Origin of the sequence: Chloroflexus sp., from assembly GCF_034432675.1 — a bacterium.
In the GTDB taxonomy this organism is placed as follows: Bacteria; Chloroflexota; Chloroflexia; order Chloroflexales; family Chloroflexaceae; genus Chloroflexus.
Genome location: NZ_DAOUBI010000252.1, coordinates 1 through 43,567, shown reverse-complemented (window position 1 = coordinate 43,567; position 43,567 = coordinate 1). Strand labels below are relative to the sequence as shown.

Annotated in this window: 33 protein-coding genes; 9 read left to right on the top strand and 24 right to left on the bottom strand. The window is 55.1% G+C overall.

Translation table 11 applies throughout. From position 1 onward, the window contains the following. Nucleotides 1-294 precede the first annotated feature (294 nt). Nucleotides 295-1,575 carry an NAD(P)/FAD-dependent oxidoreductase gene (locus VAE55_RS18970; RefSeq protein WP_322817283.1) on the bottom strand — a complete coding sequence of 427 codons (1,281 nt, stop codon included), beginning with the start codon at nucleotides 1,573-1,575 and terminating at the stop codon, nucleotides 295-297. Beyond that, nucleotides 1,556-3,016, bottom strand: coding sequence for an NAD-dependent succinate-semialdehyde dehydrogenase (locus VAE55_RS18965; protein ID WP_322817282.1), 1,461 nt, complete (start codon nucleotides 3,014-3,016; stop codon nucleotides 1,556-1,558). The genes VAE55_RS18970 and VAE55_RS18965 overlap by 20 nt, the downstream gene beginning before the upstream one ends. Before the next feature lie 249 nt (nucleotides 3,017-3,265). On the opposite strand from VAE55_RS18965, the gene VAE55_RS18960 reads away from it, so the two are divergent. Continuing rightward, nucleotides 3,266-5,365, top strand: a complete 2,100-nt coding sequence (locus tag VAE55_RS18960; RefSeq protein ID WP_322817281.1) for an NAD(+) synthase — start codon at nucleotides 3,266-3,268, stop codon at nucleotides 5,363-5,365. A gap of 455 nt (nucleotides 5,366-5,820) precedes the next feature. Beyond that, nucleotides 5,821-6,570 (top strand): class I SAM-dependent methyltransferase, encoded by a 750-nt coding sequence (locus VAE55_RS18955; RefSeq protein ID WP_322817280.1) that lies wholly within the window; start codon nucleotides 5,821-5,823, stop codon nucleotides 6,568-6,570. A gap of 65 nt (nucleotides 6,571-6,635) precedes the next feature. On the opposite strand, the gene VAE55_RS18950 is transcribed toward VAE55_RS18955, so the two are convergent. Continuing rightward, nucleotides 6,636-8,105, bottom strand: coding sequence for a hypothetical protein (locus VAE55_RS18950; protein WP_322817279.1), 1,470 nt, complete (start codon nucleotides 8,103-8,105; stop codon nucleotides 6,636-6,638). 213 nt (nucleotides 8,106-8,318) lie between these two features. Between VAE55_RS18950 and VAE55_RS18945 the strand changes: the two genes are divergently transcribed. Then, nucleotides 8,319-8,792 carry a carboxypeptidase regulatory-like domain-containing protein gene (locus tag VAE55_RS18945; RefSeq protein WP_322817278.1) on the top strand — a complete coding sequence of 158 codons (474 nt, stop codon included), beginning with the start codon at nucleotides 8,319-8,321 and terminating at the stop codon, nucleotides 8,790-8,792. Here the strand turns inward: VAE55_RS18945 and VAE55_RS18940 are convergent. The 3 genes from VAE55_RS18940 to VAE55_RS18930 are packed head-to-tail and all read right to left on the bottom strand — an operon-like array spanning nucleotide 8,789 to nucleotide 12,520. Further along, complete coding sequence (locus VAE55_RS18940; protein ID WP_322817277.1) at nucleotides 8,789-9,982, bottom strand: glycosyltransferase family 4 protein; 1,194 nt, start codon at nucleotides 9,980-9,982, stop codon at nucleotides 8,789-8,791. The two genes, VAE55_RS18945 and VAE55_RS18940, sit on opposite strands and share 4 nt — an antisense overlap. A 10-nt stretch (nucleotides 9,983-9,992) precedes the next feature. Next, entirely contained in the window at nucleotides 9,993-11,252 is a 1,260-nt protein-coding gene (locus VAE55_RS18935; RefSeq protein ID WP_322817276.1) for a polysaccharide pyruvyl transferase family protein, read from the bottom strand. Further along, nucleotides 11,249-12,520, bottom strand: coding sequence for a lipopolysaccharide biosynthesis protein (locus VAE55_RS18930; protein ID WP_322817275.1), 1,272 nt, complete (start codon nucleotides 12,518-12,520; stop codon nucleotides 11,249-11,251). The genes VAE55_RS18935 and VAE55_RS18930 overlap by 4 nt, the downstream gene beginning before the upstream one ends. Before the next feature lie 526 nt (nucleotides 12,521-13,046). Here VAE55_RS18930 and VAE55_RS18925 point away from each other — a divergent pair. Then, a complete protein-coding gene (locus tag VAE55_RS18925) occupies nucleotides 13,047-13,535 on the top strand; it encodes a hypothetical protein (RefSeq protein WP_322817274.1) in 489 nt (162 codons plus the stop codon). A gap of 191 nt (nucleotides 13,536-13,726) precedes the next feature. On the opposite strand, the gene VAE55_RS18920 is transcribed toward VAE55_RS18925, so the two are convergent. The 6 genes from VAE55_RS18920 to VAE55_RS18895 form a co-directional block, all read right to left on the bottom strand. Further along, nucleotides 13,727-15,244 (bottom strand): YifB family Mg chelatase-like AAA ATPase, encoded by a 1,518-nt coding sequence (locus VAE55_RS18920; RefSeq protein ID WP_322817273.1) that lies wholly within the window; start codon nucleotides 15,242-15,244, stop codon nucleotides 13,727-13,729. Nucleotides 15,245-15,379: 135 nt separating this feature from the next. Next, on the bottom strand, nucleotides 15,380-16,339 hold the full coding sequence (locus VAE55_RS18915) for an ABC transporter permease (RefSeq protein ID WP_322817272.1): 960 nt from the start codon (nucleotides 16,337-16,339) through the stop codon (nucleotides 15,380-15,382). Then, on the bottom strand, nucleotides 16,336-18,351 hold the full coding sequence (locus VAE55_RS18910; protein ID WP_322817271.1) for an ABC transporter ATP-binding protein: 2,016 nt from the start codon (nucleotides 18,349-18,351) through the stop codon (nucleotides 16,336-16,338). The genes VAE55_RS18915 and VAE55_RS18910 overlap by 4 nt, the downstream gene beginning before the upstream one ends. Continuing rightward, nucleotides 18,351-19,190 (bottom strand): ABC transporter permease, encoded by an 840-nt coding sequence (locus tag VAE55_RS18905; RefSeq protein WP_322817270.1) that lies wholly within the window; start codon nucleotides 19,188-19,190, stop codon nucleotides 18,351-18,353. Before VAE55_RS18905 ends, VAE55_RS18910 begins: the two co-directional genes overlap by 1 nt. A gap of 390 nt (nucleotides 19,191-19,580) precedes the next feature. Next, complete coding sequence (locus tag VAE55_RS18900) at nucleotides 19,581-21,200, bottom strand: ABC transporter substrate-binding protein (protein ID WP_322817269.1); 1,620 nt, start codon at nucleotides 21,198-21,200, stop codon at nucleotides 19,581-19,583. Nucleotides 21,201-21,308: 108 nt separating this feature from the next. Beyond that, a complete protein-coding gene (locus VAE55_RS18895; RefSeq protein ID WP_322817268.1) occupies nucleotides 21,309-21,800 on the bottom strand; it encodes a DUF427 domain-containing protein in 492 nt (163 codons plus the stop codon). A 602-nt stretch (nucleotides 21,801-22,402) separates the two neighbouring features. On the opposite strand from VAE55_RS18895, the gene recA reads away from it, so the two are divergent. Next, on the top strand, nucleotides 22,403-23,458 hold the full coding sequence (gene recA, locus VAE55_RS18890) for a recombinase RecA (protein ID WP_322817267.1): 1,056 nt from the start codon (nucleotides 22,403-22,405) through the stop codon (nucleotides 23,456-23,458). Nucleotides 23,459-23,950: 492 nt separating this feature from the next. Here recA and VAE55_RS18885 read toward each other — a convergent pair whose 3' ends face one another. The 12 genes from VAE55_RS18885 to VAE55_RS18830 all read right to left on the bottom strand — a co-directional run bounded on the left by VAE55_RS18885 (nucleotide 23,951) and on the right by VAE55_RS18830 (nucleotide 34,278). Further along, nucleotides 23,951-24,163 (bottom strand): hypothetical protein, encoded by a 213-nt coding sequence (locus VAE55_RS18885; RefSeq protein ID WP_322817266.1) that lies wholly within the window; start codon nucleotides 24,161-24,163, stop codon nucleotides 23,951-23,953. A gap of 11 nt (nucleotides 24,164-24,174) precedes the next feature. Then, complete coding sequence (locus VAE55_RS18880; RefSeq protein ID WP_322817265.1) at nucleotides 24,175-24,996, bottom strand: 2-keto-4-pentenoate hydratase; 822 nt, start codon at nucleotides 24,994-24,996, stop codon at nucleotides 24,175-24,177. Beyond that, a complete protein-coding gene (locus VAE55_RS18875; RefSeq protein ID WP_322817264.1) occupies nucleotides 24,978-26,432 on the bottom strand; it encodes an aldehyde dehydrogenase in 1,455 nt (484 codons plus the stop codon). The genes VAE55_RS18880 and VAE55_RS18875 overlap by 19 nt, the downstream gene beginning before the upstream one ends. Further along, a complete protein-coding gene (locus VAE55_RS18870; RefSeq protein WP_322817263.1) occupies nucleotides 26,432-27,166 on the bottom strand; it encodes a 2-keto-4-pentenoate hydratase in 735 nt (244 codons plus the stop codon). The genes VAE55_RS18875 and VAE55_RS18870 overlap by 1 nt, the downstream gene beginning before the upstream one ends. 60 nt (nucleotides 27,167-27,226) lie before the next feature. Continuing rightward, on the bottom strand, nucleotides 27,227-27,445 hold the full coding sequence (locus VAE55_RS18865; RefSeq protein WP_012257238.1) for a tautomerase family protein: 219 nt from the start codon (nucleotides 27,443-27,445) through the stop codon (nucleotides 27,227-27,229). Nucleotides 27,446-27,457: 12 nt separating this feature from the next. Continuing rightward, entirely contained in the window at nucleotides 27,458-28,297 is an 840-nt protein-coding gene (locus VAE55_RS18860; RefSeq protein WP_322817262.1) for an alpha/beta hydrolase, read from the bottom strand. Between the two features lie 86 nt (nucleotides 28,298-28,383). After that, the gene (locus tag VAE55_RS18855) at nucleotides 28,384-28,887 is read right to left on the bottom strand and encodes a flavin reductase family protein (RefSeq protein ID WP_322817261.1); all 504 of its coding nucleotides are present in this window, start codon (nucleotides 28,885-28,887) and stop codon (nucleotides 28,384-28,386) included. Beyond that, nucleotides 28,884-29,915, bottom strand: coding sequence for a 4-hydroxy-2-oxovalerate aldolase (gene dmpG, locus VAE55_RS18850; protein WP_322817260.1), 1,032 nt, complete (start codon nucleotides 29,913-29,915; stop codon nucleotides 28,884-28,886). The genes VAE55_RS18855 and dmpG overlap by 4 nt, the downstream gene beginning before the upstream one ends. Continuing rightward, nucleotides 29,912-30,829 carry an acetaldehyde dehydrogenase (acetylating) gene (locus tag VAE55_RS18845; RefSeq protein WP_322817259.1) on the bottom strand — a complete coding sequence of 306 codons (918 nt, stop codon included), beginning with the start codon at nucleotides 30,827-30,829 and terminating at the stop codon, nucleotides 29,912-29,914. Before VAE55_RS18845 ends, dmpG begins: the two co-directional genes overlap by 4 nt. Beyond that, a complete protein-coding gene (locus VAE55_RS18840; protein WP_322817258.1) occupies nucleotides 30,781-31,587 on the bottom strand; it encodes an IclR family transcriptional regulator in 807 nt (268 codons plus the stop codon). Before VAE55_RS18840 ends, VAE55_RS18845 begins: the two co-directional genes overlap by 49 nt. Before the next feature lie 93 nt (nucleotides 31,588-31,680). Further along, nucleotides 31,681-32,661: a catechol 2,3-dioxygenase gene (locus VAE55_RS18835; RefSeq protein WP_322817257.1), complete on the bottom strand. Its 981-nt coding sequence runs from the start codon at nucleotides 32,659-32,661 to the stop codon at nucleotides 31,681-31,683. A 21-nt stretch (nucleotides 32,662-32,682) separates the two neighbouring features. Beyond that, entirely contained in the window at nucleotides 32,683-34,278 is a 1,596-nt protein-coding gene (locus tag VAE55_RS18830; protein WP_322817256.1) for a 4-hydroxyphenylacetate 3-hydroxylase N-terminal domain-containing protein, read from the bottom strand. 229 nt (nucleotides 34,279-34,507) lie between these two features. On the opposite strand from VAE55_RS18830, the gene VAE55_RS18825 reads away from it, so the two are divergent. The 4 genes from VAE55_RS18825 (at nucleotide 34,508) to VAE55_RS18810 (ending at nucleotide 43,401) form a co-directional block, all read left to right on the top strand. Then, nucleotides 34,508-35,314, top strand: a complete 807-nt coding sequence (locus tag VAE55_RS18825; protein WP_322817255.1) for an enoyl-CoA hydratase — start codon at nucleotides 34,508-34,510, stop codon at nucleotides 35,312-35,314. Between the two features lie 1,080 nt (nucleotides 35,315-36,394). Then, nucleotides 36,395-37,684 (top strand): vanadium-dependent haloperoxidase, encoded by a 1,290-nt coding sequence (locus VAE55_RS18820; RefSeq protein ID WP_322817254.1) that lies wholly within the window; start codon nucleotides 36,395-36,397, stop codon nucleotides 37,682-37,684. 14 nt (nucleotides 37,685-37,698) lie between these two features. Next, a complete protein-coding gene (locus VAE55_RS18815) occupies nucleotides 37,699-38,751 on the top strand; it encodes a hypothetical protein (protein WP_322817253.1) in 1,053 nt (350 codons plus the stop codon). A gap of 96 nt (nucleotides 38,752-38,847) precedes the next feature. Continuing rightward, nucleotides 38,848-43,401, top strand: coding sequence for an SdrD B-like domain-containing protein (locus tag VAE55_RS18810; RefSeq protein ID WP_322817252.1), 4,554 nt, complete (start codon nucleotides 38,848-38,850; stop codon nucleotides 43,399-43,401). Nucleotides 43,402-43,567 lie beyond the last annotated feature (166 nt).

The window sequence follows — 43,567 nt, the reverse complement described above, 5'->3', positions numbered from 1 at the left end:
CTGGTATGCCCATCCTCCGTGTCGCTGTGGTGATAGAAGGGAGCACCTTGGGTGACGATCTATCCGCGTGCATCCACCTTACCCGCGTCCATCCGTGTTCCAGCCCTCCCCCGTCGCGCTCAACGACCCGCACCGCTGTAGTGACGTAAGGTGGCAACTTGGATTAATAATACTGTGATGCCCGTGTCGCATAGTTTGGTATGCGGCAGCCATACCTCCGCACCAACTGCGCACAATACCTGGTGTGGGTCTTACCGGTCAACCTGACAGTCACGAGTAGATTGCTGCGTTCTCTCACCGTAGACACTCTTGCGCTGCCCGCCGACCACTGTCAATTGCGCCGTGGACTGTTTGCGGGTTGCTGTCGAACGCGGTGGCTTCACCGGCAAAATGCAGCGATCCTTCTGCTGCGGCCAGTGCCGGTCGTGCCCAAGCCGTTCCCGGCGGCAGATGGGCATAGCCACCTCTGGCAAAGGGATCGTGCGCCCAACGATAGCGGCGACACCCGGTACACCGCCTGACCACATCGTCACGGCCCAGGATGCGGCTGAGTTCGGCGAGTCCCAGCGTTCGCACTGTATCATCGGGTAAGCGGTCAAGTATTTCGGCCCGACTGGCCGTTACGTAACAGCAGATTAGGGGCGCACTCAGATCGGGATGGGCCGGCGTCCACCAGCGGGCAAACAGGCCGCCGTGCGCAGCGTAGGCAAATCCGGCATCCCACAGCGGCTCATCGAACCAGAAGAAGTGTTTGGTGGCCGGTAAGGTGCGAAATGCGGTTATTGCCGCCTGTTTGGAAGCGGAAAGTGGCGGATCAAACCGAATCATCCCGGCAGCCAGCACTGCTACCGGTACTGTGATGATGCAGTGGTGCGCCCGCAAGATGCTGGCCAGCGTTTTGACCTGAACTTCATCAGCCTGATGAAGGATCGCGTGTACCGGCGATCCCAGGCGGATGTCAAGGTCTTGTGCTAGCCAGTTCAGCAGAGTATCGTAGCGTTCACGCAACCGGAATTCGCGGGGGCCGGCGCGATCGCCGCGTATTTCACGGGCCAGATCAACACAACTGAGCGTTTCCAGCTCAGCGCAACAGGTTTGCGCCAGGACAACATCGGCAATCGGTAGCCTGGCCGGGTCAAATCCGCGCAGCATCAATTCGGCGGCCAGGGAACGATCGGCAGCGTCATCAGCGTACTGTGTCGCCAGCTTATGCCACACATCCCGTGCCGCAGTGATTGTCTGCCGAGCCGGGTCTGTGGCCGGCAAATCCTGAACTAAGCGTGCAGGCGTGCCCCAACGCAACCCGTTGTAACGGTCAACCTCGTCAAGGGTCAGCCCGGCCATGTGCGCCAGCGCTACCGTACTGGTGTGCTCACCGTGGATCAACTCGGCCCCTAACTCGATTGGATAGGGGCCGCAGCTCCGTTCTGTCCAGACGCGACCTCCGATGCGTGGCCGGGCTTCAACAATGGTTACCCGCGCACCGGCGTTGTGCAAGGTGCGGGCCGCCGTCAGACCGGCTGCACCGGCGCCAACGACGACCACATCACATACATCAGATGCCAATCGAGACATACTTGATATCCAGATATTCGTCAATACCGGTTGGCCCGCCTTCGCGTCCGATTCCACTCTGCTTGACACCGCCAAACGGAGCCTGTGCTGTCGAGGGAATGGGATCGTTGATACCGATGATCCCGTATTCCAGCCCCTCCGCCAGACGCCAGACCCGACCAACATCGCGGGTGAAGGCGTAAGCTGCCAAGCCATACGGCGTGTCATTTGCCATCCGAATCACGTCTGTCTCGTCGTCGAAGGGAATGAGTGGGGCAACCGGGCCGAAGGTCTCTTCACGGGCAACCAGCATATCGCTGTGCGCATCAAGCAGCACCGTCGGCAACCAGAAATTGCCGCCGAGCGGGGCAGGTCCGCCGCCAACCAGAACCCGTGCACCGGCAGCAATCGCGTCGTGAACGTGACGTTCAACCTTCTGGCGGGCCTGATCATCGATGAGCGGGCCAATGTTGACCCCCGGCTGTAAGCCATCACCAACCGTCAGGCGGTTGACTTCAGCCGCAAACCGTTCGGCAAAGGCCGCATAGATAGGACGCTGCACAAAGATACGATTCGCACACACACAAGTCTGACCGGCATTACGGAACTTCGAGGCTACTGCGCCGCGAACCGCAGCATCGAGGTCGGCATCAGCGAAGACGATAAATGGCGCATTTCCGCCCAATTCCAGCGACACCCGCTTAAGGGTGTCGGCTGAGCGGCGCATCAGCTCTTTGCCAACCTCGGTGCTACCGGTAAAGCTAATCTTGCGCACGCGAGTATCGGCGAAGACCGTATCGGCGAAGGGGCGTGGGTCCTGACAGGTCAGGATATTGATCACGCCGGGTGGAGCACCGGCCTCGCTGAAGAGTTGACCTAGCGCCAGGGCCGAGAGCGGAGTCTGCTCGGCAGGCTTACAAATGACCGTACAACCGGCAGCCAGGGCCGGCCCCAGCTTGCGGGTTATCATCGCACTCGGAAAGTTCCAGGGTGTAATCATCGCCACTACACCCACCGGTTGACGTAACACCAGAATCCGTTTGGCGTTGGTCGAAGCGGGAATCGTCATGCCATAGATACGTTCGGCTTCACCGGCAAACCAGCTCAGAAAACTCGCAGCGTATGCGATTTCACCGCGGGCCTCGGCCAGTGGCTTACCTTGTTCGAGGGTCATAATAGTGGCGAGTTCTTGCTGCCGGTCAAGCATCATCTGCGCAACCCGCCGCAACAAGGCGGCCCGCTCACCGGCTGGGGTGGCTGCCCAGCCCGGCTGAGCGGCTACGGCTGCCGCAATTGCAGTTCGTGTCTCTTCGACGCCAGCGTTGGGGACATAACCCAACACTGTGCCATTTGCCGGATTGATCACCGCAAACGTTGCCCCATTGTTTGCATCACGCCATTCGCCATTTATCAGCAGACGCAATGGCAGCGTTGACAGCACGTCCTCTGCGGTTGCAGTCATCGCTCACTCCTTTCTCAACGGCACCTTCGGCGAACAGAATAACCAGTTTTCGGGTAACCTGTGCTTCTTCTATTGTACAGCGTTTGCCCAGAGAGTATACTAACAGTGGTATCGATAGTGGCGACGGGTGAACAAGGGCTGATCGCAAGCTAAATTACCTTGCTGTCAGGCCGACACTGTGTTCAGGTAACGGTGATCCTGACAGCACACTAATCTGTTCATGATCCGCAACATAGCCGTGGAGATAGTATGCAACCATTCTTCTCGATCTACCGCCACCATCTGGCTCGACTGGCCGTGGCTATCCCCGCAGTACGGATTGCCGAACCGGTCTTCAACGCTGAACGAACGATTGCTCTGGCCCGGCGTGCGGCGGCTGAAGGGGCTATTCTGGTACTGTTCCCCGAACTCGGCATCTCGGCCTACAGCAACGATGATCTCTTTCAGCAGTCAACCCTCCTCGATGCGGTTGAGCAGGCACTACTCACGATTGCTGCGGCGGCCAACGACATCAATGCCCTGCTGCTCGTCGGCGCTCCCCTTCGGCACGAAGGCCGGCTTTTCAACTGTGCGGTAGCCATCTACCGCGGACAGATTATTGGCGTTACGCCGAAGAGTTACTTACCGAATTACCGGGAATTTTACGAAAAACGCTATTTTGCCGCTGCCCGTGATGCCATCGGTGACACTATCCAACTGGCCGGTCAGAACGTACCGTTTGGCACCGATGTAATCTATGACGTTACCACGCTGCCCGGTCTTGCTGTGCACGTTGAAATTTGTGAGGATTTGTGGACGCCACTCCCGCCTAGCACCTTTGCGGCGCTGGCCGGCGCGACGATTCTCTGCAACCTGTCGGCATCAAACGTCACAATTGGCAAAGCTGATTACCGGCGGGCGTTATGTATGAATCAATCGGCGCGCACCCTTGCCGCCTACCTCTACTCGGCTGCCGGGCCGGGTGAGAGTACGACTGACCTGGCGTGGGATGGACACGCGCTGATCTGCGAAAACGGCGAGCTGTTGGCCGAGTCGCAGCGCTTCTACGACGAGGAACAGATCATTCTTGCCGATGTCGATCTGGAGCGCCTGCTCCAGGAGCGTGCCCGCCAGACCAGCTTTAGCGACAGTATTGGCGACCACCGCTCACACGTGCGTCACATGCGCCGTATCCCGCTCGCTATCACCCTGCCGGTTGTGACCGACTTGCGGCGCAGTGTTGCCCGCTTCCCCTTTGTGCCCAACGATCCGGCGACCCGTGATGAACGCTGCTACGAAGCCTACAACATCCAGATGCACGGTCTCATGCAGCGCATGCGCAGTGCTGGAGTGGAAAAAGTGGTGATTGGTGTTTCGGGCGGCCTCGACAGCACCCAGGCGCTGATCGTCGCGGCCCGCACGATGGATCGGCTGGGGTTACCGCGTCAGAATGTCCTGGCCTACACGATGCCCGGCTTTGCGACTAGCAGCCAAACCCGCCGCAACGCGCACGCGCTGATGACAGCGCTCGGCGTGAGTGCACATGAAATTGACATCCGCCCCTCGGCGTTGCAAATGCTCCGCGATCTGGGTCATCCGGCAGGCGAGGGCGCAGCCGTTTACGACGTCACCTTCGAGAATGTGCAGGCCGGCGAACGAACCTCGCACCTGTTTCGCCTCGCCAACTACCATAACGCGATTGTCGTCGGCACCGGTGATCTGAGTGAATTAGCACTCGGTTGGTGCACCTATGGGGTGGGTGATCAGATGGCGCACTATAACGTCAATGCGTCAGTGCCGAAAACCCTGATTCAGCACCTGATTCGCTATGTCATCCGTAGCGGTGAATTGGGAGATGAAGCCAACCGGGTGCTAGAGGCAATTCTGGCGACTGAAATCTCGCCTGAGCTGGTACCGGCTTCGAGCAGCGACGACAAACCGACGCAACGCACGGAAGAGATGATCGGGCCATACGTGCTTCAGGATTTCAACCTCTACTATATCACCCGCTACGGCTTTCGTCCGGGTAAAGTTGCCTTTCTCGCTATGCATGCCTGGGGTGATGCCGACGTTGGTGCCTGGCCAGAGGGGCTACCGGCAAACGAGCGGCGCACTTACGACCTGCCGACCATCCTGCACTGGTTACGGGTCTTCCTGTTCCGCTTCTTCCAGATCAGCCAGTTCAAGCGGTCGGCCATGCCCAACGGTCCCAAAGTCGGCTCCGGCGGCTCGCTCTCGCCGCGCGGTGATTGGCGAGCACCGAGTGATGCGCGGGCAACGGTGTGGCTGGCGGAGCTTGATCAGGTGGTGGCGGAGGTGAAAAAGGATTGGGATAGGTGGAATTCGGGATTGCACCGATCTGACGCATGAGAAAGCGAGATCATCACAAGCGTAGCGAAAGTTGGTGTCATCTACGCGAAGCTATCACACTGTACCACGACGAGTCTGGGCAAGACGGCATATAGTTCATTCGATGATCGATCAACAGGCGGGCAAAGGATACCTTCACGCAGATGTAGGATATTTCTGCATTCCATAGTGAAGGGCATTGGGGAAGTTTAGAATAGTACGGTTGCATCACAATACATATAATAATGATTAGGGTCTCTGCCCAGGGCAACTTAGAACCTATCCGAAACATCGCTTCTGAGACACTTTTCGTAGGGCGAGATGCCATCTCGCCCCACTTTTCGGATAGGCTCTTAGGGCTTATCCGAAAACGCTCCGTGGGAATCCTGCCAATGCTTGGGCGAAGATAGTACTGCCGCCTTCCCTGCTATCATGCCACGGATAGGCGCTTAGAATTCTACGCAAGGTGCTACGTGATGTCATTTGTTACAACGGCACGACGCTGGCTAGCCACGAACTCTTCACGGGTTTACTTAGAACGCTTTCTACAACAAGCTGCCCGCCAACTACCGCCAGGTAGCCGTGTGCTTGATGCGGGTGCCGGAGATTGTCGATACGCTGGCCTGTTTCAACATACCAACTACGTAGCCGTCGATTTTGCGAAAGTGGCAAAGCCATACGGTGCACTTGACGTCATTGCTGATCTGGTTCATTTACCATTTCCATCCGCGTATTTTGATGCGATTATCTGCACCCAGGTGCTTGAGCATCTGCCAAAACCGCAGATTGCATTGGGCGAACTACACCGACTGCTGCGTCCGGGCGGAAAGTTATGGCTTACCGCGCCGCTCTACTACGAAGAGCACGAGGTGCCATTTGACTTTTATCGCTACACCCGATTTGGTCTCGACCATCTGCTTTCCGCTGTCGGTTTTCAGATCACATCACTCACACCGTTGGAAGGCTATTGGGGAACCCTGGCCTACCAATGGCGCTCGGCAGCGTATCAGTTACCCTGGATACTGCCCTCCTCGTATGGCAATCCTATCGTGCGACTTGTTTCAATACCTTTTCTGATCACCATGAAACTGATGTTAGCAAGCGCGAGTGTGTTTGCCACGCATGTCGACCTGCGGTATTACGATACCTCACGCTGGCATTGTAAAAATTACAAGGTAGAAGCGTATAAACCAGATAGACCCCACAGGGCCTTACAGCAACAGTAGGTGTAAACAAAGAGCGCGGCACACATGTGCGTGCCGCGCTCTCACTGTCCCTTTAGCCTATCAAATTAGTTGATTGGAATAGCGTTGTAGTCTTCGGCGACAATATCTGCCGGGTTCGTTGCCGAGTTTGCCGATGCAACACGAACAACGGCGACAATCTGACAACCGGTTCCGGCACATTCAATTGTCGCACTGCCACCAAAGCCACCGATGTAGCCAAACTCCGCAAGGTCGGCTGTCGTCTTGCCTGCCGCAGGTGTGGCAGCGAAGGGGGTCGAGTTCGTCTTCTGACCAGAGTTGATAGAGGTGATCGTGTGGGTGCCAATTAGATTACCATTCAAATCGTAGTATTTGACCGTAATGGTGCCTGAAGCACCCGAACCGACATTCTGAATGGCAATAAATGCGCGTTGTCGGTTACCGGGGTTAATATCGAAGCGGGTTTGTGTCCAACGCACATATGGTGCTGCCAGCTTGCTGGCACCGGCAGACGCACCAACGAATGCGGTGGCCAGTGCGGCGTATGCCGGGCTGCCTGAAAAGACCTTACCAATGGCGACAATCGGTGCGCCCGAACTGGTAATGGTTGCTGAGCCACTAAAATTACTCGGGATACCGGAGGCACTGCATGTCTGGAAGCTGAATTTCGCGTTAGCCGGAATATTTGCGTTTTGACTTGCAACTGTATTGTTGTTTGTATCTTTATACGTCACAATGACAGTTGCTGGAGTTGTGGTGCTAGTGTTCTGCACAGCGTAGGCAGAGCGCTGCTGAGTGCTACCAAAATTGCAGAGGGCGCTTGGCATGTAGACCGTATTGCTCCCCTGGGCAACACCTTCAAACGCGCTCACTTTGTAAGAAGTATCGGTTGTTGCTTCAATCGCCGTAGCCACGACTTTACCGCTGGCTTGAATGGTTGCTGAGCCATTAAAGTTTGTGCCGAGCTGGCTGATGGTACCGGCATCGAAGAAGCGCGCGGTACCGACGGGCAACGCAAAGGTGTCGGTGTAGGTAGGCGTGGCTGAACCAACGGCAAAAAATCGCAACGTTACGTTAACATTTGTTGTGTCAGCATTTTGGATTGAGAACTTGGTGGTCTGATTAAACGTATTCTTCAACACCGTTGCAATCAGAACGTTGTTGCTACCATCATTGCTACCAAAGCCATTGGACAGGGGGCGATTGCGTACACTTGCATTCTGTGGCAATTGCACAACCGTCGCCACAATTGGCTGATCCGAGGAAATGACCGCCGAACCCTGCCCGGAAAAGCCGCTCAGCTCGTTTGTTGAGCCAACATTGAGCGATGCACCGGCATTAGCAGCAAGAGTGCGGTTGAATGAAATTGGCGTACCGCCCGATGTCGGGTAAAAGGTAAACGTAATGTTTGCGGTAGCGGTGCCGACGTTCTGGTACGTAATGGATGTGATAAAGTTGGTGTTGTAAGCACTACCTTGGGCACTCACCGGAAACGCAGAATGAGTTGCCAAGAGTAGTGTACACATTGCTAAAAGGATGTTGACCACACGACGCATAGCTATCTCCTCTCTTGAACTGATATGATCGTTCGGTCGTATCATACTGTTGCTGCGCAGGATTAGCGATACTACCAACAGGTTATTTGCGCTACTCGCTTTGGGTAATAGGCTTGCACTGAGCCTTGATTGCAAGTAACATTAGCGATACGAGATCGCGCTGGTTGTGCTTGTGTAAAAATGGAAGAAGCTACGTTCTTCTGAGATAACAAGATGTATTCGCTCGTTGCCAATGATGAGGTGGAGGGAGCCTTGCGTACCATTATCGTCTTGTGCCTGTTGTTGAGCTTGACCGCTTGCACCACAGCTCAACCTACACCCACGCCCACTGATGAATTAGTCATTCCAACCCCGGTAAGCGGACAGGCTGTTGTTTATGGTCGGGTACTTTCCAGTATTACGGGACAACCAATCTATCGAGTTCGGGTGGCTTTCGCGGAAGTGATTCGCAATGGTGAAACGGCGATCTTTGTCGATGACGCTGCCTTTAGTCCTTTCGCCGAAACTGACACCGATGGTCGTTTTGTGCTGCCTGATTTGCCACCCAAAGAGTACGTTATTGTCATCGGTGACCCGTTTGGCCTTAATGATGTGGTGCGTAATCCTGATGGATTACCAAAGGTGTGGAACATCGAAGCCGGTCAGCAGCTTGATATTGGCGAGGTGCGGGTTAATATTGGGGTCTAATACTTTTGGGTTATTGGCTTGTTTTGGGATATTAATGAGCGATACAGCCGTTCATATTGTCGCGCCGCAGCGGTGATCGAGAATTGTGCTGCTCGTTTGTGGGCAGATGCTGCTAATCGCTGCGCCAGCCCAGGATCGCTGATTAACCGGATCATTGCTTGCGCCAGTGCCGGTGGATTCTGCGGTGGCGCGAGCAAGCCGGTTTGTTCGTGTACCACAAGTTCACGTGTGCCGGGAATGTCAGTTGCCACAACGGGTGTGCCAATAGCCATCGCTTCCAGGATGACTGTTGGTAGTCCTTCCCATAGCGATGCTGAGAGCAGTACATCAAGACTGGCGATAATATCAATTGTATCGGGACGCGCCCCCAGCCAGAAGACTGCCTGAGACAAACCAAGAGCGATAGCTTGCTCCCTAAAGCGTTGCGGCTTTTCGCCGTAGCCATCTCCAACGATAATCAGTACAGCGTGGGGTAGCTGCTCGCGTACCAGCGCAAAAGCCTGCAAGGCAGCGGGGATACCTTTCTGTTCGGTCAGCCGTCCGACTAACCCAAAGAGGGGAATATTGGGATGTAACCCCAATTCCTGGCGAATGTTTGTCCCGCGTCGCTGCTGAATTATCCGCTCAATGTCAATCCCATTATTAATTGCCCAAATCGGTTGTCGGGTCATGCGCACCAGGAGATGGTGACGTACATTGTCAACAATCGCGCTCGATACACCAACCTGCACAGTGGCAAGGAATGGATAAAGCATTGCGGTGGCTAATCGCAATGGTGGATGATTGGGAAATTCGCAGGTGGTATGACAGGTACGAATCAAGGGGATAGACCAATTCGTTAATCGTAGGCCCATCCCAATCACACCGGCATATTCACCATGAGCATGAATAACGTCGGGTCGCAGACGTTTCATTAACGGGCGAAGATTCGTTAGTGATTGCACTACGGCGTGTGTCATGCGGGGATTGTAAGGCGGGCCATAATGGACCTCGATCCCATCCTGACGTAATTCGGTCTCCCACTGTTGTTCAACCGGTCGTTCAAAGCGCCACAGACAAACCATCTGTACGCGAAATAGCTGCCTATCTAGCGCCTGTGCTAGCCGGATACTGTAGAGTTCCAGCCCTCCGCCCAAGTCACCTACAATCAGTCCGGGTATCAATTGCACCACACTGATTCGCTTGTCCATAGTCCGACTTTTATGCCTTTCCATATCGATTGGCAAGTTCATGCTGGAGCACTTGCTGACGTGAACGAGCTGTCGCGATATAGGCTTTGATGTGCTCAGGCAGTCCTTCGCGCTGCAAGCGGCAAAATGCCTGCCAGAGATCTGCAATGTTCACATGTTGAATGTCAAGACAGCGATCAGGTAAACCCATATCGGATAGAATGCCGATACTCTTGGTCAGATAACCAATCGACAGGGCTGGTACGCCGGCATTTGTTGCCAAAATAAAAGAGTGAAGGCGGGTTGCGACAAAGTAATTCATGCACCCGTAAAGTGCCTGGAGCAGTGCCGGGTGAATGGGTTCATTGAGCATCACGACTCGTGCTTGATGTCGCACCTTGTGATACAGCCGCATATTGACCAGTCGGTCATCTTCTTCCCGACTAGGGCCACAGGTCTGGGCAAAGAGGACGACTACCGCTCCCTGCTCAGTTAGACGATTGATGAACTCAACTAATGTCTCTTCATAGTGTTGTTGTTGTCGAAAGTGTGAATTTTGGCCCTGCCAGTTGATTGCAGTAATACCGACGTACATTGTTACTGCGTCGGGTACTGATAGTCGCCAACGCAACCATGCCTCGGCCACTTCGCTGGGGGCCGAGGGAAAGGCGAATGCCAGATCTGGTTCGTAGCGTGCTTCTTTTGCTCCCAAATCTTGTGCGCGGCGGAGCGAGATTGACTCACGGGTGAGCACCAGATCGGCTCTGGCTACAATTTGCCTCGCCAGCCAGACTTGCAATGGATGATGGAATGGTCCAATGGATTGTGGCAGCATAACCAGCTTGCGCCGCATTACAAGTGCACTGAGGCTCAGGGCAGAGGCAAAGGTAAACCAGTGGTAGAGATACCCGCCACCACTTGCCACAACCAGATCGGCTGAGGCCAGTTCTGTGAGCAAGGCGTGTTTTTGAGGGTCGCGGAATACTCGGATTGGCTTGCCTGTCCAGCGTATCAGTAGTGCGCCGAGTAATAAGAGCAAAAGGTAGCCTCCGCGAACAAGCCGTGGTGCGTTCCACGATTGTCGGTGCTGGTTGAGTTCAACCCCCCAGGCTGGTGGTGCAGCGTAGATTCGATAGGTTGGGAGTAGTGCCCGGGCAAGTGCTGGCTCGTTGAAGGTTAAGCTAATATCAGCTTGCGGGAAAGCCTTGTGAAGCAGATTGAGAGTCTGGAGCAGAATTGCATAATCACCGGCATTTAACACTGAGTGATTATTGATCAAAACGATCTTCATATGCGTGTCTTGTGCAGTGTGTAGAGTGCTCCGATCCAATAAAACACACAAAGTGCTAGCTCAACCGCTATATATGCTGAGGTTGCACCTGTGACACCGAACGTTGGGATGATGATCAGTCCCAGGAGGAGGCTGAGGATGACAACAATACTCTGCATAACAACGCGTAAGCGTTGTGCGCTTAGTGCCAGCATAATGGCAACGGCAACGAAACTGAGAGATTTGAAGAGCGGCACAACGCTAAGTGGTGTCAGCAAAGGAATGACTGCTTCGTATTTATTGCCGTAGATGAGGCGTAGCAGGTCAGCGCCAAACCACCAAAAACCGAGCAAGGCAATGATTCCATAACAGGTAGCTAAACCAAATATGCCGAAAATTATATGATACCTCTGTCGTCGTTCAATGTTTTGACGACTCAATAGAGGTAGGCTCACATTGAACATTGCCATAGGTACCAGAAAACTCATAGTGATGAGATTGATCGCAGAGCGAAATATACCAACATCTACATCACTGGTAAACAATGCCAGAATAGCGATTTGGGCCTGAGAATAGATATTTGCCAGTACATCGGCTAAAACAAAAAAACCGGCACTCCGTATCAACTGCCCCAATCGTAGAGGCCGCCATGCGCCACGCCAGTGGTTGGCCAGTAGTATTGCCGCAATTATCAGGACAGTACCACTTACAATGCTCTGGCCGACAACCAGTGTCGCTACCTGGGGTGACCAGTTCATCAACAGAAGTATCAGCACCACTGCCAGCAAGGCGTCGAGACTCTGCAAAACAGCGACCACTCCATTTCGGCTGAGGGCATGGAACATTACATAACCGGTATTAAGGTAATTCTCGGCAATGATGCCGAGCATACCGATGATGACGAGCCAACTGAGATCACTCTGGTTCCAGGCCACTACTAATGCCCCAATGAGGATGCTGGCTGCACCGAATTTCAGGACTAGCAGGCGACGAGCATTGAACGATAATAGGCTGGGGTCACGACCACCTTCGCGGAGTAACCACGTGTCAAACCCAAGCCCAAGCAGGTTTGACATCAAGGTCAGAGTGGTAACCAGTGTCGCATATTGGCCATACAGGGCTGGCCCGTCAAAATAACGAACGAGGAGAATACCGGCAACTGCGCTGAGGATCCTTCCCAGAAGTGAGCCAGCAGCTACCGCTACAAAACCTCGAATGAGGATGAGCATTGCTGGTGAGGTGACATGGTGTAAGTGGTGTTTGATCGCAATAAGTTTAGGTGATGTCATTATTATTGTCTGATGTGTTGCTCAGTAAATCTTCGTTTCGGTTTGAGAGGTTTCTTTGAGTTCCGGTTGATAAATTCGATAAGTAAGTTTTGTCAACATTGTTATTAAAACATATTTGTATGTTATTAATAATGTTTGGTTTTTCCTTTTAAAAGACTTTGATTTATTTAAGAATGACGCGGAAGATTATACCAGATAGTGTGTATGATTGTCAATAACGTCGGTTCTTCCTTGCACAACAGTGATATGTGGTTGGGGGAAACGGTCTTCAGAGAAATATCTCTTTCAGGCCAGTCAGGTGTTTTTGTTTGGTGATATTGTCACGAACTCCAGATCCTCCAGGATGGTGCTGCATACGTCTCTTTTCTGCTTAATCCCTTTCCTGGATCGCTGATAGTGTTTTTCTGAATGCAAATGTGACCTCTGTATTTATTAATGTCATGACTTTCTATGCTATCTTACACTATCAGCGTGTGATATACTCTTAGGGGACAATCGTACTGCAATATCTTTCTACGAGGTTACTATGTATCGTCTCTTCATTGGCTTGCTCTGTCTACTTGTTATTTCTGGATGTGCAAACACAACCGTTCCAGAACCTTCACCTACGGCATCAGTTCCTTATCCGGCTTATCCAGTAGAACCAATTCCCCCCAATCCGGCTGCGAGTTATCCAGGACCTGATAGCAGTGGTCAGTCGCAGAATACTTTTTTCTTCTATATTACCGAACCGGTACGGGTATCTGATGGCCAGATTCAGGGTGGTGGTCCACCACAAGCACCGATCCGTGTAATCAATTTGTCGCGCGATAATGCGGTAATTGCCGATACAGTGGTGGGGGCTGACGGTCAGTTCATCGCACCGTTGCGTGATGTCGCAGCCGGTGATTCGGTGGCGATTATTTTTAATGAGCAGGTTAGTTCTGCGTTTACCCGTGAACAGTTGCAGCCGTTTAGTGTACAAGTGCTGCCTTCCGGTGAACTGGTGATGAGCAGTGTGGTTGTTGCTCCCTGATTTGATGTGACTGGATGTTCTACCTCACGCCCGTTGCTTGTGGGGTGATCGTAACAATCACCCCACTATTGATGACGATGTCCAGAGGGTGAGGAGAAAATTTGCCTTTGTTATGCCACAACAACATGTTGTTCCTTTTCAGGAATAGCCATGCGTGGTACTCTATTTGGGCCAGTCCTGCCCCCTCTCCCCTACTCCACCTGCCGTGGGCGATACTGAATCGCTTCGGCAACATGTACGGCGGCGATCTGTTCCGCACCGGCCAGGTCGGCGATAGTACGGGCCAGGCGTAGGATGCGGTGGAAACTGCGCGCCGAGAGGTTAAGCCGCTGGACTGCCGATTTGAGCAGGGATTGCCCGGCCTGATCAAGAGCGCAGAAGGTGCGAATTTCGGCAGGGCCGAGGTCGGCATTGCTCCGGCAGCGTGGATGACCGTTGAGTCGCTCGATTTGACGTTGACGTGCCGCAATGACGCGCTCTCGCACAACTGCTGATGGCTCTCCCGGGGCCAGGCTGCTCAGTTTGTCGTATTTGACCCGTGGCGCTTCGACGTGGATGTCGATCCGATCTAGCAGGGGCCCGCTGACCCGACGCTGGTACCGGCTGACCAGCGCCGGTGAGCAGTTGCAGGTACGTTCCGGGTCGCCGTGCCAGCCACAGGGACAGGGGTTCTGCGCTGCGACTAGCATGAAGGCCGCCGGATAGGTGATGCTGCCATGCGCCCGGCTAAGGGTGACGATCCGATCCTCAAGAGGTTGGCGCAAAACTTCTAGCCGATTGCCGAATTCGGGTAGTTCGTCGAGGAACAGGATGCCACGATGGGCCAGCGAGATCATGCCCGGCCGCACCCGACTCCCGCCACCGATCAGGCCAGCGGTCGAAACAGTATGATGTGGTGCGCAGAAGGGGCGCTCGCGGATAAGAGGGGTGTCGCGTGGAAGTTGTCCGGCAACGCTGTATATCTTGGTGACCTCCAATGCTTCAGCAAAGCTGAGCGGTGGTAGAATGGAATGGAGTGCTCTGGCCAGCATGGTTTTGCCGGCTCCCGGTGGCCCACTCATCAGGATGTTGTGTCCGCCCGCTGCTGCGACTTCCAGTGCTCGTTTAACGTGTTCCTGCCCGCGAACATCGGCAAAATCAACTGCCCCGCCTAGTGGGGCCGGGGTAAAGCCGGTGGTGCCGGTGTAGGGTCGTAATGGCCGTTCACCACTGAGATGGGCGATCAATTCTCGTAACGAACGTACCGGGAAGATGCGTAAGCCCTCGATGAGTGCGGCCTCTGCGGCGTCTTCAGCCGGTACGTAGATGGTCGAAATGCCATGGGAATGGGCTACGGCTGCCATCGGCAACATCCCGTCGGTATGGCGCAACGTGCCGTCTAGCCCCAATTCACCAATAAAGACAGCATCACTGACATCGGCTATCAATTGATCGGTGGCGATCAGTAATCCCAGTGCGATGGGGAGATCGTAGGCCGGACCGGCTTTGCGCAGATCGGCGGGAGCGAGATTGGCGGTGATGCGGCGCATCGGAAAGCTCATCCCGCTATTGCGCACGGCTGAACGTACCCGTTCGCGACTCTCGTGGACGGCGGCGTCACCCAGCCCGACAACGCTGAATGCCGGTAAACCACTCAGGACGTCAACTTCGACCGCAACCAGGACCCCATCCAGGCCAATGACAGCACAGCTCAGAACTTTGGCAAGCATCGCTTCTCCGGCTTTCGTCAGACTATCCTGCTACTTCTGATGTCCTATTAATAGAACCGGAGATCGGCTGCAAAAGGTGCGCGGTTTTAGCAATTTTGCTCAAAAATCATTGGCTGGTGGTCGAGAACGCCATCCTCAAGGGCTGCGTTCGTTACCGAGCCGGATGCGGGGGTCGAGCAGGGCATACATGAGATCGGCCAGCAGATTGGCGACAGTAAAGATCACGACGGTAATCATCGCTACCGCCTGTAGCAGCAAGAGATCGCGGCGGTCGATGGCAAAGGTCAACAGACGCCCAATACCCGGATAGTTGTAGACGTTTTCGACCACGATCAGGCCGCTAATCAGCCAGCCGAGGCTGATGGCAATCACCGTAATGGCCGGCAATAAGGCATTGCGTAAGACGTGTCGGCGGAGGATTGTTGCCGGTGACAGTCCTTTCAGCATCGCAGTGCGGACATATTCCTGTTCACGTTCGGCGATCACTCCGGTGCGCGTTAGCCGGGCGATGTAGGCCAGCAGCACCAGCGTGGCCGTGATCGCCGGTAATACCAGTTGGGGGAGTGTCTCGAAGAATGAGGTGTCTGGCCGGATCGATGAGTTGGCCGGTAGCCAGCGCAGGCGAAAGGCGAAGAGATCGATGAGCAAAAGGCCGGTGACAAACTCTGGTAGACCGGTGACCGCCAGGGTTGAGACGCTGATGACTGTGTCGTCGGGTTTGCCGGCCCGCCCGCCAGCCCATACCCCCAACCCAATCCCCAACGGCAGTGCGAGGGCTAATGTTGCGCCGGCCAGCAAGAGTGAATTGCTCAGTCGTTCCATGACCAGCGGTCGAATCGGTTGGCGTGTGCTGTACGCGATGCCCCAATCGCCAGTGAGGAATCCTCTCAGCCAATCAATGTATTGGAGTGGCAATGGCCGATCCAACCCCAGTTCGGCACGCAGTGCAGCCAGCGCCGCTTCACCGGCTTCGCGACCGAGGAGGACGCGGGCTACATCACCGGGTAAGAGGCGACAGATCAGAAAGATGATCAATGAGCTAATCAGCACAGTGCCGCCGAGCAACACTATTCGTCGTAACAGATAACGTATCATGGCGTGATTGCTTCAGGTTGTTGAATAGTTTGCAGTTCTTCGAGCGGAATATGACAGCGTAGACGATGCCCATTCCCGGCTTCGCGCCACGGCGGTGGCGTAGTCACGCAAATGTCGCCGAGTGCTCGTGGGCAGCGCGGTTGGAACGGGCAGCCATGGTGCGGTGGAGCAGCACCTTCTTCAACTTCGCGCAGACGGAGGCCGTGAGCATCGGTGGCGGTTAATAGCGCTTCGGTGTAAGGATGGAGCGGCGGTTGTAAGACAGCGGTGACCGGCCCCTCTTCGACGATCTGCCCACGGTACATCACGGCCACGTCATCTGCCAGGTAGCTCACGACGGCCAGATCGTGGGTGATGAACAGATAGGCAATGCCGGTGTCGGTTTTCACGGCGGCCAGCAGATTGAGGATTGCGGCCTGCACCGAGACATCAAGCGCCGAAACGGCTTCATCGAGCAAGAGCAGATCGGGTGCTGCGGCCAGGGCACGGGCAATAGCGACCCGCTGTTTCTCACCGCCACTCAGTTGAGCCGGTCGTCGTTCGGCGTAGCTGATCGGTAGTTTGACCAGTTGTAGCAGCTCTGGTACGCGCTGCAGGGCGCGTTGGCGATCCAGCCCTCCCAGACGGATGAGAGGGCGGATAAGCGCTTCGCCGACGGTAAGCGCCGGATTCAGGGCTTCTTGCGGATTTTGCAAGACCATCTGCAAGCGCCGTAGTTGTTCCCGACTACGGTGTTGAATGGTCGGCGCTAACGGCACATCGATCAGATCGATACTGCCGGAGGAAGGCTCTGTTAAGCCAATCACGCAACGGGCAAGGGTTGTCTTGCCGCTCCCACTTTCGCCAACAATCCCAAGTGTGCGATTGCGCCGTAGCTTCAGATCAACATTGGTTAGGGCCTGAACAACCGACGGCGGTTTCCGGCGCATCAGATCGGTCAATGAGCGATGCTGGGTGATGGTTTTTGTCAGTTGAGTCGTGGTTAGCAAGACCTCGCCATTGAGCGCGGTAATTGCCACAGTGAGAGAGGGAGATGGGCTATCTGTAGTCACCTGCTGCCAGTAGTGGCAGCGTGTCCACTGATTATTGTTCACGGCCAGAAGTGGTGGCCGTTCATTGCGGCAGCGGTCATCGGCCAGAGCGCAACGCGGTGCAAAGATACATCCCTTTGGAAGTGCGTCGGGTGCGGGGAGTGCGCCGTCGATGGGTTGTAAGGGATGATGATTATAGCGCAGGCCCGGACGTGGCAGGCTGCGCAGCAAGCCCTGGGTATAGGGATGGCGCGGTTGTTGAAAGAGCGATTCTGTCGGGGCAAGTTCCACCAGTTCGCCGGCGTACAGGACTGCGGTACGAGTAGCAATCCTCGCCACAAGGCCAAGATTATGCGAGATAAAGAGTGTCGCCGGTTGACGATCGGCGATTAATTCGGCCAGCAGATCAACCACTGCTGCCTCAGTGGTGACATCAAGGCTTGTCGTTGGTTCATCCAACACCAGCAGACGAGGTTCGCCGTGCAAGGCCATGGCAATCATCACCCGCTGCTGCATACCACCGCTCAGTTCGTGGGGATAGCTGCGCATCACGCGCACCGGATCGGTAATCTGGACACGGGTCAGCAGCGCTAATGCCTGCTGCGTTGCTATTGTCCGATCACCACCGATAGCCTCGATCAATTGATCGCCGATCCGCAGCGTAGGATTGAGCGCGGCCAGTGGATTTTGTGGCACCAATCGCAACGAACGCGCCCACAGTGGACGGAGCTCCGAGGCGGGCAGATGGGTCACATCCGCGCCATCAAGCAGTATTTGCCCGGAACTGATGTGGCCACTGGCCGGTAGTGCTCGCAAGACTGCCAGGCCAAGGGTGCTCTTGCCACTACCACTCTCGCCGACCACACCCAGCACGTCGCCGGCAGTGACTGTCAGGCTGATTTCACGCACAACCGGCAACATCTGCCGACCAACTCGATACGCCACGGTAAGATTATTAACAGCTAGAACTGGTGTTGTCATCAATAACCTGCCATCTCGCCGCGGATCGCTCGCCGCACGCCCTCGGCCATGAGGTTGATGCCGACTACCAGCAATGCAATGGCCGTTGCCGGTACATAGAGCGACCATGGAGCAAGCGCGAATTCATTGCGCGCTTCGAGCACCATCAAGCCCCAATCAGGGCTGGGAGGCTGAACACCAACGCCGAGGAAGCCCAGCGATGCGACGAGAAAGATCGCATACGAAAAGCGGAGGGCGGCTTCCACGGCCAGCGTCGGAGCTACCAGAGGCAACAACTCGCGCCACAAGATGTACCCAAGGCGTTCACCGCGCATACGCGCTGCCTCGATAAAACCTCGCGACTTGAGCGATAATACGACACTCCGCACAACGCGAGCCACGATTGGCGTGTAGACCAGTACAATCACCAGCAGCACACTGGTACGCGAAGGGCCAACCGCACCGAGAAGCAGCAGTGCCAGCAGTAATGCCGGCAGCGCGAGCAGGCCATCGAAGAGGCGAAAAACCAGCTCTTCCAACCAGCCGCCTAGATACGTTACGCTCACGCCAATCAGTGTGCCAAGTACCACTGCCAGCACGGTGCCTCCCCCGGCAAGCGACAGAATATCGCGTGCGCCGTACACGATCCGACTCAACAGATCGCGACCAAGCCGATCGGTGCCAAGCGGGTGTGCAAATGAGGGTGGCTGCCGGATTAGATCAGCGTTCTGTGCGGTCGGACTGTAGGGCGCGATCAGCGGCCCGAAGAGCGCCAGCCCCAGGAAGCAGAGCACGATTACGGTGCCGATTGCAGTTGTCGGGTCGGCAAAAAAGGCTCGTCTCAACGACTGAAGATTCATGTCTCGGTAACAGGATCAATGAGTAATTGCGACTTGCAAGACCAGCTTTATCAGAATGCCGTAACGCTGATCCGAAGAGACCTTGCCGGGATGGGAGAGGGTATGACTTTCGCCTCTCCATCCATACATCCCGTCCTCTTCAGACAGGTATTAGCGCCTGTTATGCACATTGGTTGAACGTACTACGCTCTTCTCTCGTTTATCTATCCGGCGAGCTGCCCAGCCGGTGGAACTCCTGCCACACTCAGTCGATACAGTCGTCGGTTTGGATGCGGAAGCCACGCTTCCGCGTCCATGTAATCTGCACCGAACGTGTTTGGTCACACCAGGTCACCATATGAATGGAAACAGTGTTCAGATAGCAGCCCAACTTCTCGTATCCTTCCGGGATCACACCGCAATTGCCGCCAGATCGGTGCGGCCGGGAAACGCTTTCGCTACATAACCGCGTAATCCTTCACGATGCGCACTGAGTTGGGCAAAGAAATAGGGAATGATAATCGGGCCGCGTTCGATCAGAATACGCTGAATCTCGCGGTAGGCACGTACCCGTTCTTCCTCATTGAGGGTGGTACGGGCCGTGGCTGCCAGGGCATCAAACTCGGGGTCGCTGAAATGACTCTCGTTCCATACGGCACCGCTGACGAGCATAACGTCGAGGTAGAACTGTGGAATCGGTCGCGAACCCCAACCGGTAATTCCCAAATCAACCTCAAGCCACCGGTCATCACCGTAGTACACACTTTCGGGTTCGACGATCACATTGATGTTGATGCCGGCTTCAGCCCATTGCTCCCTAAGCACTACCGCCAGATCGGGCCGATCACCCGAATCGGGCACGTGGAGATCGAGTTGCAAGCCATCAGGATACCCGGCGGTTGCCAGCAATTGCCGGGCCGTAGCCGGATCTCGGGCCGGCAGCGGTGTCTCTTCCGAATAATACGCGCTGAAGAGAGGGCCGATGGGGCTATCACGCCCGACCGCCCCAAGACCGGCTTTGACCTGGCGAAAGATCGCGTCACGATCAGTTGCCAGCTTAAGCGCCCGAATAACCTCTGGCTTATTACCCGGCTCACGGTCGGCCCGCAGGCGTATCAGATCAAAGCCATTTGTAGGTGTCTGGACGGTAACGACACCACCTGCTTGTTGCAATGTCTGGAAGAGTGGCGTGGGCATGCGCAGCACCAGATCAACCTGCCCGCCACGTAAGGCATCGACTGCTGCGGCCTGATCGGCAAAAAAGATAATCTCAAGGCTGGCAACGGCTGGCTTGCCGGACTGGAAATAGGCTGTATTTGCCGTCAGATCGATCCGATTCTCGGTACGGTATTCCACCACTTTGAAGGGGCCGGTGCCGTTAAACGCCGTTGCCGGATTTTGGGTATTGGCGCGCAGTATCAGGGCGTGGTTGTCAGACAGGTCGTACAGAAAGAATGGATTTGGCTCGGTAAGTGTGAAGACGACCGCGCTATCGCCATCAGCGGCAATATCGGCAATGTTGGCGTAGAGATCGGCGGTTGGTAACTGCAACGCGGGATCACGCAGTCGGTTAAACGTCCAGACCACATCTGCCGCCGTGAGCGGACTGCCATCGTGAAAGGAAACTCCGGCGGCCAGGTTGAGCCGATAACGCAAACCATCGTCGCTGATCGTCCATTCCCGTGCCAGTCGGGGCACGATAGCATTGCTCGCATCGATGTCAACCAGATAGTCGTACACGTGGTTGAGAATGAGGATTTCGGCGTCAGATGAGGCGAACGCCGGATCGAGTTGAACGGGAATCTCACTCGCCACCCGTAAACGCCCCGTTGGGCCGGCGGCTGGCGATGGTGGATTTGATGCAGGGGTCGGCGTAGATGCGCCACCGCCACAGGCAGCCAGCGCAGTTACACCCGCAGATAAGCCAAGGGCCAGACCCAGACGCAGGAAGGCTCGTCGGCTCATCCTGCCGGCCAGGACTTCGGAACGAGCCATCTGCAACAGGTGCAGTCGTTCGTCTGCATAGCTCATGAAACTATCCTTTCCTTCTAATGCAAATGTGCTTGGCACAACCTCCTGTGCGTCACCAATGACTTTCGAGCGTAGGATCGGGCAAATGGGATGATCGAGCGTGCCAGGCTACCATCCCCACGTTCCTGGCCCACCTTTGAAGGGGCCGACGACATCACTGGTGATCCAGCCACCGTAGAATCCACCCGGTTGCGGAGTGACTTGTTCATCATCAACGTAGCAGGCATCCATTGGCGCGGCGTAGAACGCGAGATACCCGCGGATTGGGACGAACGATGGTGTTGGATCGAGATACGACCAGGCTGCCTGCATGGCGGTGCGCTCACCAACAACTACGTCGTAGTACGCCGCAATTCCCTTAAACTCACAGAACGAACGCGCTGTATTTGGGCGCAAAAACGTCATCTGCACATCATCTGGCGGCACGTAGTAAACCGGCGGATGACTGGTTTCCAGCACCCGAAATGCGCACTGACTATCCACTATCGTGATACCAGCAAAGATCACCCGAATACGTCGCGATGTTAGTTCCAGTCGCGGGGGACGAGGGTAATCCCATACCGACTCCTGTCCGGGTCCTGGTGGAATGCGCTTAATCATCGGCAAGCTCCTGTGGCATATCACTGTGGACTATCTGCAATATACCACATTCGGCAAGGCATATCACCCTGAATCGTTCGTTGATAATACTGGTATTCCCGATCTGACCAGAACCTGTTTCAAACCGTACTGTACCCCAATGAGAAAGAAATGAACATCGGTGACGGGATTGCGGCAGGCGTGATGCCAGCGCTCCGTGCAGATGGTGCAACAGCAATGAGTATTCGATCCGCGACATCTGTATCTCTCTTGTATCACCACAATGAAGGGTCAGGTCAAATCTTGAATCCCTCCACACAATGCCACTTCAGGGGAGCAATGAGGTCGCTCTGGCTCACCCGACCGGGATTGCAGAGGTAGATCGTGTGTATGGTAAGAGATTTCTTGCCGAAAATCCGTAATCCAGTGCACCAAAGACGCAATGAGAGCGGTATACTAATAGGGAGGAAAAATCAACGACATCCCTCTTGCTGAAATCGCACACCTGTGCTATTATAGCACATATGTACGGGGTAGGCAACGGCGTTGACAGCGCCCTCCCCATCAAGTAGAGTAGCAAGAGGAGTGTACGAGTGAGCAAGAACAATGGAGGAGCGCCCGCGATGGCTATCACCCCGGAGAAAGAAAAAGCGCTCGCGGCAACAATGGCGCAGATCGACCGCAAGTTCGGTAAAGGTTCGATCATGAAGATGGGCGAGGCGAGCAGTCGGCTGGTCATTGAAGCCATCCCGACCGGTTCCATCGCGCTCGATATTGCCCTCGGCATTGGTGGTGTACCGCGAGGGCGCGTTGTCGAAATCTTTGGCCCTGAGAGCAGCGGTAAAACCACACTGGCCCAGCATATCATTGCAGAAGCGCAGAAGATGGGCGGAGTCTGTGCCTTCATCGACGCCGAGCATGCCTTTGACCCGGTCTACGCTGCGCGGTGTGGAGTCAACATTGATGACTTGCTCGTTTCGCAGCCGGACACCGGCGAACAGGCGCTCGAAATCTGTGAGATGCTGGTTCGCTCGAATGCAATTGACGTGATCGTTATCGACTCGGTTGCTGCCCTGGTACCGCGCGCCGAAATCGAGGGTGAGATGGGTGATTCGATGCCCGGTATGCAAGCCCGGCTGATGAGTCAGGCGTTGCGCAAGTTGTCAGGTGCCATCAGCAAGAGCCGTACAGTCGTAATCTTCATCAATCAGTTGCGCATGAAGATCGGCGTTATGTTCGGCTCGCCGGAAACCACGACCGGTGGCCAGGCCCTGAAATTCTATGCCTCAGTACGGCTTGATATTCGTCGTATTGAAACGCTCAAGCAAGGGCAGGAGGCAATCGGTTCGCGGGTACGAGTGAAGGTGATCAAGAACAAGGTTGCACCTCCCTTCCGCCAGGCTGAGTTCGATATTCTGGCCAACGAGGGTATCTCGCGTGAGGGCAATATCATCGATATCGGTACTGAATTGGGTATTATTCGCAAGAGTGGCGCATGGTTCTACCTCGGCGAGGATCGGCTCGGCCAGGGGCGGGAAAATGTGCGTGAGTTTCTGAAGAATAATCCTGCACTTACCGATGAGATCGAGCGCCTGATCAAAGCGCAGGCATTGACGAATCCAACGGCGATTGCGCCGAGTGTCGATATTGGCGACGATGACGCTGTTTTTGAAGAGTAGTAGTACGCTCGGTGTGCGAACGAAATAGCGATCTTGGGGGCAGGTTTTGAAACCTGCCCTTTTCTGTTGGTCCAATAGTAGTATGGTTATTGGAGGCAAGATTACTGTGTATTCGATTGCTATGCGGGTATGCAATGGGTTGGCGAGTCGGCGGTTGTTACGAGGTGGGTTGAGCAGCCGGCGGGTTAAGGGGGCAGCGGGTTAAAACCCTGCCTCAATACGTGGAAGGCTGGCGGGGCTGCCTGACAGCGGGGCAGGGGATAGCGGGCGTGCTCCTGGATAGCCCCGCAGGGGCTTGCACGTTGTCAGGGAGGGCTTTAGCCCGCCTGACGGCGGGGCTGATCTGACCGCTCCTGTCAGCGAGATATGAGCGAGCACTGCAACCGCATTCGATGGGTGCAGGTGGTGCAGAAGCCGGTCTGCCAGGTGCCGTATGGTGCGATACAGAGCAGGATAATTGCTACGCTTTACTCATCACCTACCTGTTGTTTGTCACTGCTGGTCTGGCTCAGCCGTAATATCGCTATCAGGACGATCAAGGGCTAAAGTGTTTTCAGGTGACACGATCTGGATAATCAATTGCAGCCGGCCCGGTGGCGTACCGATAACGTGCTGAAAGATAGCACTGACTTCGGCAGCAAATGCCTGCTTCCGGGTACGGTCTGGCGGTCGATCCCCGCTGTAGAAGACTTCGAGCATCGGCATACGACTCTCCTTCACACGAACCGTAGGTGGAGTGGTGGTTGATCATGCATTTCCAGCGTGAACAGATCGCCGCATTGCACCGGAATTGTTGCTGCCAAAGCTCCAGAGATCACAATATCACCGGCATGCAACGGAATCCCGAATGTGCGCAGTTTGTTCGCCAGCCATGCCACCGCCAGTGCCGGATGCCCAAGCGCGGCGGCACCGGTACCAAAGACGGTGGGCCGACCATTGTGATTCATCACCATACCGATGGTGCGCAGGTCGCTGCTGCGCATTGCCCTGCTCCAGGCGCCAATCGTCAATCCACCGTAGGAAGCGTTATCGGCAATCGTATCGGCCAGCTTAATACGCCAGCGATCAATGCGACTATCCACAATTTCGATAGCTGCCGCTAGTGCCTCGGTTGCTGCCAGCACCTGTTGCGGGGTAATATCCGGCCAGTCGAGGGTTTCTCCGATTAGAAACGCAATTTCACCCTCGACCCGCGGTTGGAGAAAGATCTCGAATGGGGCTTCAGCGCGTCCATTCTTGGCCGGAAAATAGCGCGAAGCCCATAGGGTGCCATAATCCGGCTCGTTGACGCCCATCTGCTCTTGCACAGCTTTGCTGGTCAGGCCGATTTTGCGCCCGATGATCCGCTCGCCGCGCTGAACGCGCATGTCCGTCCAATGCGTCTGAATCCGGTAAGCAATGTCTGCATTGGTAATGCCCTCGCTTTCGGTGAGGGGAAGTATGGTGAAGCGCTCTTCCCAGGCCTGATCGAGCCGTTGTGCCAGAGCGATAATAAGTGCGTCAGCGGTGGTTTGGGTTGTTACTGATTGCTCAGGCATATCGTCTTTGCCTCCGTGTAGAACTCAAGGCTGTAGTGCCCACCTTCCCGGCCAATTCCACTCTGTTTCATACCACCGAAAGGTACGCGCAGGTCGCGCACAAAAAAGTCGTTGATCCAGATCGTTCCGGCTTCCAGGGCCGATCCCATCCGTACTGCTCGTCCGACATCACGAGTCTGTACCACGGCGGAAAGTCCATAGCTGACGCCATTGGCGATAGCAATCGCTTCCTCTTCATCGTCAAAGGGCATAACCGTGACGACCGGACCAAAAATCTCGTCCTGGCAAACCTGATCATGCGGTTTGACGTCGGTAATGATGGTGGGCTGGAGAAAGTTGCCCTGGGCGAATGGTTCCGGCAAGACGGGAACTGTGCCACCGGTGAGGATGTGAGCGCCATCGGCGCGAGCCAGATCAATAAAACCGGTGACCCGTTCGTAATGTTCACGCGAAATGAGTGCCCCCACCCGCGTTTGGGGGGCAAAGGGATCGCCAACCTGAAGCTGAGATGTAGCCTTCTGAAAGCGGGTGAGAAATGCTTCGTAGATTGGCCGTTGTACGAGCAATCGCGGCCCGGCGAGACAGAACTCTCCCTGATTAAAGAATGAGGAGCGCAGGCTAATCGCAACGGCGCGGTCAAGATCAGCATCGGCGAAGATAATATTCGCCCCTTTTCCACCCAATTCAAACGAGACCCGTTTGAGAGTTGGTGCCGCAGCAGCCATGATGATCTTGCCGGTGGTGGTCTCACCGGTGAAAGAGATGAGCTTTACATCAGGGTGACGGGTCAGCAGCGCACCGGCCGAGTCGGGACCGAAGCCGTGGATCACATTAATCACCCCCGCCGGCACCCCGGCAGCATGAGCCAGTTGCGCCAGCCGCCAGGTACCGATTGGGGTCAGTTCAGCCGGCTTTAGTACGACGGTATTCCCAAAAGCCAGCGCTGGCCCCATTTTCCAGGTCGCCTGGAGGAGGGGAATATTCCAGGGCGCGATGAGCGCGGCAACGCCAACCGGTTGGCGCAGCACGTAGTTGATATAGCCGTTATCCATCGGATAGGACTCACTGCCGTGGGTAACGGCAAAATCGGCAAAAAAATCGATATTGGCGGCGATACGGGGGATGTAGCCGGATCGATTCTCGGTAATTGGACGCCCGACATCCCAGGTTTCGATGGCCGCCAGTTCTGCTTCGTGATCGCGGATCAATTGGGCAAACCGCTTGAGAATCAGACGACGTTCAGCCGCCGGCATCCGGCTCCATTGGCGAAAGGCACGGGAAGCGGCGGCGACGGCTGCATCTACCTCATCGGCTCCGGCCTCTGGTGCCGATCCAATAACCTGGTTGGTGGCCGGATAGAGAATATCAAACCGCGATCCTCCTTCAACGAACTGACCATCAATGTAGTGACTGACGTGAAAAAACGGGTAATCCATTATGTATCTCCTATCAATCGTGCCTGAAGGATGGTATTACCGCACGTAACTTCGAGGACACCGGCACTGGCCGGTACGGCCTGAGCCGGCGAACCGAGAAAGACGATTTGTCCGGCAGCCAGACCGCCGACAGCCTGCGTCAGCCAGCCCAGTTGTTGCTCGATATTGCCCAGAGCGGCGACCTGACCGGCAGTGCAGAGTTCACCGTTCAGGTACAAACATAACTCACCGGTTGGTACCTGGTCGAGGAGCGACTCACCGAGCAGAAATCCGCCACCAGAGGCATTATCCGCGATGACTTCAACGGCGCTGAAGCGGTATTCAGCCCACACGCTATCGAGCACATCCACACCCAGAAAGATGCCACCAATAGCACGAGCGATCATGCCAGGCTCGGCGTGTGCCGGCAGGCTGTGACGCAAGACGACAGCCAGTTCTGGTTCCAGGCGCGGCTGAATGAAGTGAGCGAGCTGTACCTCACGCTGGCAGATCATGGAACGGCTGATACGTCCATAGATTGGTTGCGCTAAGCCCATCTGGCGTTGCTTCGCCGGGCTAATCAGGCCAAGTTTGTATCCAATACACGCGGTATCCGGGTGATGCATGCCCTGAATACGATAAGCGCCATTGAGATCGACACCCCAATCGGTTGTGCGACCAACCAGGGTGCGGTGTGTCTCACGAGCGGTTTGAATTGCGTCGGCAAGACTTGCTTCGGCAGCAGTAAGATCCATAGTCATCTCCGTGCGGTGACACGTTATGCGGGTGAATCGCAAATGTTCTGAACAAACGAGTTATTGACCCTGGGTTGACGTAGAGGCTTGCTGGCGCAACTCAGCCATCGAAATCCCCCCGACAGTCCAGTGGGTTGGGGGAACCTCTTGAATGATCAAGCGCACCTCTGCCAGTGGCACGTCAAAGGCTGCTGCCGCTGCTGCCGAAAGCGCACGGGCCAGTTCAGCCTTTTGCTCTGTGCTCCTCCCCTCCAGCATCGTAATGCGCAGAAGTAGCATATCACCGTCCTCTCAGGTCTCGGCAAAAAATGTGCGCACAAGCTGATGAAAGCGTTGACTGTGTTCTATCTGGGTCCAGTGGCTACAGCGTCCTATCACATGGAGTTCAGCATTGGGAAGCCGGTTGAGCAAATAGTAGCTGGTATCAGCCGGAACAATGGCATCATCGCGTCCGTGGATCAGCAACACTGGATGGGTCATCCGGCGTAACGCGGCATCGGGTACGATCAATGCATCGAGGTGTTGCTGGCGGGGAGTCGGAAACATGGCAGTATACGAGCGCCGAACGTCAGTACGCATCGCTGCGGTATAGCGTACCCGCACAATCTCATCAAGCCGGTCGCGCACAAACGCATCATCGTAGACAAACCAGCGAATGGCCTGGGCCAGCAAGGCTGCCGATGGATCGTCGTAAAACCCCCACAGGCGATCAAGTTCTGGTGTCAGCCGACAGGGTGCGCCAATCGCGCCCATCAGTACCACCCGCCGAAATCGTTCCGGTGCTTCCAGCAACAAGTGCAACGCAACTGCCCCACCCATCGAATTGCCAACCAGATCAACCCTGGCTAATCCCAACGTATCGAGCAGAGCCAGCATCTGATCAACCCACAACCGCATCCAGCGCCGAATGTCTGTCGGCGGTGGATCGGGGTGCTGACTATCGCCAAATCCGATCAGGTCAGGCGCCAGACAGTACCACTGTTCACCCAGTGCCGGTAGCGCCAGGTTCCAGTTCGACCAGCCATTGGCACCTGGGCCGGAGCCGTGAATGAAGAGGATGGCCGGTGCATCGCTAGACCCCTGTCGGTGGAGGGCGGTTGTGAATTGACCGGTGATGATGTGTTCAACCATCGGTTTATCCTGTCTTGTACAGACTGTAGCTGTCTACCAGGTCTTGGAATGTAGATAATTATTAAGGATCGTGTATCCTCTCGCATCTACACGGCAGCCATCTTGCCGTACTGCCCCCGGAAGAAGAGCAGTGGACGCCCTTCGCGATGGTGTAGATACTCCACCTGGCCGATGAAAAGCGTGTGATCGCCTGCCGGATGAGCATCGGTAATGCGGGCTACCACATGCGCCAGCGCATCGGCAAGCAATGGTGTTTCGGCGTGCCAAATGAACGTGGGTTGCAGACCGGGAATTGGCTTGCCGCTAAAATGACGACTGAGCTGCTCTTGATCCTCGCTTAGTTTACTTACCCCGTAGCGACGGCCAGGGGCCAGCAGACTGTGCATGCGTGAATAGCAACCAATGGAAACTAGCACCAATGGAGGATCGAGTGACACCGACAGAAACGCATTCGCCGTCATGCCGTGAATCTGGCCTTCATAGGCTGTCGTGACGACCGTCACTCCGGTTGCAAAACAGCCCATCGTGGAGCGAAAGAGGCGTGGATCGATGGCCGGAACCTCTGCTCGTACTGATACTGCATTGCTCACGGGCGAGACTCCTTTCGCGCACTTGATTGATGCCGGCGACTCAGTTCGAGTGCAACATCGATAATCCAATCTTCCTGGCCCGCTACCGCCTGACGACGGCCCAACTCGACCAGAATTTCACGCGGATCGACGTTGTATTGAGCACCGGTGCGCTTGGCGTGTAGCAGAAATGTTGAATAGACACCGGCATAGCCGATGGTGATGGCATCCCGATCAGGGAACGGTTGGAAGGGCATGATAGGGGCAACCACATACTCAGCCGCATCCATGAGACTGAAGACATCAAGACCAGGATTGAGTCCCAGCCGGTCAAGCACTGCGGCCAGCAATTCGGTTGCCGCGTTGCCGGCACCGGCCCCCAAACCGCGTAAACAGCCATCGATCTGATCGGCACCGGCTTCGAGCGCTGCCAGGGTGTTGGCGATACCAAGCCCTAAGTTGTTGTGTGCGTGGAATCCAACCTGCACTGATAGGGTGTCTTTCAGCGCCTGCACCCGGTCTACTGCATCCTGGGGCAGCATGGCCCCGGCCGAGTCAACAATGTAAACGCAGTCGGCGCCGTAAGACTCCATTAATTTCGCCTGCCTGGCCAGCTCTTCGGGGGGGCGCATATGGGCCATCATCAGAAAGCCAACCGTCTCTAAACCCAGCTCTTTTGCCAGACCAAAATGCTGTTCAGAAATATCTGCCTCTGTACACTGTGTCGCAATCCGTACTACTTGCACCCCGCGGGCCACTGCCTCTTTCAAATCCTTCCGGGTGCCGATGCCCGGTAGCATCAGGGCAGCAATTTTCGCTCTTTCGGCATGTTGACGAGCCGTTTCAATTAAATCAAATTCTGATGTGTGCGAGAAGCCATATTGCAGCGACGAACCGGCCAATCCATCGCCGTGACTCACCTCAATCACCGGCACGCCGGCCCGGTCGAGAGTCTGGACAATCGTAGCTACCTGCTGGCGGGTAAACTGATGGCGCATTGGATGTGAGCCATCACGAAGCGTTGTATCGGTCAGCCGTGGTGGTTTCATACGGTCACCTCCAGCTTTGACAAGAGGTGTGCGGCAAATAGTTCACCCACCTGTCGGGCGGCGGCAGTCATGATGTCGAGATTCCCAGCATACGTTGGGAGAAAATCACCTGCACCTTCAACTTCCAGGAGCATAATAAAGACTGGTCGCTCACCCCACGGCGTTGATCGTTGTTCGATGACGGGCAAACTCTTTAACCGATAGCCGGGAACATACTGTTGTACATCAGCGACCATCTGCGCCACCGATTGGCGGACGGCTTCTTCATCAAAATCGCCTTCTGGTACAACATAGATGGTATTCCGCATCAGAATCGGTGGATGCGCCGGATTCAAAATAATAATCGCCTTCGCTTCACGGGCACCGCCGATGGCTTCTAACCCCCGTGCTGTAGTAAAGGTAAATTCATCGATATTCTGGCGCGTACCTGGCCCGGCTGAGCGACTCGCAATGGTACTCACCATCTCGGCATAGCGAACGGCTGTTACCCTGCTCACCGCATAAACAAGCGGAATGGTTGCCTGTCCGCCACAGGTAATGAGGTTCACATTATGTGCCTCAAGATGCTCACCGAGATTGACCGGTGGAACTACATACGGCCCCCGTGCAGCCGGTGTCAAATCGATAGCGATGCGTCCATGATCGCACAAAAGCCTGGCGTGGCGCACGTGTGCCTTCGCGCTGGTGGCATCAAATACAATACGAATATCGGGATCGGCCAGAATCGATTCAATGCCGTCAGTTGCGGTCGGAATACCGATCTGTCTGGCGCGAGCCAACCCTTCAGAGGCCGGATCGATACCTGCAACGAGCGCCAGCTCCATTCTGCCCGGCTGCTTCAGCAGTTTGTACATCAAATCGGTGCCTATATTGCCGGAACCGAGGATGGCGACTTTAACTTTGTCGATTTGCATGCAGATGTTCCTCCATAGTATCCCAACCGCTCAGAGATACGTTGCGCACCTTCAACGATTGCGCGCGTGTATTGTTCGCGATGCTTGCGAAAGCGGTGGGTGGGAGTCGAGAAGCTGATGGCAGCAATCACATTCCCCTCATAATCACGGATTGGAGCTGCCACACAACAGAGGCCAATCGAGACCTCTTCCAGATCGTATGCATACCCACGTTGGCGCACATAGGCTAACTCTTCGGCCAGTGCGTCAAGGGAGGTGATGGTGTTGGCGGTAAACGGGTAGAGTTGATCATCACCAACCACCCGCAGAACCTCTGGCCAGGGTTGGTGTGCCAGCAAGACCTTACCCACGCCAGAGCAGTGAGCCGGCAAGCGCACACCAATCCCCGACAGCTCGACCTGCAACCCCTGCTGGCCGCGTAATTTCTCTAAATAGACAACCGTCCCTGCTTCGAGCACGGCCAGATGCATCGTCTCACCCCATGCTGCAACCATCTCTTGCATCACGGCCCGCGCCTCTTCGCGAAACTCTGTCGTTTTGAGCAGGGTTTGGCCCAATTCGAGCAGGCGCCATCCTAATCGATAACGTCCCGGCCCCACCCGGCGGAGCAGATTTTGTTCGGCCAGACTACTCAACAATTCCGAGACGCTTGATTTGGGTAATTCGAGCGCTTTCGCCATATCGCCAACACTCCATTCCGGGTGCATCGGCGTAAATAGCGTGAGCGCTCGCGCCGCTTTTTGCAGAGTTTGCAGCATAGGGTGCTCCTTCCTGCCTGATCACCGTTGTGAGGTAAGGCATTGACGGAAAGCGCAATCATGCAGGGTGCTTGCGCTTTCCGCGAGTAGTGATTATGCCGATGCCAGTGCCGGCTCTTGTTCGTGAACAACCGGCGTGCCGTAGAGGAAAAATTCACCCGGTAGATTACCACCGAACCAGACAATCCCGGCTGCCAGGGTCTCTTCCGTCCAGACAATCGGCTTCCACGCCGGATCGAAGATCATGTAGCCAGGATCGCCAAACAGTTCAACCCGATTGCCACCCGGTTCGTAGACGTACATAAACATCGCCTGGCTGATGCCGTGCTTGCCGGGGCCGGCTTCAATGAAAATACCTTGCTCACGGAAGACATCGGCCAGATCGTTGAGATTCTGGGGATAGCCGTACCAGTAGCAGACGTGGTGCAATCGGCCACGGGCACCCTTGCCGTCGCGCATGAGCGCCACTTCGTGCACTAACGGCGAGACACTCAACCAGCAACCGGCTTCGATACCATTGTTGAGCACAATGTGCTCACGGAGCCGGAAGCCCAATTGATCCATCATAAATTGCTTGTTGACGGTCACATCTGAGGCGAGCAGATTGACGTGATCGAGACGGCGGACCGGTACGCCGCGCAAGGGACGCTTCTGGGGTCGATTGAGCAGTGGCGACTTCTGATCCTCTGCCGGCTGGAAGTAGTCAACTTCCCATAGAATCTCCATCGAGTGACCATCGGGGGTCGCGAATTGATAGGCCGGCCCATGGCCGAGATCGCCGTCCAGCCAGCCGCGACCAAAGCCAGATGCTTCAAGCGCCTTCACCCGTCGCTCCAACGCCTGTGGTGAACTGGCCCGCCAGGCGACGTGGCCCAGACCCGGCTCTCTGGCTTCGGTAATCTTGAGGGTATGATGGTACCAGTCTTCATAGGCCCGCAGATAGACTGACTGGCCTTGTTGGGTTGTCACCTCCATACCGAGCAGGTCGCGGAAAAACCAGAGTGTCTGATCAGGTTTGGGCGTTAAGATTTCGACGTGGGCTAACTGGTGAGTGTCAAAGATCGGCTCGCTCATACATCCCTCCTTTGTGCTTAACTAATGCTGACCCATCACAACATTGACATCGGTTGGGTTGATCAGATCACTCGTTGTCCAGCCATCGAGGTCATACTCGGCCATGCAGCGTTCGGCAAACGATTTCATTTGGGCCGTTACACCCATAGCCATCGCCGCGCCTAGGGTCTCGATCCGGATATTCTCGTGATTGCCGGCGTAGTTCCGCTCGTACAACTCGTGGCGACCACCAAATTCGGTACCTATGGCATCCCAGAGCAGTTTCATCAACTTAATCCGCTCCAGAGCACTGTAGCCGTTTGATCCGCGCACAAACCGATCCAGGTAACCACGCACTTCGGGGTTCTTCAGATCGGCGGCGTGCGAAGGGAGATAGATCAAGGCGCTGGCCACATCTTTCTCGATCAAATCTTTGATCTTGACGTAGGCGTCCGGTGCCATGACCCGATACGCGAAGGCAGCTTCGAGATTTGGCAGCAGGTAACCATCAACCCACGGCATCGGGTTACGTACCATCGCCTCTGTCATTTGCCAGAAGAGATTGCGATAAGTGACAATCTCACCCAATCGCGCCTGAACACCTCGAAACTCGGCAACGCCGGTGGCTTCTACCGCTTTGAGCATCAGGCCGGTGATGAAGTCAAGTTTGACGGCAAAACGTACCCCGCCGTGGAGGGGGAAGCGATGACCAAAACCGGACAGCGGGAAGAAGGTGTTGACCTTCTCAATGTCGCCGTAGACAAACACGTTTTCCCAGGGGATCAAGACTTGATCGAACACCAGGATAGAGTCGTTCTCATCGAGACGGCTTGAGAGCGGGTAATCGAAAGGACTGCCGGTGACTGCCGCATTATACTCGTAGGATGTGCGAGCGATCAGCTTGATACCGGGCGCATTCATGGGAACGGCGAAGATCAGCGCAAATTGCTTCTCTTTGATGGGGAGCGGCCCGTAATGCGCAATAAAATTGACATGGGTCAGGGCACTGCCGGTTGCTACAACCTTTGCCCCTGAAACGATTAGACCAGCATCAGTTTCGCGCTCAACGTGCATATACACGTCACGAACCTCGTCTGGAGGCCGGTTGCGGTCAATCGGTGGGTTGACAATGGCGTGGTTCCAGTAAATCAGCTCTTCCTGGGTCTTCCGATACCAGCGGCGAGCATTTTCCTGGTAGGGAGCATAAAATTCAGCATTAGCTCCTAACGTACCAGTAAATGCGGCTTTGTAATCAGGTGCGCGCCCCATCCAGCCATAGACGGCTCGCTGTAACTCGGCAATGGTGTCTCGTGCCCGCACCAGATCGGCAACCGTTCGCGAGCCAACGAAGAAGGGATGTGTCCAGCCGCCACTGCCGGTATCGGTTGGCATTGTCCACTTCCAGTCTTCAGGCCCACCTCGTGCCATGTCTTCCTGGTGCAATTCGTGCAGACGATCATACCAGCGTGCCACCATACGCACCGAGTTGCGAAACGCCGGATGGGTAGTAACATCCTTCACCCGCTCCCCTTGAAAGTAGATCACTCGATCATCGCGCAGGCTGTCCAGATACTCACGCCCGTTCATCGGGCGCACACCGGCTACGGTAGTCTCCGTCATCGCTTCGGATACCGTCATAACCTCACCTCCCTGTGAAATGAATCCCAGCGCCGTTGCCGCGTTGTGGTATATCCCTGGCTTTTTATCTTCGCGGTGATTTTGATTATAGGGGGAGCACGGGTCGGTGTCGATAATGAAATTCGACATAGTCGAACGCGGGTTGAGATTGTGGAAAATGTGCGTGACAACCTGTCTTCGTGTACAATGGTGACAGTTACCCCAAACCATATTCATACGGAGGTCTACGATGGAAGGACACGAAGTTGCTGTCGAACCATTCGTCTTGAGCGAGATTGATGGACGTGGAGTGGTTCGCCTTACCCTCAACCGGCCACGCCAGTTCAATGCCCTGTCGGAAGAGATGCTCGAAGCACTGCAACGTGAACTCGATGCGATTGCCGCCAATCCGCAGGCACGGGTGGTGGTGTTGGCGGGCGCCGGTAAAGCCTTTTGCGCCGGTCATGACCTCAAGCAGATGCAGGCGCATCCCGATCAGGCGTACTACGAAGACCTCTTTGCCCGTTGCACTCAGATGATGCTGACGATACAGCGCCTGCCGCAACCGGTCATTGCACGTGTGCACGGGATTGCCACTGCCGCCGGATGCCAGTTGGTAGCAATGTGTGACCTGGCCGTTGCGTCGACTGAAGCACGGTTTGCCGTGTCGGGGATTACGGTTGGTCTGTTCTGCTCGACACCATCGGTTGCGCTGTCGCGCAATATCGGGCGCAAGGCCGCTTTCGAGATGCTGGTTACCGGTGAGTTTATCGATGCTGTCACCGCACAGCGGTTAGGGCTGGTCAATCGGGTAGCAGCACCGGCAGACCTCGATGCCGAGGTGCAGCGTCTGGTGGATGCGATTTTGGCGAAGCCGGCAGAGTCGATTGCTATTGGCAAGTCGCTCTTCTACCGCCAGCTTGAACTGCCAATGGCAGAAGCTTACCGGCTGGCCGGGCAGACGATGGCATGCAATATGATGGAACCGTGTGCGCAAGAGGGGGTCAGTGCATTTGTCGAGAAGCGTCCGCCGGCGTGGGCGAATGTCGAACGCTAACAACAAGAGCTGTACTAACCCGAGTTGTTACCTTGTATTACCATAGAGGCACGGAGGACACAGAGGTATGGATGTAACCTGAGTTGCTGCCTTGAGGCATGACGTAGTGCATCTATGGGAACTGACCACCCATATCGTTCATGCAGGTACGCTACATGGTGCTGAACGCAATAATGCTGTGCTGTTCGTCCTGATAGTCAACCTCTGTAGCCTGCTTACAGCATGGGTGGCAACTTAGGACAAAGTATCAGCGTCGTGCTGCTGGCGAGATATTAGAACCTATTTCAAAAAACATCTACGAGAAGGTATCTTCTGCATTGCCGCTCGATTCCATGTTCATGACGAGCACACCCGGCCTCCGTGTGACCAGCCGGGTCAACGACGTTGCACGCGCCAGATCGCGAGCACGGCTGGCGCGGCAGCATGGCTGCCGCACGCCAAACGTCACGATACGCGCATAACGTGCGGACAAGACACTCAATCTAGCGAATGATTACACGAACGAAGTTGCTCTTCCCCACACCAACGGGTTGGGAGCAGGACAGGCAATCGTCGGTGATTGGCAAACGTTCATGCGCCTGGATGACAGTTTAATAGCACGGTAGCACAACTTTATGAAATAAGTGCTATTGTTGGTGATTGGTAAGTATGCATGAGCCTGTGCGACTGTCTGGGTACATACCATTGTGTACTTCTACCAGCGGAAGCATGGCTTTCTAGTGCCTGTTCGTAACATACTATCGAGCAATATCAAATCTGCATCACCATGCGCTACGCTCACCCCCTATCTGGCAACGAGATCGATTCCAGGTGTCTCGGAGGGAAATAGCTTCCCTCCGCACCAGATCGTGAGCACGGTTGACGGACTCCTCACGATACGCCACGGGTATCGCTGTCTCGTAACGGGACTCTCTCCGGGTGCTCCGTAGGGAACCCTCGGCACCCCGTTTGTTGAGAAACGGTCTCAGAAAATAACCACACGCCAAAATTCAACCAAAAAATCTCAAAAATTCCGCGCACCGTTTTGGCATGTTTCACGGTTCTATATGTGTACACGTTTTTTCCGCAATGAGGTGTTGCATGCGAATCGTCCAGCTACTTGTTCTACTCGTTCTACTTACTGCCTGTACGCTATCGCCGGGAGCAACCACACCTGCAAGTAAACCACCATCGGTTTCACAGTCTATTTCTACCGGAAAACTGACAAGTCCGCTTGAACCGCGCCTCTGGTTGGTCACCGATCCGGATGTGGTACTGGCGAGTGTTCCTGACAATCCCGTCCCAGAAGGTATTCCAACTGCGCCACCGTCTGGTTTTGTCAACAAGTTTGTTGTCAGTTGGGTAAAAACCGCTATCGGCTACATTGCCCGTGACGGGTTACCGCCAACGCGGGCAGCACGCGAACTGATGCTGATCTCGGTGGCATTGAATGACGCACTCATTATTAGCAATGAAGCTGCTCAGGAAGGCGCTATCAATCAGACTGCCGTACTGGCCGGTGCAGCCTGGCCGGTACTACGCTACCTGCATTCGCAACACAGTGTCGAGATTGATCAGGATGTTCACGATGCACGCTGGTATGGGTTATGGCAGCGTGATCCGATGTCACCGGTGGAGCTTGAACGTAGTTTTCAGATCGGGCGAGCGGTTGGTGAACAGGTCGTGATGTGGGCACAGCATGACGGAAGCGATGTGGCGGTAGAGGTTGCTTTACCAGCAGCAGGTGGATGGGCAACCGATCAATTGCCGCTGGACGCTCACTGGGGCTCGGTTAGAACAGTTGCCCTGCCTGATGGCAGTGCTGTAACGCTACCTGCCCCTCCGGCCTGGGACAGCAGCGCCATGGAACAGGAGCGTACGACCTTTCGAGCTGCACAGCAAGTGCTGACCGAGGAACATCGTTCGCTAGCGTGGCACTGGCATGCCGACGTGGGTACTGCAACCGTGCCTGGTATCTGGTTTGAGACAGCGATCACGACCGCGGTGGTTCAGAATCTCGATGAACTACAGACAGCTTCGCTGCTAGCGCACCTCGGCGTGGCCATGCACGATACGGCGGTCGCCTGCTGGTACAACAAGTATCTTTATGGGTTTGCCCGCCCTGAGCAGTGGATGAACATTGTCGAACCGGGCTGGCAGCCGGTGTTGCCCACCCCACCGCACCCTTCATACCCCTCCGGTCATGCGGCATTCAGCTCTGCTGCTGCCAATTTGTTGATGGTTGCTTTTCCGCAACACAAAGACCTTTTCATTAGAGAAGCAGCCGATGCAACTCGTTCACGCATTATTGGGGGGGTACATTGGGTCATGGATGGGAAGCAGGGAATGGCGTTAGGGAGTGAAGTTGCCCGTTATGTACTGAGTCGCTAAGAGGAGTTGCAACAATGTTGCTCAGCAATCATCGTCGCTCGCTATGGATCATCTGCTGGGGATTGGTGTGGATGTTATTGTTGCTTTCGCAGCCGACTGCTGCTCAATCAACGCAGCCCCAGATGCAGATTGACGATCACATCTTAGTTACAGGCTGGATTGAAGTGACATTTACCGGATTGCCCTCAACTATAGATCAAGTACGCTGGAGCTGGCACCAGGAACCTACCGACGAAGTAAGCTGGACATGGATTGAGGTTGCAAATGGCAACGCAACCAAACTGGTCAATCCCCCTGACGATTCCGCGGGTGAAGAACCGCCAATGCTCTACGTGCAGTTACTTGATCTTGATGGGACTATCATCTCACTGCATGCACCGTTCATCAAAGCGCGGCCGATTGAAGTATCTATCGAATTCATACCACCTGAACGGGCTATGAACGGTTATACCAATCAAAACCAGACAACGATCCGTATGGTCAACATCTTCGGATGTAAAACGGGATTTTTGTTAGCTTTGCCCTCAGATGACATTCATGACTTTTTCTTCGACGATCAACCTGTGCTCCAACAGGAGTATCCATTGCCGGCATTAGAGGGAGAAATCTGGATTTATGTTGTAGTACAGGGAGAAAACACTGCAAACTCACGGAGTAACTGGCTTTCTCTAATTCGCGACATCACTCCGCCGACGTTAACGCACACTCAGGCTGACATAGATACGGCTGATACACACGCCCGACTAATGATGAGCGGTAAATTTGCCGATACATTCGCACCCCTACCGCACGCTATTGAGTGGCAATTTGTTGCCTCAGATGGATCAACCATTGGAGTGCCGGTGTTTCATGTGTTGCGTGAGACTGAGGTGTGGATGACAACTACGGCTACTCTTGGAACAGAAGGTACACCGTACCAACTGCAGGTTGCCTTAGACACCATTCCCGTGCAAGCGCGCATGCTTCAAGTCAGGTTATTTGATCGGGCCGGTAATTCGCAAGCTATAGAACCAATTCAACTAACTAATACCTCACACACCGTGCACATTCCTTTCATCGGACGATAGGAATTTCTCTGGGAGGAAAACAGGCACTCATCGGGTGACGCTTCTAGCGTCACCTTGGGCGAGTGCATGTCCGAAAACAAGGTAAGGAGACGCAGCATGGATATTCGTGCACCTGTACCCGTGCTCTCACGTTGGCTGGCAGTAGTGACGATCTTCAGTATCCTCCTAATCGGGCTATCTGTTCTATCGCCGATTCCGGCAGTAGCACAGAGTGAGACATCCGGTTTTGCCAGTGCTGTTCCATGTCTCAACGGTGATCTTTCACTGGCAACTACCTGTTTTGCTGACACGATGTATAAGCCAGTCGCTGCTAACGACCCAGCACTGGTACGGGTGACTATCAGCAGCACAAAGCAGATCCTGGCGCCTATTGGTACAACCAGTGGGGGTTATCAGCAGCGAATGGCCGGTAATAGTGGTATCGGCTCTGTCTATGGTCTGGCCTATGATGATGGAGCAATCAGCGGTATTCGTCGCTTGTTTGCAGGCGCATTTACCCGTCGCTTCACCAGTTTTGGCCCACTCGGCCCTGGCGGTGTGTATGAATATCGTTTCGACAATGGGCAATGGCTCCCATCGTTCACCGTGCCTAACGCCGGCTCAGATCGTTTGTCTAATGATCCGAACGATACGGCAATTCTCAATGCGGTGGGTAAAACTGGCCTTGGAGATATGGAGATCAGCCCCGATGGTACAACGCTCTACATTGTTAATCTGCACACTCGTCAGCTAGAACGATACGATATTACAAAGGAAACGCCTCAACGCTTGGCACCGGTTAACGTTCCGCTACATCTCATCAGTCAAAATCAGCAGACATTGGCGAATCTGCGCCCTTTTGCGCTGGAATTTGCACCGAATGCCGACTCAACACACGGTAGCCCGCGTTTAATGGTTGGTGTTACGGACACAGCCGTACCCAATGGTGAACCGCAGGTGTTCGTACTGGAATGGAAAATTAATTCGGATAGCTGGCAGGTTATTTTACATCAACCACTGGTGAACGCTGTCTTCAATGTTCGGTTTGTTGGTTCGACGTACTTCCGTGAACTTAAAAAACTGAGTCCTAATGGCTCAGTGGTTGGATGGAATGCCTGGAATGAAACTTTACACAGACTTAAAATTTATCGAAAAAGCAATACCATCTTTGATGCCCAACCATTTTTGACCGATATTGAATTTAGTTCTGATGGTCAGTTTATGCGTCTTGGGTTGCGAGATCGAATTGGTGATTTAACGTTCTTTGGCGAACCACCACAAGGACACTACACGGCCACTGCTCAAGGCGACAGCCTTAATTATCGATTTAGCAATGGTAGATGGGTACTAGAATTATCTCCTATTAGTCGTATTGATCCGGTGCATATTCATGACTCAAGTACAAGGCTCTTGGCAAATCTAGCCGACTGGCTGAATGACAACTTGCATAAATATCCCGGTACTTATCCGGCGCATGTTGAAAATCATATGGGTAGCTTACTAGCTATCCCAAACCCTGATGGTACCGAGACGATTGTGGCAACGTCATTGCTGGGTGATAATGCATCAGGGTTAATGGTGTACACCTCAAATCAACCGTATCCATTCCGTACCATTACCCTAATTCCGTCTGACAGTAATAAACTGGCAGCGCTTGGTGATCTCGAACTCCTCTGCACGTATGCATTTATCAGCGGACAGCTCTGGAATGATCTTAACGGGAATGGCATCCGTGAAGCAGGTGAACCACCATTGGGTGGTATACAACTTGAGGTCTTTGAACCTGGTCAATCAATGCCGCTTGGTCATGTGGTAACGGCTACTGATGGCAGATATGTGGTTGCAGTGCCACCCAACCGAGCGTTGCACATGCGTGTAACTCCGAATCAATTCCTGAACGGCCAGCCGCTGGCCGGGATGACCTACTCGCCACAACGTGCCGGCCCCACGACCCTTGATAGCGACGCTCATCCCATCTTCGGCATCGTTGAGTTTGCCGGTCGTCACGTCGGGAATGGCGTGACCGGCAATGCACTGATGATGCCGGTGCGTGGTGAACGGATTCAGCATGTCGATATTGGGCTTACCCGGCAATTTCGTCCGGCTACCATCGGTGATCGGGTCTGGCACGATGTCAATCGTAATGGCATACAAGACGCCAATGAGCCTGGACTTGGCGGCGTGATGATCCGGCTGGAGCGTCTGCCCGGTTCTTCGCCTGCTGTGAATAGCTATCCTCGCACAACTTCCAGTGATGCGCAGGGACGCTATATATTCACCAATCTTGAACCAGGCCAGTATCGCTTGTTCGTGACTTTGCCGGGAGGTTACACCTTTGCACTGGCAGGTCGCGGTGGAAACGCACAGCTCGACAGTGATATTGATGAACGTAGTGGTTTCAGTCAAGTAATAGCTGTTAATCACGGTGCGACACAAACAGATATTGATGTTGGTCTAGTGGCGCTTCAGGCGACAATGGATCTCAGCGTAGAGCTGAATGCACCCGCTGAAGCAGTGGTCGGCGACGAATTGCGCTACACCATCCTTTATCGCCATACCGGTTTGGCTCCAGCGACAAATGTGACGATTCAGATGTCAGTGCCAACCGGATCACAGTTGATTAGTGCCAGCATGCCGGTTCAGCAGCGGGGAACAACTTTGAGTTGGCAGATTGGGCAACTAAATCCGAATAGTAACGGCAGGATTGAGGTGCGGGTACGTGCCCCAACAACGATTGGCAGCAATCTGAGCCAGACCGTTGCAGCTACTGCTGTTATTGCCTCCAGGCCGCCTGACAGCAACATCACGAACAATAGCTCCATGCAGCTTACCCGCCTGACACGCGCCGAGGTTAGCATTTCTAAAACAGCACCGGCAACAGTGCTGAGTGGCGACATGCTCTTCTACACACTGCGGGTTGTGAATCGCGGTAGTGCAACCGCGTCACAGGTAACAATTGCCGATCCGTTACCAGATCGGGTTGATTTTGTCAGTTTGTTGCAGGCGCCGGCAGGAGCTTGTCGCTATGCAGGAGCAGAGCGGACACTCCGCTGTATGATGAGCAGCTTGGCGCCGCAGCAGGAAGCAATCATCAGTTTTCAAGCTCGCCCGCGACCAGATGCAGCCAGTCGGCTTGATAACCGGGCGACGGTAACGACAACGACGGCAGGTGACTCTCCGACCGATAATTCGGCAATGGCCAGCACTGCTTATCTACGGCCAAATCCAGCAATTCGGTTGACCTTCGGGCCAGATCCGGCGGGAGCGGGTGAATCAGTCCGGTTATTGGTCGGCTATCAGAATCACGGTACAGGTGTGGCACGTCAGACGACGATTACTGTACTCTTGCCGGCATCTGTGACGCTCTCCACGCTACCGACCGGATGCCAGCAACAGGGAAATCAATTGCGCTGTGCGCTCGGTGATCTGGTTCCTGCGGCCAGTGGTGAGCTGCGGCTGGATATGTATATACCGGCTACGCCAACCATTGATCAGTTGAATGTGCAGGCATCGATTAGCACGATAACCCCGGAACGGATTGTTGATCAGCAGGATAATCAGGCCAGTGCAACCGTAGCTGTTGTCCGCCCAAATCCGTTTGTCCTGCTCCGTGCGCCGACCAGCATTGTCGGTCAGGGCAGCGTGTTTGCTTACACAATTGACTATGGCAATCTCTACCGACGCCGTCCAGCGCAAACGCGACCGGCAGCCAACACCGTGCTTGAATTTGAGTTGCCATCCGATGTGCAACTGGTTGGCGCCAGTCGTACACCTACAACCCAGCAGGGGCGTTTACTGCGATGGGAGCTGGGAACGCTGGATGGGCAAACTGCGGCAAGGATTGAGGTCGTCGTGCAGACCCGTGTTCCGGCTGGCACAGTCTTGCCGGCAACAGCACGGATTTCTACGCTGACGCCTGCCGATGATCCGGTTGACAATCTGGCTTCGTTGAACATCAACGTTGTCCCACCACCGACTACTATCGGTACTGCAACCGGCGATCTGCGGATTGCCATTCGCTCGACCCTGGACCCGGCAGCACGCGATGGCAGTCAGACCAACGGTGTTTACCTCTCTGAAGGTACTGCTATTGCCTGGCCGACCGGCGAAGTGATCGATTTAACACCACAATTGACCAATCTGCAATTCAGTGATGAACCATTACCGTGGCCCTACGCCTATCAGGTGCGGGTGGTCGGCTGGAGTCTGTCCGGGGTAGAGGTGGGTGGTCAGCGCTTCGATCCACGAGCCGCCGATAGTCGCGGCAACACCGGTTGTCGTCCGGGGGCGCGACCGCTACTGACACCAAAACTGCTCAGTGGCTGCGTGTATCGCTATCTCGGTGGGGAAAGTCGGGATCAACCCGGTGCAGCCATCATTCGCGAACGCGATCTCGATGATCAGGTACATCTCTACTGGAGTAGACCTCCGATACCGCCCATGCGCTCTGATGTCTATCTGTACGCCACCGACCAGATAAACCGGGCGCGGCTGACGATCCAGGTTGAGCTTGAGGTGCAGATTATCAATCAGGCACCGGGCAGTATCGGTGGCGTCCCGCTGCCTCCCGTTCCGGTTGCACCACTGCCTGATCCGGCACGCCAGATCGTATCCGGGCAGATTGACATCACCATGCTGGCACCGCGATCACTGGTTGGGCCGGGGAGCTAAGCGATGAGTTCTGGTCAGGATGTACGTCTGGCGAAACCAAGGGCATCTGGCAGGTACAGCCGTTCGCCACCGGTAGGAAGGCGTCATCAGCTCACCAAGCCCAGCCGGTCGGGCCAGGGAGTTAAGCGATGAGTTCTGGTCAGGATGTACGTCTGGCGAAACCAAG

Excerpts from the sequence above, each read along its gene's own strand:
- VAE55_RS18955 (WP_322817280.1), top strand. The coding sequence starts at position 5,821 with ATGTCATTTGTTACAACGGCACGACGCTGGCTAGCCACGAACTCTTCA.
- VAE55_RS18835 (WP_322817257.1), bottom strand. The coding sequence starts at position 32,661 with ATGAGCGAGCCGATCTTTGACACTCACCAGTTAGCCCACGTCGAAATC.
- VAE55_RS18830 (WP_322817256.1), bottom strand. The coding sequence starts at position 34,278 with ATGACGGTATCCGAAGCGATGACGGAGACTACCGTAGCCGGTGTGCGC.
- dmpG (WP_322817260.1), bottom strand. The coding sequence starts at position 29,915 with ATGAAACCACCACGGCTGACCGATACAACGCTTCGTGATGGCTCACAT.
- VAE55_RS18820 (WP_322817254.1), top strand. The coding sequence starts at position 36,395 with ATGCGAATCGTCCAGCTACTTGTTCTACTCGTTCTACTTACTGCCTGT.
- VAE55_RS18865 (WP_012257238.1), bottom strand. The coding sequence starts at position 27,445 with ATGCTACTTCTGCGCATTACGATGCTGGAGGGGAGGAGCACAGAGCAA.
- VAE55_RS18930 (WP_322817275.1), bottom strand. The coding sequence starts at position 12,520 with ATGACATCACCTAAACTTATTGCGATCAAACACCACTTACACCATGTC.
- VAE55_RS18965 (WP_322817282.1), bottom strand. The coding sequence starts at position 3,016 with ATGACTGCAACCGCAGAGGACGTGCTGTCAACGCTGCCATTGCGTCTG.
- VAE55_RS18920 (WP_322817273.1), bottom strand. The coding sequence starts at position 15,244 with ATGCTTGCCAAAGTTCTGAGCTGTGCTGTCATTGGCCTGGATGGGGTC.
- VAE55_RS18845 (WP_322817259.1), bottom strand. The coding sequence starts at position 30,829 with ATGCAAATCGACAAAGTTAAAGTCGCCATCCTCGGTTCCGGCAATATA.
- VAE55_RS18905 (WP_322817270.1), bottom strand. The coding sequence starts at position 19,190 with ATGAATCTTCAGTCGTTGAGACGAGCCTTTTTTGCCGACCCGACAACT.
- VAE55_RS18825 (WP_322817255.1), top strand. The coding sequence starts at position 34,508 with ATGGAAGGACACGAAGTTGCTGTCGAACCATTCGTCTTGAGCGAGATT.
- VAE55_RS18910 (WP_322817271.1), bottom strand. The coding sequence starts at position 18,351 with ATGACAACACCAGTTCTAGCTGTTAATAATCTTACCGTGGCGTATCGA.
- VAE55_RS18970 (WP_322817283.1), bottom strand. The coding sequence starts at position 1,575 with ATGTCTCGATTGGCATCTGATGTATGTGATGTGGTCGTCGTTGGCGCC.
- VAE55_RS18880 (WP_322817265.1), bottom strand. The coding sequence starts at position 24,996 with ATGCCTGAGCAATCAGTAACAACCCAAACCACCGCTGACGCACTTATT.
- VAE55_RS18950 (WP_322817279.1), bottom strand. The coding sequence starts at position 8,105 with ATGCGTCGTGTGGTCAACATCCTTTTAGCAATGTGTACACTACTCTTG.
- recA (WP_322817267.1), top strand. The coding sequence starts at position 22,403 with ATGGCTATCACCCCGGAGAAAGAAAAAGCGCTCGCGGCAACAATGGCG.
- VAE55_RS18815 (WP_322817253.1), top strand. The coding sequence starts at position 37,699 with ATGTTGCTCAGCAATCATCGTCGCTCGCTATGGATCATCTGCTGGGGA.
- VAE55_RS18885 (WP_322817266.1), bottom strand. The coding sequence starts at position 24,163 with ATGCCGATGCTCGAAGTCTTCTACAGCGGGGATCGACCGCCAGACCGT.
- VAE55_RS18960 (WP_322817281.1), top strand. The coding sequence starts at position 3,266 with ATGCAACCATTCTTCTCGATCTACCGCCACCATCTGGCTCGACTGGCC.
- VAE55_RS18915 (WP_322817272.1), bottom strand. The coding sequence starts at position 16,339 with ATGATACGTTATCTGTTACGACGAATAGTGTTGCTCGGCGGCACTGTG.
- VAE55_RS18875 (WP_322817264.1), bottom strand. The coding sequence starts at position 26,432 with ATGGATTACCCGTTTTTTCACGTCAGTCACTACATTGATGGTCAGTTC.
- VAE55_RS18870 (WP_322817263.1), bottom strand. The coding sequence starts at position 27,166 with ATGGATCTTACTGCTGCCGAAGCAAGTCTTGCCGACGCAATTCAAACC.
- VAE55_RS18860 (WP_322817262.1), bottom strand. The coding sequence starts at position 28,297 with ATGGTTGAACACATCATCACCGGTCAATTCACAACCGCCCTCCACCGA.
- VAE55_RS18840 (WP_322817258.1), bottom strand. The coding sequence starts at position 31,587 with ATGCTGCAAACTCTGCAAAAAGCGGCGCGAGCGCTCACGCTATTTACG.
- VAE55_RS18900 (WP_322817269.1), bottom strand. The coding sequence starts at position 21,200 with ATGAGCTATGCAGACGAACGACTGCACCTGTTGCAGATGGCTCGTTCC.
- VAE55_RS18940 (WP_322817277.1), bottom strand. The coding sequence starts at position 9,982 with ATGGACAAGCGAATCAGTGTGGTGCAATTGATACCCGGACTGATTGTA.
- VAE55_RS18935 (WP_322817276.1), bottom strand. The coding sequence starts at position 11,252 with ATGAAGATCGTTTTGATCAATAATCACTCAGTGTTAAATGCCGGTGAT.
- VAE55_RS18945 (WP_322817278.1), top strand. The coding sequence starts at position 8,319 with ATGTATTCGCTCGTTGCCAATGATGAGGTGGAGGGAGCCTTGCGTACC.
- VAE55_RS18810 (WP_322817252.1), top strand. The coding sequence starts at position 38,848 with ATGGATATTCGTGCACCTGTACCCGTGCTCTCACGTTGGCTGGCAGTA.
- VAE55_RS18895 (WP_322817268.1), bottom strand. The coding sequence starts at position 21,800 with ATGATTAAGCGCATTCCACCAGGACCCGGACAGGAGTCGGTATGGGAT.
- VAE55_RS18925 (WP_322817274.1), top strand. The coding sequence starts at position 13,047 with ATGTATCGTCTCTTCATTGGCTTGCTCTGTCTACTTGTTATTTCTGGA.